This is a genomic window from Streptomyces sp. NPDC014801, from assembly GCF_043082085.1.
Lineage (GTDB): Bacteria > Actinomycetota > Actinomycetes > Streptomycetales > Streptomycetaceae > Streptomyces.
In genome coordinates this window covers 57,092-112,857 of the sequence record NZ_JBIBXG010000004.1, presented here as the reverse complement: position 1 = coordinate 112,857, position 55,766 = coordinate 57,092, and the positions used below count along the sequence as shown (strand labels likewise).

Genomic DNA, 55,766 nt, shown 5'->3' with positions numbered 1-55,766 from the left:
CCGTCCTTGGTGAGGTAGGGGAAGGCGCCCTTGGAGAGGTAGTCGTAGGACTTGGGCTCGTAGTCGACGACGTCGGCGGTGTGGTTGGTGATGACGTCGAAGAAGACCTTCATGCCCTTGGCGTGGGCCCGGGCGATGAGGGTCTTCAGGTCCTGGTTGGTGCCGAAGTGCGGGTCGACCTGGGTGAAGTCGGTGATCCAGTAACCGTGGTAGCCGGCCGAGGCGTTGGCACCGGTGCCCTGCACGGGCCGGTTCTTGAAGATGGGCGCCATCCAGATGGCGGTGGTGCCCAGGCCCTTGATGTAGTCCAGGCGCTGGGTGAGGCCCTTGAGGTCGCCACCCTGGTAGAAGCCCTTGTCGGTGGGGTCGTAGCCGGTGGCCAGGCGCGAACCGGTCAGCCCGCCGCGGTCGTTGGCCTTGTCGCCGTTGGCGAAACGGTCCGGCAGCACGAAGTAGAACTGCTCGCGGGTGGCGTCGTGCCGGGCCGGCTGCGCGGCGAGCGCCGCGTCGGACGGGGGCGGGGGCGGGGTGTCGGCATGGGCGGCGAGCGGCTGCACCAGCGCGGCCGCGAGGGCGGCGGCGGTGACGGCTGCGGCCCGTCTGCCCCGTGCACTGCGGCGCGTCGCGGGCGCCGGCCATCTCGGTATCACAGGCGGAAACTCCTTGTGCTTGCGGCTCGTTCGGGTCCGACCCCGACGCCCTGGCGCGGCTGCGCTGCGGGGGCGCCCGCGGGGACGGTATCGCCGGGGAAAGACTTACAGCAAGAGTCTTGAAACAGCCGGTAAGAATTTTCACCGAGTGTCCGGGATCCGGGTGCCGACGGGCGCGGGGCGGCGGAACTGCCGTTGCGGCGCGGGCCGCGTGGGGGAAAAGTGGTGAGTGTGGCGCAGTTCCTGCGCAGAGCCCCCTCTGGATCTCTCATGGCCAGAACTCCCCGGCGACACGTCCCCCACCTGACCGGCGCAACCACCCTGGTCACGGCGCTCGCGCTGGCCGTGGGCCCGGTGGCCCCGGCGGCCACGGCGCTGGTGCCCGGCGGGGCCGGGTCGGACTCGTCCCCCGCGTCGACGCCCGCCGACTCGACGCCTTCCCCCACGCCCACCCAGGACCAGCAGGGCACGACGACGACCGCGCCGGCCCCGACGCCCACGTCGCCCACCCCCACTCCGGATGGCTCCTCGTCGTCGACGCCCGAGACGTCCTCGGACGGCACACCGAGCACCACGACGGCGTCCGGGACACACGAGGGCAGCGCATCGGCCTCCGCCGCCCTGAAGCAGCAGCAGGACGACGTCGACAACGTCACGGCGGACCTGGACGCCAAGAAGCAGGACCTCCCGGACGAACTGGTGCCGAGCGTGGATCAGCTGACCGACGTGCTGGCGGCGGTGAGCGACGCGCAGACCCCGCCGCAACAGCGCGACGACACCGTCCGCAGCGCACAGCAGGTGGCCGCCGCGCTGGACGCGATCGCCGACCCGGCGACCCCCGAAGCGGTGCGCGCACAGCTGACCGGGCTGGTACGGCAGGTGGCCTCCGCCCTGGACACGGCGAGCCGGCCGGGGACCCCGTCCGAGGACGCGCGCCTGCGGACCCTGGTCGTGGCCCGGACGGCCTCCGTCCTGCGGCTCGTCGCCGACCAGGACGCCCCGCCGTACGTGACGCGCCGCCTGAGCGACACCGCCCACCACCTGCTGGCGGCTCCACCGCAGGAGACCCCGGGCGCGAGCAGTGCTGCCGCCGCCGACGAGCAGCGGGCGTGGAACATGCTCGGGGCGACCGCTCTGGAGACCGCGAGCGACCGGAACACCTCCGACGACCAGCGCAAGGAGCTCGCGGAGAGCGCCCACGAGGCCAGTGCGTCAAAGCCCGGCGACCCCAAGGCGAAGGAGAAGAGGAGCCGGCTGGAGAAGGACGTGAAGAAGACGGTCCAGGACCAGGGACTGCCGGACGAACCGCTCGGCAGGGCGGCGCAGCTCTGCACCAACTCCGTCTTCGACGCCGTCCCGGACACCACCCTCGCCAAGGACCTCCGGGATCTGGTTCCCGCCGCCTGGGACAGCGAGGGCGTCCGGGACTTCTGGAAGTCCGAGGAGGCGGCGAACGCCGCCCTGGACGTGTACGCCCAGCTGCGGAACAAGAAGATGGCCGACAGCGCGCTGGCCATCGAGCGGATGCTCCCCGGGCTGGCCGGCTCGCTGCCGGCGGACGAGCTCTACTACTCCCTCGGCCTCCGCGCGCGGCACTGCCTCAAGGCGGCCGTGCAGCTGGACACGCAGGCGCATGTCGATGCGGGGAACTGGTTCAGCGCGGCGCAGGAGATATGACACTCAGCAGCTCCGCGACGGAGATCTCACCGTCGGCATGACGGGTCGCAATGCCGAATTTGCCGATCTCCCTCTTGTCCGCCGCGCGATCGATCCAGCCACCCGTGAAATGGAACGAGGACACGGAATAGACCGGATGGAATGTCGGCGACCAGAACGCCGTCACATAGAGCGGTTTCCGGGTCACGTTGACGAGATTGTTGTTGTGCCGCACCCGGCCGATGTAGGCGAGGGTGTCCGGCGGGCACCCGTCCGCACGGCAGGTGTAGCGGGGGTGCCGCCACGACTCGTGGCGTTTCCGGAAGTGCTCCACGTCGATACGGCCCCGGTCCTTGCGCATGTAGGTGAGCTGCAGGTCGACGTGGAGCAGGTCGTACGGCATGTTCCTGGGGATCTGGACGACGTGCTCGCGGATGTCCTCCTGCCCGGCCTCCAGCACCTCCCCGGGCTCGTACAGGCGTCCGCTGCTCAGCCGCCGGTAGGTGAGCTCGTCGACGTGCCGCTCGGCCTCCTCCTCGTGGTGGAAGCTCTCCTTCCAGGCCTGGGCCGAGGAGTCCCCGCGCTCGGAGTACCGGGCTGTTCTGCCGTAGACGGTGAAGTCGTTGATGATGACGTAGACCGACACCTCTCCGGTGTTCTTCACGGAGAGTTTCAGCGGGACCTGGACGAAAGGGAGGGAGCGGTCCTCGCGGGCCCTTCCGAATTCCGCCTTGAGGGCGAAACGCATGGGGGCCACCGCGGGCTGGTAGAGGGTGGAGTAGGCGAGACTGACGCCGGTCAGCAGAGCCGTCGCGAACACCCCCGCGGCGAACTTCCTGGGGTACGGCACGCCTTTCCAGGCTCTCTCCCTGATCAGCAGGACCAGCGCCCACACCGACCAGCAGCCCAGGGGCAGGAAGGCGAACAGATAGGGCGTGTACTCCTTCTCCTCCAGCCACATCAGGAACAGCAGGCCGTCCGTGGCCAGCGCGATCAGGGCGCCGAGCAGGACGACCGCCCCGGAGGCCCGGAGCTCCCGCCGGCCCCAGTGGTCGGGTGCCAGGACCGCTCCGGCCCCCTGGACCAGGCCGGACAGCACGAGCAGGGCCCCGCTGACGCGCTGGGCGAAGGTCAGTGCCCCGGAGGCGTCCGGCCAGCCGATCACAACGTTGAGGACCATCGAGGCGAGCAGGCCGGCCGCCATCACCGTCATCGTCGTGCGGCGGCGCCAGGGGCGGTCGGGCCAGGTGTTCCGGTCGCCGCCGTGCCAGCACACGGACGTGGGGTCGTCCAGGTCGGTGTCCGCGTACCCGAGCCGGTCGAGCAGGTGGCGCAGGCCGCGCAGGGACCAGACGCTGCCCACGGTGGCGCCGCCCACGGTCACCCGGCGCAGGCCGCGGCCGTCCGGTGGCTCGACGACGACCCACGGGCGCATGCTCATGCCGCCAGCCTCGAACCCGGACGGGTCCCGCGCACGCGCTGTTGCTCCGCTTGGCGGGGGCCTCCCACCGGGCCCCCGGCGGCCTTGTGGCGGCGCCGTGGGCCCGGCCCCCGGGGTCCGGGGCGGGAGGGTCAGCAGCTGGACTTGCCCGCGTACACCGCGAGCGCCGTGTTCGCGGCGAGGGTCGCGGTGAGCTGGCCGGAGCCGTTCACCGAGACGGTCGTGTTGTTCTGGACGTTGCAGTAGGTCCCGGCGGGCAGGGACGTCTGGTAGGTGCGGGAGATGGTCGCGGACTCGTGGTTGATGGCCACGAAGCCCTTGGAGCCGCGCCCGAAGGCGATGGCGTCGCCGCCGTTGTCCCACCAGTCGGTGACGGCCTGGCCGCGGGTGGCGTTGCGGAAGCCGACCATGCGGATGATCTCCGGCCACTTGTGCTGGCACTTCCAGCCGTCCTGCCAGCAGGCGTTGACGGTGCCCCCGTTCGGCGGGCCGGCGTCGGCGTCCGACCACTCGTAGCCGGAGTTGATGTCGGGGGCGCCGTAGGGCCAGGCCAGCATGAAGACGTTGGCGAGGGTGTAGTTCGCGCCGTCCTTGTAGTTGAGCGTGGAACCGTTGCGCTCGGTGTCGTGGTTGTCGACGAAGACGCCGGCGACCGAGCTGTTCAGGTAGCCCCAGGCCTCGCCGTAGTTCTTCAGGTAGGCGAGGTTCTCGTTGTTGAAGACGCGCTTGAGGTCGTAGGCGTAGCGGAACTCCTGGACGTCGCCGTTGCCGGTGTACTCGGTCGGCTGGACGGCCTCGCCCGCGCCGTAGATGACCTCCTGCTTCCAGTAGACCGACGGGTTGGTCAGCCGGGACTTGATGTTCGCGAGGTCGGCGGCGTCGATGTGCTTGGCGGCGTCGATGCGGAAGCCGTCCACGCCGAGGGAGAGCAGGTCGTTCATGTACCCGGCGATCGCGCCGCGGACGTAGGACTCGCCGGTGTCGAGGTCGGCGAGGCCGACGAGCTCGCAGTGCTGGACGTTCCAGCGGTCCTGGTAGTTGGTGACCTGGCTGGTGCAGTCGTCGAAGTCGTAGGAGGAGTACAGGCCGGGGTAGCTGTACTTCGTGTACGAGGAGCCGCCGGTGCCGGTGCCGCTGCCGGCGGACATGTGGTTGATGACGGTGTCGGCGACGACCTTCACCCCGGCCGCGTGACAGGTGTTCACCATGTTCCGGAAGGCGGTCCGGTCACCGAGCCGTCCGGCGATCTTGTACGACACGGGCTGGTACGACGTCCACCACTGGGAGCCCTGTATGTGCTCGGCGGGCGGGGAGACCTGGACGTAGCCGTAGCCGGCGGGGCCGAGGGTGCTGGTGCACTCCTTGGCCACCGAGTCGTACTTCCACTCGAAGAGGACGGCCGTGACGTCCTTGGTGCCGGGCGGGGAGGCCTGCGCGGTGGTCGGGGTCATGACAAGGGCAGCGGCGAGCGCCGCGGCCCCCGCGAGGGTTCTGCGTGCCATGTGGGGTTCCTTCGTCCTTGAAGGCTGTGGGGAACCGCGTAACAGCTTGCTGAAAGCTTCAGCAAACTTGCGGTGACGCAGATGTTAAAGGCCCGCCGCCGGAAAAGGCAGCGGGCCGGATGAAGTTGTCGAAGATTTTCGCGCCGGGCCCCGCGGGCCGCTCGTCAGGCGGTCGTGAACCAGACCGTCGTGTCGGCCGGGACCTTCGCCTCGCCGCCGGTCTCGGTCACCTCGCCGCTGGCGAGCAGCACACGGCCGTACGCCGGGGTCGTCACGGACTCCCCCGTCGTGTTGGCGACACAGACGAAGTCGCCGCGGCGGAAGGCGAGGACGCCCTCGGGCGCGCGCAGCCACTCCACGCTCTCGCCGGCGCCCAGGTCCGGGTGCTCCCGCCGGGCGGCGAGCGCGGAGCGGTACATCTCCAGCGTGGAACCGGGCACGCCCGTCTGCGCCTCGACGCTCAGCTCGCCCCAGTTCGCCGGCTGCGGCAGCCAGCTGCCGCCGTCGCCGAAGCCGTAGGAGGAGCCCGCGCGGGTCCACGGGATCGGCACCCGGCAGCCGTCGCGGAAGCCGTCCTGGCCCGCGCCGCGGAAGTACGCCGGGTCCTGGCGCACCTCGTCGGGCAGGTCGACGACGTCCGGCAGACCCAGCTCCTCGCCCTGGTAGACGTACGCCGAGCCGGGCAGCGCCAGCATCAGCAGCGTGGCGGCGCGGGCGCGGCGCAGGCCCAGCGCGCGGTCGCCGGCGAGGCGGATCTGGGTGCCGAGGCCGGGCGGGTTGGCGAAGCGGGTGGCGTGCCGGGTGACGTCGTGGTTGGACAGCACCCAGGTCGCGGGGGCGCCGACCGGGCGCATGGCCTCCAGCGTGCGGTCGATGACCGTGCGCAGCTCCTCGGCGTCCCACTCGGTGGCCAGGTACTGGAAGTTGAACGCCTGGTGCAGCTCGTCGGGGCGCACGTAGTTGGCGGTGCGCTCGACGGTCGGGGTCCAGGCCTCCGCGACGAAGATGCGCTCGCCCGCGTACTCGTCGAGGATCGTGCGCCACTGACGGTAGATGGCGTGCACGCCGTCCTGGTCGAAGAACGGCATGACATCGTTGCCCAGCAGTTTCAGCTGGTCGTGGCTGCCGAGGTCGGGCAGTCCGTCGGCCTTGACCAGGCCGTGGGCGACGTCGATGCGGAAGCCGTCGACGCCCATGTCGAGCCAGAAGCGCAGGATGGAGCGGAACTCGTCGCCGACGGCCGGGTGGTCCCAGTTGAAGTCGGGCTGCTCGGGCGCGAAGAGGTGCAGGTACCACTCGCCGGGGGTGCCGTCGGGCTCGGTGACGCGGGTCCAGGCCGGGCCGCCGAAGATGGACTCCCAGTCGTTGGGCGGCAGTTCGCCGTTCTCGCCCTTGCCGGGGCGGAAGTGGTAGCGCTCGCGCAGCGGGGAGCCGGGGCCCTCGGCGACGGCGCGCTTGAACCACTCGTGCTGGTCGGAGGAGTGGTTGGGCACCAGGTCGACGATGATGCGCAGGCCCAGCGCGTGGGCGTCGCGGATCAGCGCGTCCGCGTCCAGGAGGTTGCCGAACATGGGGTCGACGGCACGGTAGTCGGCGACGTCGTAGCCGGCGTCGGCCTGCGGGGAGGCGTAGAAGGGGCTCAGCCAGACGGCGTCCACGCCCAGGTCGCGCAGGTACGGCAGCCGGGAGCGTACGCCCTCCAGGTCGCCCATGCCGTCGCCGTTGGCGTCGGCGAAGCTGCGCGGATACACCTGGTAGATCACCGCGTCCCGCCACCAGTCGCGGCGCTGGGCGACGGTGGCGAGAGCCGAGTTCGGAGCCGAGGAGTGCTGGGTCATGGCTTCCTTGATGCGTAAGGAGAGTGCGGTCATCGGGTCGGTGGGTGACGGCGGCTGGGGGTTGAGGCGGCCGCGGTACAGCGGGGTCGGATGGCACCGCGGCCGCCTGCCCGCGCGGCCAGGCGCGCGGGAGCCTCGTGGCTGACGGGTGTCAGCCCTTGGTGCCGCCGGCGGTGAGGCCGGTCACCAGGTTCTTCTGCACGAGGTAGAAGAACGCGGACACGGGTATCGCGATCAGGACCGCCGTGGCGGCCATGAGGTTGCGCTGCGCGTCGTGCTCGCTGATGAAGCTCTGCAGGCCGACGGCGAGGGTGTACTTGCTGTCGTCCAGCATGAAGGTGGTGGCGAAGGCGACCTCGCCGAAGGCGGTGATGAAGCTGTAGAAGCCGGCCACCGCCAGGCCCGGCCGGGCGAGCGGCAGGATGAGGCGGGCGAACGTGCCGAACGGGGTCAGGCCGTCGACGCGTCCGGCCTCGTCGATCTCGAACGGGATGGTGTCGAAGTAGCCCTTGAGCAGCCAGGCGCAGTACGGCACGGCGGTCGTGCAGTAGATGAGGATCAGGCCGAAGTAGTTGTCGACCAGCTGCAGCTCGGACAGGATCTGGTACATCGGCACCATCAGCACGGCCACCGGGAACATCTGGGTGACCAGCAGGATCCACATGAACTTGCGGTAGCCGGGGAAGCGCATGCGGGAGACGGCGTAACCGGTGGTGGCGGCGACGAGCACGCCGATCACGGTGGTGCCGAGGGAGACGATCAGCGAGCTCTTCAGCCAGTCGAAGAAGCTGGTGTGCTGCAGGACGAACGAGTAGTTGTCCAGCGTCATCTTCCCCCAGATCTTCCCGGGGTGCAGATAGTCGTCCTTGTCCGGGCCGAGGGAGAGGAAGACCAGCCAGAGGACGGGGAAGAGGGCGACGAGGCTCGCGACGATCAGCAGGGCGTGGGAGGCGAGGGAGGCGGCCAGGGACCGCTCGCCGCGGCCGCGCACCTTGCGGGGCGCGCCGGTGGAGTTCTTCTCGGTCACCGCGGCGGAGGTCTCGACTGTGGTCGTGGTCATGGGCGGAACTCCTGCCTCAGATCGCGAGCTGCTGGTCGTTGCGGTTCAGCCAGCGGCGGTAGAAGGAGGTGAAGACGATGAGGATGGCCAGCAGCAGCATGCCGTAGCTGGCGGACTGGGCGAAGTCACGCGGCTGCTGCCCGAAGCCGAGGTAGTACGCCCAGGTGACGAGGATCTGGGCGTCCGGCGCGGAGGTGTTGCCGAACAGCAGGAAGATCACCGCGAACTGGTTGAAGGTCCAGATGATGCCGAGCAGGACCACGGTGGAGCTGACCGAGCGCAGTCCGGGCAGGGTGACGTAGCGGAAGCGCTGCCAGGGGCTCGCGCCGTCCATCTCCGCGGCCTCGTACAGCGAGGCGTCGATGGACTGCAGGCCGCCGAGCAGGGAGACCATCATGAACGGCACACCGCACCAGGTGTTCACCATGATCGCGGCGAACCGCTGCCAGAAGGTGTCCTCCAGCCAGGCCGGCGAGGGCAGGTGCAGGGTGTCCAGGAAGGTGTTGATGACACCGCCGTCGGAGAGCATGATCCGCCAGCCGAAGACGGTGACGAAGGTGGGCACGGCCCACGGGATGATCAGCAGCAGCCGGTAGGCGGTGCGCCCGCGCAGCTTCTGGTTGAGCAGCAGCGCCAGGCCGAGGCCGATCGAGTAGTGCAGGGCGACGCACAGCGCCGTCCACACAATCGTCCAGATGAAGTGCGACCAGAAGCGGTCGTACGCCGTCGGGCCGAAGAGGATGTCCTGGTAGTTGTCCAGCCCGATGAACTTGTAGGTCGCGTCGATGTGGTTGACGCCGATGGTGCGGGCCGTGTTCAGGCTGTTGGCGTCGGTGAGCGTGAGGTAGAGGCCGTACACCAGCGGATAGACCACGAGGACGCCGAGCACGACGGCCACGGGGGCGATCATCGCGTAGGCGTACCAGTGCTTCTGGTAGCCGTGCTTGAGACGTTGGGCGACTGTCATGGTTCTCGACACCTTCGGAGACGATCAGGGAGTACGGCGCGCGGACCGGTGGCCGCCGGATCCCTCCCCCCGCTCACGACGGGGGATCCGGCGGCCACACGGGGTCACTTGCTGAAGTCCGGGACCAGCTTGGTGATGGCGAGCTCGGCGTTGTTCAGGCCCTGGTCCAGGGACTCCTTGCCGCCGGCGATCTTGGGCAGCTCGGTGTCGAGCGGGCCCCACAGGGAGCTGTACTCGGGCAGCGCCGGGCGCGGCTGGGCGGCGGGCAGCACGGTCTGGTAGCCGGCGATGCCCGGGTCGGCCTTGACCTCGGCGGTGTAGGCGTCGTCGCGGGTGGGCAGCGTGGAGTTCTTCAGCGCGATCTCGGTCTGCGACTTCGCGGAGGTCATGAAGTTCACGAACTTCAGCGCGGCCTTCTGGTGGGCGGCGTCGGAGCCCGCGTAGACGGACAGGTTGTGGCCGCCGGTCGGGGCGCCCGCCTTGCCGGCCGAGCCGGCCGGGACGGTGGCGATGCCGAGGTTGTTCTTGTCCTTGAAGGCGGAGCCCTTGTAGAAGTTGGTGATCTCCCACGGGCCCTGGATGATCGCGGCGACCTTGCCGTTGACGAACGCGTCCTGGATGTGGGCGTAGGCGTCGGCGGTGGTGTCGGCCTTGTGCAGGCCCTTGCCGTCGAACAGGCTCAGCCAGGTGCCGTAGCCCTTCTTCGCGGCGGCCGAGTTCACGGTGATCTTCTTGCCGGCGGCGTCGACCGTGTCGGTGCCCTCGCCGTAGAGGTAGGGCTGGGCGTAGTAGGCCTGGGTGGAGCCCCAGTAGCCGTCGACGCCGGTCTTGTCCTTGACGGTGGCGGCGGCCTTCTTCAGGTCGTCCCAGGTCTTGGGCGCCTCGGTGATGCCGGCCTTGGCGAACAGCTGCTTGTTGTAGACGAGCGCGAGGGTGTCGGTGACCAGCGGCACGCCGTAGGTCTTGCCCTCGTACTGGGCCTGCTTGATCAGGCTGGGCTGGAACTTGGCCTGGTCGGCGAGGGCCTCGGTGCCGTCCAGCGGCAGGAAGTAGCCCTTCTTGGCGAAGGCCGGGGTCCAGCCGACCTCGGAGCGCAGCACGTCGGGGGCACCCTTGGAGCCTGCGGCGGTGTCGAACTTGTTCTGGGCCTGGTCGAACTGGACGTTGACGTAGTTGACCTTGATGTCCTTGTTCGCCGCCTCGAACTGCTTGATCAGGGCCTGGTACGTGGGGGCCTCGTTGGTGGCGTTCGAGGTGTCCCACCAGGTGATGGTGACCGGCCCGCCGGCCTTGTCGCCGCTGTCGCTGCCGCCGCAGGCCGTCGCCGCCAGCGCGAGAGACGCCGCCAGCGCGGTGGCCGCTATGCCACGCCGCATGAGTTCTCCTTGAGGTGAAAGCCCGAGTGGTGCCGACTGCGCCTTTGCTTGCCGTCGGGCGACGTGAACGTAACAGCCATGTAAGCGTCACGAAAGACCTTGCTGCAAAAAAGTGCAAGAGATCTCCGAAGTTACTCGGGCGTGATCGGGCCTCGACCGACCTGAGACCGCTGTGAGACTGTTGTTTACGCGGGTTGCACGGGGCGGGGACGCTCTGTGAAAGACTCTGCAAGCTCTTGCCACCGATTGCATGAGGGAGCGCGATGACGCAGCAGCCCATGACGGGACGCCAGACGGCCCGCACCCGGCGCCCGGTCGGTGTGCAAGGCGGCATCCGGCCGGTACAGTCCAGTGGCGTGACCACACGGCTTGCCGACATCGCTGCTCAGGCGGGGGTGAGCGAAGCGACCGTCAGCCGCGTCCTCAACGGCAAGGCCGGCGTCGCCGCCACCACCCGCCAGTCCGTGCTGGCCGCGCTCGACGTGCTCGGTTACGAACGCCCCGTCCGGCTGCGGCAGCGCAGCGCCGGCCTCGTCGGGCTGATCACCCCCGAGCTGGAGAACCCCATCTTCCCGGCCCTGGCCCAGGTCATCGGGCAGGCGCTGACCCGTCAGGGGTACACCCCGGTGCTCGCCACCCAGACCCCGGGCGGGTCCACGGAGGACGAGCTGACCGAGATGCTCGTCGACCGCGGCGTGGCCGGCATCATCTACGTCTCCGGACTGCACGCCGACACCACCGCCGACATGCAGCGCTACGAGCAGCTGCGCGCGCAGGGCGTGCCGTTCGTGCTCGTGGACGGCTTCTCGCCGAAGGTGCAGGCGCCCTTCATCTCCCCCGACGACCGCGCGGCGATGGCCCTCGCGGTGACCCACCTGGCCTCGCTCGGCCACACCAAGATCGGGCTCGCGCTCGGCCCGAAGCGGTTCGTGCCGGTCCAGCGCAAGATCGAGGGCTTCGTGCGGGCCATGCAGGACCAGCTGGGCCTCGCCCCGGACGTGATCGAGACGGAGCTGATCCAGCACTCGCTGTACACCCTGGAGGGCGGCCAGGCGGCCACGAACGCGCTGATCGACCGCGGCTGCACGGCCGTGGTGTGCGCCAGCGACATGATGGCGCTCGGCGCGATACGGGCGGCCCGGCAGCGCGGCCTGGAGGTCCCCCGGGACGTGTCCGTCGTCGGCTTCGACGACTCCCCGCTGATCGCTTTCACCGACCCGCCGCTGACCACGATCCGCAAGCCGGTGCCGGCCATGGGCCAGGCGGCGGTGCGCACGCTGCTGGAGGAGATCGGCGGCACGCCCGCGCCGCACAGCGAGTTCGTCTTCATGCCGGAACTGGTGGTGCGCGGCTCGACCGCCTCCGCCCCGGGCGACCGCACCCGCCCGTAAGGGCCGGCACGGGGGGCAAATCGTCCACAGGGCGTAGAAGGTGCGCCTCGGACCCGACCGGAGGATGATCGGTCGCAGAGGGCTTTTCTGGCAGAATTCGTGCTCATGGGTGACACGACCGTGACGACTCAGGAAGGCCGCGAAGCGGCCGTTCCGCAGGCCGTCGCGGCCGCTTCGGGACGCGCTCTCCTCGGCCGGCTGCGCGCCCCCCGGGCGCCGCGTCTGTGGTTCGAGATCCTGCTGATCGCGGTCAGTTACTGGACGTACTCCCTCATCCGCAACGCCGTGCCCGAGCAGCGCGGGCAGGCCCTGCGCAACGCCGACTTCGTCTGGCGCCTGGAGCACCAACTCGGGCTGGCCGTCGAGCAGTCCGTCAACCACGCCGTGAATTCGGTGACCTGGCTGATCGTCGGCATGAACTACTACTACGCCACGCTGCACTTCGTGGTGACGCTGGGCGTGCTGGTCTGGCTGTACCGCAGCCATCCCGGGCGCTACGGCGCGGCCCGGCTGGTCCTGTTCGCCACGACGGGTGTGGCTTTGGTCGGTTACTACCTGTATCCGCTCGCACCGCCCCGGCTGATGACCGGCACCCGCTTCATCGACACCGTCATGGTCCACCAGACGTGGGGCTCGATGGCCTCCGGCGACCTCAAGCACGTGTCGAACCAGTACGCCGCCATGCCGTCGATGCACATCGGCTGGTCCCTGTGGTGCGGGCTGACGATCTTCGCGCTGGCGCGGGTGCCCTGGGTGCGGGTGCTGGGACTGGTGTACCCGGCGGCCACCCTGGTCGTGATCGTCGCGACCGCCAACCACTTCTGGCTGGACGCGGTGGGCGGCCTGCTGTGCCTGGCGTTCGGCTACGCGGTGGCCTGGATCTGGTACGGCACCCTGCCGTACGCCCTGCCGAGGCGGGTCGCCGTCCGCCGGGCTCGGGAACAGGCCCCGGCGGACCAGGCCCCGCCGGACGAGGCCGCGGGGGACGATCCGGCCGCGGCGGCCCGTCAGCTGCCGTAGAGCGGTCGCGGCTGCCGGCTGGCGGCTGCCGGGGAGCGGCCCTCAGCCGCCGTAGAAGAGCTCCTCGACGACGCCGCGTGCCCGGCGGGTGGTCCGGCGGTAGGCGTCCAGCATGTCGCCGACGTGGCCGGGGCCGTAGCCGAGGTAGCGGCCGACGGCGGCCAGCTCGCGGCTCTCCGTGGGGAAGGTGTCCCCGGCCCGGCCGCGCACCAGCATCACCGCGTTGCGCACCCGGGTGGCCAGCACCCACGCCTCGTCGAGGATCTCCGCGTCCTCGGCGGACAGCAGCTCCGCCTCCCGGGCCGCCGCCAGCGCCTCACGGGTGCGGGTGGTGCGCAGCCCCGGGACCCGCGCGGCGTGCCGCAACTGCAGCACCTGCACCGTCCACTCCACGTCCGACAGCCCGCCCGGCCCCAGCTTGGTGTGCAGCTTCGGGTCGGCGCCGCGCGGCAGCCGCTCGGACTCCATCCGCGCCTTGAGCCGCCGGATCTCCCGTACGGCGTCCTCGTCGAGCCCGCCCGTGCGGTACCGCAGCGGATCGATCAGCTCCATGAAGCGGGCGCCCAGCTCCTCGTCGCCGGCGACCGGCGTGGCCCGCAGCAGGGCGTGCGACTCCCACACCAGCGACCAGCGGCGGTAGTACGCCGCGTACGACTTCAGGGTGCGCACCAGGGGCCCGGACTTGCCCTCCGGGCGCAGGTCGGCGTCGATCAGCAGCGGCGGGTCGGAACTCGGGATCTGCAGCAGCCGGCGCATCTCGGCGACGACCTTGTTCGCGGCGTCGGCGGCCTCCCGCTCGTCGACGCCGTCGCGGGGCTCGTGCACGAACAGCACGTCGGCGTCGGAGCCGTACCCCAGCTCGTGCCCGCCGAAGCGGCCCATGCCGATGATCGCGAACCGGGTGGGCAGCGTCTCCCCCCATCCCTCGCGCACGACGGCCCGCAGGGTGCCCGCCAGGGTCGCGGCCGTCAGATCGGAGACGGCGGCGCCCACCCGGTCCACCAGGGCGCCCTGGTCGGCCTCGGCGGGCTGGGTCTCCGTGCCGTAGGAGCCGACGATGTCCGCGGCCGCCGTCCGGAACAGCTCCCGGCGGCGCACGCCACGGGCGGCGGTCACGCCCTGCTCGGCGTTCTCCGCGCGGCCCACCGCCGCGAGGATCTCCTGCTCCAGGTGCGCCCGGGAGCGCGGCGCGAGCCCGCCGCCGTCCCCGTCGCCGAGCAGCGCCACCGCCTCCGGGGCGCGCATCAGCAGGTCGGGCGCGAGCCGGCCCGCGGACAGCACCCGGGCCAGGTTCTCGGCGGCGGCGCCCTCGTCCCGCAGCAGCCGCAGGTACCAGGGCGTCTTGCCGAGCGCGTCGGACACCTTGCGGAAGTTGAGCAGGCCCGCGTCCGGATCGGCGGAGTCCGCGAACCAGCCCAGCAGCACCGGCAGCAGGGTCCGCTGGATGGCGGCCTTGCGGGTGACCCCGGAGGCCAGCGCCTCCAGGTGGCGCAGCGCGGCGGCCGGGTCGGCGTAGCCGAGCGCGACGAGGCGCTCGCGGGCCGCCTCCGTGCTCAGCCGGGCCTCCCCCGGCGCGAGCTGGGCGACCGCGTCCAGCAGCGGCCGGTAGAACAGCTTCTCGTGCAGCCGCCGTACGACACCGGCGTGCCGCTTCCACTCGCGGGTCAGCTCGGTCACCGGGTCCGTGCGCAGGCCCAGCGAGCGCCCGATGCGGCGCAGGTCGGCGTCGTCCTCGGGGACGAGGTGGGTGCGGCGCAGCCGGTAGAGCTGGATGCGGTGCTCCATCGAGCGCAGGAACCGGTAGGACTCGTCCAGCTGCGTGGCGTCCGCCCGCCCGACGTACCCGCCCGCCGCGAGCGCCCCCAGCGCGTCCAGCGTGGTGCCGCTGCGCAGGGAGGCGTCGGCCCGCCCGTGCACCAGCTGCAGCAGCTGCACGGCGAACTCGACGTCCCGCAGACCTCCCGGCCCGAGCTTCAGCTCGCGCTCCACCTCCGCGACGGGGATGTTCTCGACGACCCGCCGCCGCATCTTCTGCACGTCGGCGACGAAGTTCTCCCGCTCGGCGGCCTGCCACACCAGCGGCTCCAGCGCCTCGACGTACGCCCGGCCCAGCTCGGCGTCGCCGGCCACCGGCCGCGCCTTCAGCAGGGCCTGGAACTCCCACGTCTTGGCCCAGCGCTGGTAGTAGGCCAGATGGCTGGCCAGGGTCCGCACCAGCGGGCCGTTGCGGCCCTCGGGGCGCAGATTGGCGTCGACCGGCCAGATCGAGCCCTCGACGGTGGTCTCGGAGCAGACCCGCATCAGGTGCGAGGCCAGGCGCGTGGCGGCCTTGAGGGCCTTGCTCTCGTCGGTGCCCTCGGCGGCCTCCGCGACGAAGATGACGTCCACGTCGGAGACGTAGTTCAGCTCGTGGCCGCCGCACTTGCCCATCGCGATCACCGCGAGCCGGCAGGCGGCCGCGTCGTCCGGGGCGGCCGCCTCGGCGATGGCCAGCGCGGCCCGCAGCGTCGCGGTCGCCAGGTCGGCCAGCTCGGCGGCGGTCTCGGCGACGTCGGTCGTGCCGCACACGTCACGGGCCGCGATCGACAGCAGGCAGCGGCGGTAGGCCACGCGCAGCGCGACCGGGTCGGTGGCCTCGGCCAGGCCCCGCTCGAACTCGGCGAGACCGGGATGCAGGTCGTACGGCTCGTAGGTGACCAGCGCGTACCAGTCCCGGGGGTGCCGGGCGAGGTGGTCGGCGAGGGCGGCGGAGGCGCCGAGCACGCCGAGCAGGCGGTCGCGCAGGGGCTTGGCCGCGGTGACGGTGTCGAGCAGCTCGCGGCGGGCCGTGGGGTCGGGCTGCGCCTCCAGCAGGCGGGCGAGGCCCTGCAGGGCGAGGTCGGGGTCGGCGGTGGCGCCGAGGGCTTCCAGCAGGACCGGGTCGGTGCGGACGGGGGCGAGGTCGTCGCCCTCCAGGAGGCGTTCGGCGGCGGACGGGTCGGTGAAGCCGTGTCGCAGCAGCCGAGAGAAGGTGCTGCTCCTGCGCCCGGGCGCCGTCATCTGCGGCCTCCTTGTCGTCCAGCCCATCCTTGGCCAGAGCCTAGCCGCCGGCGCGGGGCCTTGCGGTTCTCGGTACGGGGGGTGACTGCGCGCCCGGGGGTGCGGTGAACGCCGTTGGGTGCGGTGGCCTGCGGTGCGCTTGTGCCTGGGGTTGTGGTGAACGCCGTGGGGTGCGCTGCCCGGCGCTTGCGGGGTGCCGCTGCGCCCACCCGTGCCGCCCCAGCGGCACGACTGCCCGCAGCTACGTGGGGAAGGGGGTGACTGCAACCCCCTAGGGGCGCGGGGAACTGCGCGACCAGCCACCCACGCACCCGCACCCGGCGTGAAATCCGCACCCGCCCCCACAGGCACCGCAGGTACCCGCACCCGGCACTCGTCAGGAACCCTCCGCCGCCCACAGCGAACGCACGTGACCCAGGTGGCGGGTCATCACCGTTTCCGCCTCCGCCGCGTCGCCCGCCAGCATCCGGTCCAGCAGCTCCAGGTGCTCCTCCGCCGAAGGCAGCAGCAGGCCCTGCGCGTCCAGGGCCCGCAGCCCGTACAGGCGCGACCGCTTGCGCAGGTCCCCCACCGTTTCGACCAGGCGCTCGTTGCCGTGCAGGCCGAGCAGGGACAGATGGAAGCGGCGGTCGGCGTCGAGGTAGCCGATCAGGTCGTGCTCGCGCGCGCTCGCCACGATCTCCTCCGCCACCGGCCGCAGCGCCTGGAGCTGCTCCCGGCTCGCCGACCGCGTCACCGCCCCCACCGTCGGCACCTCGATCAGCGCCCGCAGCTCGCTGTACTGGTCGAGGTCCCGCCCGCTGACCTCGGTGACCCGGAACCCCTTGTTGCGCACGGGTTCCACCAGCCCTTCGCGGACCAGGTCGAGCATCGCCTCGCGCACCGGCGTCGCGGAGATCCCGAAGTCGGAGGCGAGCGCCGGCGCCGAGTACACCAGCCCCGGCTGCAGCTCACCGGAGATCAGCGCGGCGCGCAGGGCGTGGGCCACCTGGTCGCGCAGCCGCTCCTGCGCGGTGATGAGGTTGGCTTGCTTCAGGTGGCCGGCCATGCTGGTTGCCTCCGGGGCTGCGGGGGCGGCGATCGACGCGGCGATCGGCTGCCGTCGGTTCGGTTCGCGGGCACCTCAGAGTAGGAAACCCGCCGGGAAGGGATCGTCCGGGTCCAGGAAGTACTGGGCGGTGCCCGTGATCCAGGCCCGTCCGGTGACCGTGGGCACGACCGCCGGCACGCCCCCGACGGCGGTCTCGGCGACGAGCCGCCCCACGAACCGCGTCCCGATGAACGACTCGTTCACGAAGTCGGCGCCGAGCGCGAGTCCGCCGCGCGCGTGCAGCTGCGCCATCCGCGCCGAGGTCCCGGTGCCGCAGGGCGAGCGGTCGAACCAGCCGGGGTGGATGGCCATGGCGTGCCGCGAGTGCTTCGCGTCGGAGCCGGGCGCGATCAGGTAGACGTGCTTGAGCCCGGCGATCTCCGGGTTCTCCGGATGCACCGGCCGGTCCGGCGAGGCGTTCACCGCGTCCATGAGCGCCAGCCCGGCGGCCAGCAGCTCGTCCTTGCGGGCCCGCTCGAAGGGCAGGCCGAGGGCGTCGAGCTCGGCGAAGGCGTAGAAGTTGCCGCCGTAGGCGAGGTCGTAGCGCACCGTCCCGTACCCGGGCACGTCGGCCGTGCGGTCCAGGGCCGCGCAGAACGCGGGCACGTTGGTGAGCGTGACCTGTTCGGCGACGCCGTCCGCGACCCGCACGTCGGCCGTGACGAGCCCGGCGGGGGTGTCCAGGCGGACGGTGGTCACCGGTTCGGTGACCGGCACCATCCCGGTCTCGACGAGCACCGTGGCGACGCCGATCGTGCCGTGCCCGCACATCGGCAGCGCCCCGGACACCTCGATGAACAACACGCCGTGGTCGGCGTCGGGCCGGGTGGGCGGCTGCAGGATCGCGCCGCTCATCGCGGAGTGGCCGCGCGGCTCGTACATCAGCAGGGTGCGGACGTGGTCGAGGTGCTCGATCAGATGGCGGCGCCGCTCGGCCATGGTGGCGCCGGGCAGCACCCCGACGCCGCCGGTGATCACCCGGGTGGGCATGCCCTCGGTGTGCGAGTCGACGGCGTGGTAGACGTGTCGGGTGCGCAACGCGGGACCTCCGGCGGTCAGTCGAGGCCCTCGGCGAGGGCCTTCTCGGTGGCGGCGCGGACGAGGGCGGCCTGCTCCGGTGCGAGCGGGGCGCGCGGCGGCCGGGTGGGCCCGCCGGGCCGGCCGGCGAGGTCCATGGAGAGCTTGATCGCCTGTACGAACTCGGTCCGGGAGTCCCAGCGCAGCAGCGGGTGCAAGGCGCGGTACAGGGGCAGCGCGGTGTCGAGGTCGCGGCCGGTGGCGGCCCGGTACAGGGCGAGGCAGGCGCCGGGCAGGGCGTTGGGGTAGCCGGCGATCCAGCCGACGGCGCCGGCCAGGGCGAGTTCGAGCAGGACGTCGTCGGCGCCGGCGAGCAGGTCGAGGCCCGGGGCGAGTTCGGCGATCTCGTAGGCACGGCGGACGTCGCCGCTGAACTCCTTGACGGCGACGATGTGCCCGTCGGCGTGCAGCCGGGCCAGCAGGGCGGGGGTGAGGTCGACCCGGGTGTCGTGCGGGTTGTTGTACGCGACGACGGGCAGGCCCGCGCGGGCCGCCTCGGCGTAGTGGGCGCGCACGCCGGCGTCGTCGGCGCGGTAGGCGTTGGGCGGCAGCAGCAGGACGGAGCCGCAGCCGGCCTCGGCGGCCTGGTCGGCCCAGCGCCGGGAGTCGGCGCTGCCGTACGCGGACACGCCGGGCATCACGCGGGCGCCGTCGCCGGCGGCCTCGACGGCGACCCGGACGACGCGGGCGCGTTCGTCGTCGGTGAGGGTCTGGTACTCGCCGAGCGAGCCGTTGGGGACGACGCCGTCGCAGCCGGCGGCGATCAGGTGGGCGACGTGCTCGGCGTAGGCGTCGTAGTCGACGGAGCGGTCCTCGCGCAGGGGCAGGGCGGTGGCGACCATGACGCCGTGCCAGGGGCGGGTGCGGGTGTCTGCGGCGGTCATGCTTCGGGCTCCTCGCTGGCTGGACGGGGGCTGGCGGGCAGGGCGGCCAGGTGCCGCAGCGGCACCGGGCAGGACAGCGGGCGGCGGTCGGGCGCGGGGGGCCGGCCGGTGAGACGGGCGACGGCCGGCCCGCACATCCGGCCCTGGCACCAGCCCATCCCGGCACGCGTGAGCAGCTTGACGCTGCGGGCGTCGAGGGCGCCGTACCCGGTGACCGCCGTGCGGATCTCCCCGGCGGTGACCTCCTCGCAGCGGCAAACCTCGGTGGTGTCGTCGAGCCAGGCGGCCCAGCCGGGGCCGGGCCGGTGCACGGCGGCGAGCGCGTCGGCGAAGGCGCGCAGCCGGGCCCGGCGGCGGGTGAGCGCGGCGGTGCGGCGGGCGTCCCGCGGGATGCCGCGCAGGGTGTGGGCGATCGCGTCGGCGGCGAGTTCCCCCTCGACGGCCGCCAGGTCGGCGCCGCCCACCCCGCACGTCTCGCCCGCCGCCCAGACGCCGGGCACCGAGGTGGCCTGGCCTGCGTCGACGACGAGGGCGAGGGTGTCGTCGCCGGTGCGGCGGGTGGCGCAGCCGAGGCCGGTGGCGAGGTCGAGCTGCGGGACGAGTCCGTGGCCGACGGCGAGCGCGTCGCAGGGGATGCGGCGCCCGGTGCCGGGCACGGGCCGCCAGTCCTGGTCGAGCCGGGTCACGGTGACGGCCTCGACGCGGGTGGTGCCGTGGGCCGCGGTGACGGCGTGCCGGGTGAGCAGCCGGGTGCCGCGCCGCAGCAGCGCGCCGCCGTACCGGGCGCCTTCGGCGAGCTTGGCGGGGGCGCGCAGCAGGGCGGGCAGGGTGCGGCCGTACGCCGTGGGGCCGGCGGCCTCGACGACGGCGGGGACGCGGGCTCCGGCGGCCGTGAGAGAACCGGCGACGGCGAGCAGCAGGGGGCCGCTGCCGGCGACGACGGTCCGCCGGCCGGGCAGCACCAGATGCGACTTGAGCATGGCCTGCGCCCCGCCCGCGCCGATCACCCCGGGCAAGGTCCAGCCGGGGAAGGGCAGTTGGCGCTCGTAGGTGCCGGTGGCGAGCAGGACGGCACGCGCGTCGACGGTGACGGGGATCTCGCCGGCGGGCGGTTCACCGGGGTCACGGGGGCCGGGACCGTGGCCGGGGTCGGGGTCGGAGCCGAGATCGGGATCGGGATCGGGTCCGGTGATCCCGGTGGCGGTCGTGGGCGCGTCGCCGAAGCCGGGCGCGGCCACGGCGTGCAGCCGCCAGTGCGCGCCCGCCCGGACGACGCTCCACACGTGGTGCCGGGGCAGGTGGGTCACCGGCCCGGCGGCCAGCCGCCGCAGGCGCCCGGTGAAGTCCCGCCAGCCGTGGTGCAGGGCCTGGGGCCGGGCGGCGCCGAGGCCGGGCGCGGGGTGCCGGTGGAACTGCCCGCCGGGCCGCTCCCCCGCGTCCAGCAGGGTGACCGTCAGCCCGAGCGCGGCGGCGCGGACGGCGGCCGCGAGCCCGGCGGGCCCGGCGCCGACGACGGCGAGGTCGGCGATGCCGCCCGGGCCGGCGGTCGCGGGGTCAGCGGCCGGCGGTGTCATGACCGGTGCCCTCCTGCGGGGTGACGGTGTCCCCGGGCCGTACGGGGATCAGGCAGGCGCGCTGGTTGGGGCGGCCGTTGACGGTCGCGAGGCAGTCGTGGCAGACGCCGATCCCGCAGAACACCCCGCGCGGCGCCCCGTTTCTCCGGGTGGTGCGCCAGGAGAGGATCCCGGCGGACCAGAGCGCGGCGGCGAGGCTCTGCCCGGGCAGGGCGGTGAGGGTGCGGCCGTCGAAGGTGAAGGGGAACGGCGGTGCGGGCTCGGCCCGTACCAGGCCGTGCGGGGTGCGGGGCGCGCGGCTCATGAGGGGGCTCCTGGGGTGACGGGGGTGCCGCCTTGCAGGGGGAAGCGGCCGGGGTGGAACGGCTCGGCCGGCACGGGGGGTTCGGCGCCGGTCAGGGCGGCGGTGACGAGCAGGCCGGTGGCCGGGGCGAGGCCGATGCCGGCGCCCTCGTGGCCGCAGGCGTGGTGCAGGCCGGGCACCCGGGGGTCGGGGCCGATGGCGGGCAGGTGGTCGGGCAGGTAGGGGCGGAACCCGCAGTAGGCGCGCAGGGCGTGCACGTCGGCCAGGGCCGGGAAGAGGGCGGTGGCCTGGGCTGCCAGGCGGCGCAGCGCCTCGGTGGACAGGGTCCGGTCGAAGCCGACGCGTTCGCGGGTGGCGCCGATGAGGACGGTGCCGGCCGGGGTGCCCTCGACGACGGCGGAGGACTGGAGGGCGGCCGAGCCGCTGGCGACGTCGGCGACGTAGTCCGCGGCGTACACCTTGTGGCGGATCAGGCCGGGGGGCAGGGGCTCGGTGACGAGGACGAAGCCGCGGCGGGGCAGGACGGGCAGGTGGCTGCCGGCGAGCGCGGCGATCCGGCCGCCCCAGGTGCCGGCGGCGTTGACGACGGCCGGGGCGTGCAGGTCGCCGTACGGGGTGCGCACGCCGCGTACGGCGCCGCCCGGGGCGTCGGTGAGGACGGCGGTGACCTCCTCGCCGAGCCGGACGCGCGCGCCCTGGCGGCGGGCGGCGCGCAGCAGGGCGGCGGCGGCCCGGGCGGGCTGCACCTGGGCGTCCTGCGGGTAGTGGAACCCGCCGGCCAGGCCGGGCGCCAACTCTGGTTCCAGCGAGTGCAGTTCGGTGGCGGGAACCTCGTGCGCCTCGACGCCGGCCGTGCGCTGGCCGGTGGCGAAGGCGCGCAGGGCGGTGAGGGCTCTCTCGTCGGACGCGACGACGAGGCCGCCCTTGAGCTCGTGTTCGACCGCGTCCTGCGACGGGAGGGCGGCGGCGAGTTCGCGCCACAACCGCAGGGACAGCAGGGCGAGTCGGAGTTCGGGTCCCGCCTCCTTGTCGGAGACGAGCAGATTGCCCTCGCCGGCTCCGGTGGTGCCGCCGGCGACGGGTCCGCGGTCGACGACCGCGACGGAGAGTCCGGCGCGGGTGGCGTAGTACGCGCACGCCGCCCCGACCACTCCGGCGCCGATGATCACGGCGTCCAGAGGTGCGGGCTCCTTCGTGGGCACGTCAGTAATATTTCACATTGCACCGGGCCTCACAAGGGTGCCGCAACCTTCCTCCAGCCAGGACATTGAGCGTGACGCAGGTCACATCACCATGGCCGTCACATCCGGCGCGGTCGGTCCGTCAGTCCGGTGTACGCACCCACCACTGCATCGGGAGCCTCGATGAACGCTCGTCTGGACCTCTTCGGCACCCCCGTCGCCGGCAAGTTCCTCCGCTTCGTCAACTCCGCGGGCAAGGTCGTCTCCGACTCCGCCCTGCCCGCCGCCACCCAGGAACTGGTGAAGATCCGCGCCAGCCAGATCAACGGCTGCGGCTTCTGCACCGACATGCACACCAAGGACGCCGCCCACGCCGGTGAGACCTCCGTACGCCTGAACCTGGTCGCCGCCTGGCGGGAGGCGACGGTGTTCACCGACGCCGAGCGCGCGGCCCTGGAGCTGACCGAGCACGGCACCCGGATCGCCGACGGCTCGGGCGTCCCGGACGAGGTGTGGGAGAGGGCCGCACACCACTACGACGAGGACCAGCTCGCCGCCCTGGTGTCGCTGATCGCCCTGATCAACGCCTACAACCGGCTGAACGTCCTGGTCCGCCAGCCGGCCGGCGACTACCAGCCGGGCATGTTCGGCTGACCGGCCCCCGCCGGGGGCGGGCCGGCCCGCCCCCGGCGGGTGCGCCGGCTCGCCCGGCGGAGGCGAGCCGACACCGGCGGCCCCGTTCGGCCGATCCGGTGGCGCGGCGCCCCGATATCCGCTTCGGTGGAGAGGTCACACGGAGGAGGAGCGATGGACTTCACCCTGGAAGTGATCCCGCTGCCGGTCAGCGACATCGACCGGGCCCGGGACTTCTACCGCGACAAGGTGGGCTTACACGTCGACATCGACACGGAGGTCATGCCGGGCATGCGGATCGTGCAGCTCACGCCCCCGGGCTCCGGCTGTTCGATCGCGCTCGGCGACAGCATCTGGGAGATGACCAAGGGCCCGCGCCCGGCCCCCGGCTCGTACCAGGGCCTGCAGCTGTGCGTCGCCGACATCAAGGCGGCCCACGCGGAGCTGACCGAGCGCGGGCTGGAGGTGTCCGAGCCGGTGCAGTACGCCCCGGACGACGGCGCGACGTTCATGTACTTCACGGATCCCGACGGCAACGGCTGGGCGATCCAGGAGTACCGCCGCCGTGCCACGGAACCGCTGCACCAGGTGCTGGCCGGTCATGCCACCGGACCGAACCGGTAGTTCACCCGCTCTTCATCCTTCGGGTTGGAGGACGTGGGCCACGGGAATGTTGGCGTGTGCATGCTCTGTCCGCACCGCCAGCCCCGCTCTTCCCCACCCCGGAGGTTGATGTGTCCGGCAGCAGTTCCGTGTTCCGCCGCGCCCGTACCGCCCTGGCCTCGGCGACCGCCCTGGCCGCGGCCGCGGTCGGCCTGTGGACCGGGCTCGGCGGCGGTTCCGCGCACGCCGCGGGCGCCGTGCCCACCCCCGACCACGTGGTCGTCGTGGTCTTCGAGAACCACGCCTACAGCCAGGTCATCGGCTCCTCCAGCGCCCCGTACATCAACTCCCTGAAGTCCCAGGGCGCCAACCTGAGCCAGGCGTACGCCGAGACCCACCCGAGCCAGCCCAACTACTTCGCCCTGTTCTCCGGCTCCACCCAGGGCATCACCGACGACAGCTGCTACACCCCGGGCTTCTCCTCCGCGCCCAACCTCGCCTCCGAACTGCTGGCGGCCGGCAAGACCTGGGCCAGCTACAACGAGACGCTGCCCAGCCAGGGGTCGACGACGTGCAGCAGCGGGAACTACGCCCGCAAGCACAACCCGTGGTTCGGCTTCAGCAACGTCCCCACCTCCACGGCCAAGACGTTCGCGCAGTTCCCGTCGGACTACTCGACGCTGCCCGACGTCTCCTTCGTCGTGCCCAACCTGTGCAGCGACATGCACGACTGCTCGGTGTCCACCGGTGACACCTGGCTGAAGAACAACCTGGGCGCGTACGCGACCTGGGCCAAGACCCACAACAGCCTGCTCGTGGTCACCTTCGACGAGGACAACCGGCTCTCCGGCAACCGCATCCCGACCGTCCTGTACGGCCAGCCGGTGACCCCCGGCTCGTCCACCTCCACCACCTACGACCACTACGACCTGCTGCGCACGCTGGAGGACCTCAAGGGCCTGTCCTCCCACGCGGGCAACGCGGCGGGCGCCCAGGACATCACCGGCATCTGGGCGTCCTGACCATGTACGTGGCGGACAGCCGCGCCGGAGCTCCGGCGCCGGCGTCCGCGGACGGCGCCGTCCGGCCCCCCGCCGGGCGGCGCCGCGCCGCGGTCGCCCCGACCGTCCTCGCGCTCGGCACGGTCAGCCTGATCACCGACGTGTCGTCGGAGATGGTGACCGCCGTGCTCCCGCTGTACCTGGTGGCGGGGCTGGGCCTGTCCCCGCTCGGCTTCGGGCTGCTGGACGGCGTCTACAACGGTTTCTCGGCCCTCGTACGGCTGCTGGGCGGGCACGTCGCCGACCGCGGCGGGGGCCGGCACAAGACGGTGGCGTGCCTCGGCTACGGCATCTCGGGCCTGTGCAAGCCGCTGCTCCTGCTCGCGCACTCGCTGACGCCGATCGGCCTGGTCCTGGCGGCCGACCGCACCGGCAAGGGTCTGCGGACCGCGCCGCGCGACGCGCTGATCTCGCTGTCGAGCACGCCCGAGAGCCGCGGCCGCGCCTTCGGGGTGCACCGGGCGATGGACACCGCCGGCGCCCTGCTCGGGCCGCTGGTCGCGTTCTGGATCCTGCGGCTCACCGTCGACGGCTACGACGCGGTGTTCACGGTCAGCTTCTGCGTGGCCGCCGTCGGCGTGCTGGTGCTGGTGCTGTTCGTGCCCGGCGGCCGTGCGGCACCGCCCGCGGACGACGGGCCACGGCCCACCCTGCGCGGTGCAATGGGGCTCCTGCGCGAGCGCGACCTGCGCCGCATCGCGCTGTGCGCCCTGCTGCTGGGCCTGGCCACCGTCAGCGACTCCTTCGTCTATCTGCTGCTCCAGCGCCGTCTGGGCGTGCCCGACCGCTGGTTCGCCCTGCTGCCGCTGGGCACGGCGGCCGCGTTCCTGCTCCTGGCGGTGCCGGCGGGCCGGCTGGCCGACCGGGTGGGCCGCTGGCGGATCTTCCTGGCCGGACACGGCGCGCTGCTCGCCGCCTACGCCCTGCTGCTGACGTCCTGGCACGGCAGCGCGCTGCCGTACGCGGTGCTCGTGCTGCACGGCGCCTTCTACGCGGCCACCGACGGCGTGCTGATGGCGGCGGCCTCCGACAGCGTGCCCGAGGCGCTGCGTTCCTCGGGACTCGCGCTGGTGCAGACGGGCCAGGCGCTGGCCCGGTTCGCCTGCTCGCTGGCGTTCGGCGCGCTGTGGACGGTCTGGGGCGACCGGGCGGCGCTGACAGCGTCGGCCCTCGCGCTGGCCGGGTGCGCCGCGTTCTCCTTCACCCTGCGCCCGAAAGGCACGGCATGACCGCACGCAACCGTCTCCTGGTCCTGTTCGCCGCGCTCGCCGTCCTGGCGGGCGTCGCGGTGGCGTCGGTGCTGCACGCCTCGGCGCGGGCGGAGCGGCGTGACCAGGCCCGGCCCGGCGGACCGTCGGTGAGCACGGGCCGGGTCACGCTGACCGACCGGGGGCGCCTGGTCTTCCGGAACATGGCGTGGGGCCCGCATCGCGACGAGCTGACCAGCGTGCCGGCCACGGACCCGGCGGGAGCGCGCACCGCCTCCGGTGTGAAGTGCCTGCGCTTCCACGCGGCCGCCGGCACCGGCGTGTGCCTGCAGGCGGTGCACGGCCCGGTGTCGGACACCTACCGGGCCGTGCTGCTCGACGCCCGCCTGAAGGTGACGCACACCTACGACGTGCCCGGCATCCCGTCCCGGGCCCGGGTCTCGCCGAGCGGGCACTTCGCGGCCTGGACGGCGTTCGTGGGCGGCGACTCCTACGCGGGGACGAACTTCTCCACGCGCGCGGCGATCGCCGACGTGCGCACGGGGAGGCTGATCCCCTCCCTGGAGGCGTTCCGGATCGTCAAGGACGGCCACGACTACCGCGCGGCGGACGTGAACTTCTGGGGCGTGACGTTCGCCGCCGACGACCGCACGTTCTACGCCACGCTGGCGACGAAGGGGCGGACCTACCTGGTCCGCGGCGACCTGACGGCCCGCACGGTCACCACCGTGCGCAGCAACGTGGAGTGCCCCTCCCTCTCCCCCGACGGCACCCGGATCGCCTTCAAGAAGCGCGTCCCCGGCCTGCCGAAGGACGCCCCCTGGCGCCTGTACGTCCTCGACCTGCGCACCCTGCGGGAAACCCCCCTGGCCGAACCCCGCAGCGTCGACGACCAGGCCCTGTGGCGCGACACCCACACGGTGCTCTACGCCCTGCCAGGCGACTACGGCGCGGACCTCTACGAGGTACCGGCGGACGGCACGGGCCGGGCCCGGCGCATCACGACGGCAGCGGTCTCCCCGGCGTTCCCGGACTGACCGGCACGGGGTCAACGCGGGCGCCGGCGGTTTCCGTCCGCCGGGTGGTTTGCCGGCGGTGAACACCGCTCTTGCCGGTCTGACGCGGAAGCGGTCCCGCGCGCGGAAGCCGGACTGGCGGCGGCCCTGGTGGCCTCGGACCTGCCGGGTGGCAGGGCACTGGTGCCGGGCACGGACAGCGAACGGGGAGCACGGGACGGCCCGGGCCCGGTGCGGAGAGCGAGCCCGGCGGCGCGTCGGTGCTGCGCCGGATCGGCCGGCGCCCTCAGGACCTCTTCCTGCGCCTGTCCCGGCCCCGGCAGGCCGCCCTCACCGGCGACTGGACCCCGCCGGCGCTGCGCCGCACCGACGTCAGCTGACCAGCTCGAAGATGCTCGCGCCCGTCAGCCACAGGCCGGCGAGGAGGCAGAGCGTGACGACCAGCTGTTCCTGGTGCCGGCCGAGCCAGGTCCGCAGGGCGTCCAGCCGGGCTCCCGCGGCCGCGGGAGCCCAGACCACGTACATCTCCATGACGATGAGGCTGAGCGTGGCCAGCAGGCAGTACCCGGTCAGCGCGAGCCAGTCGCCGGCGGTGGACAGGTGCGCCTCCAGAACCGTGGCGGCACCGGCGCCGACCAGTGCCCAGGGCTGCAGCAGCCAGGCCAGACCGGCTGCCGAGACCCAGGAGGCGTTGTCGATCCGGGCGGCCCAGCGCGGTGGGCCGTGCGGGCGGGGCGGGCGGCGCCGCCGGTGCGCGCCGTACAGCACCAGTGCCAGGCCGATGGCGAGTTTCGCGGCGATCCCGGCGGTCGAGGGCGCGCTGTGACGGGCCGGGGGCTGCCCGCCGGTCAGCAGCACCACGACGGCGACCACGGCGACCAGATCGGCCAGCCACGACAACAGGAACGCCAGGCCCAGGCGGACCCCGCGCCGCGAGGAGAGCAACAGGATGAAGGCGCTGTTGTGCAGGGGCCCCAAGGTGATGGCCGTACCGATCACCAGCAGGTCGAGGACCATCGGACCAGCCACTCCTGGGTGTCGGGGCCGTCCACGGCCCAGGGTCGGGGGCCGGGCGGCGGAAGGAGGCGGGCGGTCACGCGCCGCCGTCCCGACTGTGCAAGGGGCGGCCTGGCGGGTCAAGCAGGCCACGCGCGTGCCGCCCGCCCCATGACACGGATGCTCCCCTCACACCGCTCCCGGATCCGGCCCGACCGACGAGACACCCCCAGGCGCCGGGCCGGACGGCCCAGGGACGGCGCGGGGGCGCGCGCAGACGCCGTGTGGCCGACCGCGACGAGCGGTCGGCCACACGGGGGATCAGCGCCTGTTGACGGCGTGACCCGCGCCTACAGCACCGGCAGGTTCTTCCGCAGTTCGAACGCGGTGACCTCGCTGCGGTACTCCTCCCACTCCGAGCGCTTGTTGCGCAGGAAGAAGTCGAAGACGTGTTCGCCGAGGGTTTCGGCGACCAGGTCGCTGTTCTCCATGAGGGTGAGGGCCTCGCCGAGGTTCTGCGGGAGGGGTTCGATGCCCATCGCGCGGCGTTCGGCGTTGGAGAGGGCCCAGACGTCGTCCTCGGCGCCGGGCGGGAGTTCGTAGCCCTCCTCGATGCCCTTCAGGCCGGCGGCCAGCAGGACCGCGTAGGCGAGGTAGGGGTTGGCGCCGGAGTCCAGGGAGCGGACCTCCACGCGCGCGGAGCCGGTCTTGCCGGGCTTGTACATGGGGACGCGGACCAGGGCCGAGCGGTTGTTGTGGCCCCAGCAGATGTAGGAAGGGGCCTCGCCGCCGGCGCCGGCGGTGCGCTCGGAGCCGCCCCAGATGCGCTTGTAGGAGTTCACCCACTGGTTGGTGACCGCGGAGATCTCCGCCGCGTGCCGCAGCAGGCCGGCGATGAAGGAGCGGCCGACCTTGGAGAGCTGGTACTCGGCGCCCGACTCGTAGAAGGCGTTGCGGTCGCCCTCGAAGAGGGAGAGGTGGGTGTGCATGCCGCTGCCGGGGTGCTCGGAGAACGGCTTCGGCATGAACGTGGCCTGCACGCCCTGCTCCAGCGCCACCTGCTTCATCACCAGCCGGAACGTCATGACGTTGTCGGCCGTGGACAGCGCGTCGGCGTAGCGCAGGTCGATCTCCTGCTGGCCGGGCGCGCCCTCGTGGTGGGAGAACTCCACCGAGATGCCCATCGACTCCAGCATGGTGATCGCCTGGCGGCGGAAGTCCATGCCGACGTTGGTCGGGGTGTGGTCGAAGTAGCCGGAGTTGTCGGCCGGGGTGGGCCGGCTGCCGTCGAGCGGCTTCTCCTTGAGCAGGAAGAACTCGATCTCGGGGTGCGTGTAGAAGGTGAAGCCGAGGTCGGAGGCGCGGGCCAGGGCGCGCTTGAGGACGTAGCGGGGGTCGGCGAAGGAGGGGGAGCCGTCGGGCATGAGGATGTCGCAGAACATGCGCGCGGTGCCGGGGGCCTCGGCCCGCCAGGGCAGCACCTGGAAGGTGGAGGGGTCCGGCTTGGCGATCATGTCGGACTCGTAGACCCGGGCGAAGCCCTCGATGGCGGAGCCGTCGAAGCCGATGCCCTCGTCGAAGGCCTGCTCCAGCTCGGCCGGGGCCACGGCAACGGACTTGAGGAAGCCCAGCACGTCCGTGAACCACAGGCGTACGAACCGGATGTCGCGCTCCTCCAACGTCCGGAGCACGAACTCCTGCTGCTTGTCCATCTTCCGCTTCCCCATCCTTGCTGGTCAGGCCGCCTGTCCCCGGTGAGGCGGGAGGCGGTCGGGCACCTGAGCAGCATCCCATCACACGACCGTTTCACGCGCGTTGCGGACCATGATCGGCGAAGCGGCTCCGGGCCGAATGCCCCGTGTCCTGCGGGTGTACTGCTCTCTGCCGCCCATCTTGCCTGCTCGGGCCGCCATCCGTAATGGCCGGCGAGGGACCGGACGTGAGCGACACCACGCCCCATTAATTTGCATCTCAGATGCAAGTTTTCATACCGTCCGATCAGTCGAGCCAGGAGGAGTCCTGATGCTGTCCGAGCAGTCCGCAGCAACCGTCCGCGCCACCCTGCCCGCCGTCGGCGGCGCCATCGGCGAGATCACCGAGCGCTTCTACGCCCGGCTCTTCGACGCCCACCCCGAGCTGCTGCGAGACCTGTTCAACCGCGGCAACCAGGCCTCCGGCGCCCAGAAGCAGGCCCTCGCCGGCTCCATCGCGGCCTTCGCCACGCACCTTCTGGACCACCCCGACCGGCGGCCCGACGCCATGCTCGGCCGCATCGCGCACAAGCACGCCTCCCTCGGCGTGGCCCCCGAGCAGTACCAGGTCGTCCACGAGCACCTTTTCGCCGCCATCGCCGAGGTCCTCGGCGAGGCCGTCACCCCCGAGGTGGCCGCCGCCTGGGACGAGGTCTACTGGCTGATGGCCAACGCGCTCGTCGCCATCGAGAAGCGGCTGTACGAGGAGAGCGCCGGCCGGGGCAGGCGGCCGTGGGAGGTCGTCGAGCGCATCGAGGAGACCGCCGACGTCGTCACCTTCCGGCTGCGCCCCACCGACGGCGGCCCGGTGCGCGGGTTCCGCGCGGGCCAGTACGTCTCCGTCCAGGTGGAGCTGGCCGACGGCGCCCGGCAGATACGGCAGTACAGCCTGTCCGGCGCCCCCGGCGAGAGCGTGCGCCAGTTCAGCGTCAAGCGCGTGACCGGCGACGGCGCCACCCCCGACGGCGAGGTCTCGCACCACCTCCACGCACGCGTGCGCGTCGGCGACGTCCTGCATCTGTCCGAGCCGTACGGCGACCTCGTCCTCGACGACGCCCCCGGGGCGCCCGTGCTGCTGGCCTCCGCCGGCATCGGCGTCACCCCGATGATCGCGATGCTGGCCCAGCTCGCCGAGGACGCGCACGCCGCCCCGGTCACCGTCGTGCACGGCGACCGCTCCCCCGCCGACCACGCCCTGCGCACCGAGCAGGAGGCCTACGCCGGCAAGCTCGCGGACGCGTCCGTGCACTTCTTCTACGAGCAGGACGCGCCCGCCGGCGCCCGCACCGGCCTCGTCGACCTCAGCAACCTCACCGTGCCGGCCGGCACGCGCGCGTACCTGTGCGGCCCGCTGCCCTTCATGCGCGCCGTGCGCGAGCAGCTGCTCGCCAAGGGCGTCGCCGCGGCCGACATCCACTACGAGGTCTTCGGCCCCGACCTGTGGCTGGCCCAGGGCTGACGCTGCTGACGCCCGCCGCACGGCACACCGCGAAGGGGCCGCCGGATCTGCCCGGCGGCCCCTTCGCGGTGTACGGGCGGTCCCCCCGGCCGCGCCCTGCCCTCCGCGGTCTAAGCCCTCAGCGGTCTCAGTCTTCCGCGGTCTCGGTCCTGCGCGGTCTCAGGGCGCCTTGGTGATGCCGAGCAGCAGGGGACCCGTCGGGTCGCTGACGATGTCCTGCACCGTCACCGGGTCCAGCGCGGCGTAGAAGGCCTCCTGGGCGCGGCGCAGCGCGCCCCGCAGCCGACAGCCGGAGTTCAGGGGGCAGGGCGTGGCGCCCTCGCAGTCGACGACGTCGCCGTCGCCCTCGAAGGCGCGCACCACCGCGCCGACGGAGGCGGTCCGGCCCTTGCCGGTGAGCGCGAGCCCGCCGCCCCGGCCGCGGCGGGCGTCCACCAGGCCCTGGTGCTGCAGCTCGGCGACGACCTTGGCGGCGTGGGTGTACGGCACGTCCATGTCGGCGGCGACCTGCCGGGTCGTCGGCGTGGTCGTACCGGCGACGGCGAGCCGCATCAGGACGCGCAGCGCGAGGTCGGTGGAGCGCAGGAGCCGCATCCCGCCAGCGTAGTAATACGCATCGGGGATTCCAAATATCGTGCGCCAGCCCACATCGGGGCGGACGTAGGGGGTGGGCGCGCCCGCACGGCGGCTTGTGTCGGCCTACACCGCACCCCTTCTCCCCCACTACGATCAGCGGGCCCCACCGTCCCCGTCCGCTCCCCCGAAGGACACGCCCCATGGGTTCCCCGACGACCGACAACGACAGCAGCTCCGCCCGCAAGGCCCATGTCGCCGAGATGCGCCGCGCCGAGCAGGCCCGCCGGCGGCGGCTGCGGGGCCTGACCGTCGCCGCGAGCGCGGTGGTCGTGGCCGGGCTCGTGGCGGGTGCCGTGTTCGTGGTGAAGGCGCGGTCCGACGACGGCGGGAAGAAGGCGGAGGCGGCCGCGAGCGCGACCGACGACACCAAGAACGCCGGCACCGGCCCCAAGAGCGCGCCGGGCGGCCAGTGGGCCACCGGCGCGGACGGCGTGCGGACCTGGAAGGGCCCCCTGGCCCGCAATCACGTCACCACGCCCGTGACGTACCCGATGCGCCCGCCGGTGGGCGGCGACCACAACCCGGTGTGGGCGGACTGCAACGGCACCGTCTACACCAAGCCCGTCAAGGACGAGATGGCCGTGCACTCCCTGGAGCACGGCGCCGTCTGGGTGACGTACACCGACCGGGCGGCGAAGTCGGACGTGGCCGCGCTCGCCGCGCGCGTGAAGGCGACGCCGTACACCCTGATGAGCCCGTACGCGGACCAGTCGGCGCCCCTCGTGCTGTCGGCCTGGGGCCACCAGTTGAGCGTGCGCGCCGCCGACGACCCGGCCGTGGACAAGTTCTTCGCCACCTACGTCCAGGGGGCGCAGACGCCGGAGCCGGGCGCCTCCTGCTCCAGCGGGATGATGCAGTGAGGCACATCGGACTGGTCGCCGGGGCGGCGGCCGCCGCGCTGGTCGCCGCCGGCGCCATCACCTACGCCGTCGCCGAGGAGGAGGGCACGGGGACGCGGACGCCGGGCACGGAGTCCGCGGACGCCGGGTTCGCCCGGGACATGGCCGTCCACCACCAGCAGGCCGTGGAGATGTCGTACATCGTGCGGGACCGCACGCAGGACGCTCAGGTGCGCGGCCTCGCCTACGACATCGCGCAGACGCAGGCCAACCAGCGCGGCATGCTGCTCGGCTGGCTCGACCTGTGGGAGCTGCCGAAGGTGTCGCCCGAGCCGCCGATGACCTGGATGGACATGGGCGGCGCGGCCGAGGGGAAGGCCGCCGACGGGGCGCTGATGCCGGGGATGGCGACCAACAGCGAGCTGCGCCGGCTGCGGGAGCTGAGCGGGAGGCAGGCCGAGGTGCTGTACCTGCAGCTGATGACGGAGCATCACCAAGGCGGCATCCACATGGCGCAGGGCTGTGTGCGGCGGTGCACGGTCGGGGCCGAGAAGCGGCTCGCCCGCACGATGGTCGAGGGCCAGCAGTCCGAACTGCGGCTGATGTCCGACATGTTGCGCGAACGAGGGGTCAATCCCCCGTCGTAGGACATCGGTCGGCCGCGCGCACCGCGGTCCGGTGAAACTTTATTGGCGTCTTTTTGGCCTTCTTATTCCCCTGACATGAACGGTTCATCGAAAGAGTGTGCCGGGTCGAGTGATCCACTCGCACCGAACTCGCACAGGGGGTTCCATGAGATCCAACCGCGCCATGCTGCGCGCCTCCGTGAGCCTGGCAGCCACCCTGCCCATGCTCGCGGGCGCGCTGGCGCTCGGCATACCCGCGGCGCACGCCGCGGACCAACCGCACCGGGACGCGCTGGCCGGGACCAAGCCGGCGTGGGCCACGCCCAAGGCGGACAAGGGGGCGACGGCGGACAGCGCCGCGGTGAACGCACGCGTGTACCTCGCCGGACGGGACGCGGCCGGCCTCGCCGCCTACGCCCGCGCCGTGTCCGACCCGTCCTCCCCGCAGTACGGCAAGTACCTGTCCGCCCGGGCCGCCCAGGCGCGCTTCGGCGCGACGCCGGCGCAGGTGGCGGCGGTCAAGTCGTGGCTGACGTCGGCCGGTCTGAAGGTCACGTCGGTCACCGCGCACTACGTCGCCGTGAGCGGTGACGTCGCGGCGGCGGAGAAGGCCTTCGGCACGCAACTGCACAACTTCGCCAAGGGGAACGCCACCTACCGCGCGCCCGCCGCGACCGCGTCCGTCCCGGACAGCGTGCGCGACGCGGTCCTGACCGTCACCGGTCTCGACAACGCGCCGCACAAGGCGAGCCACAAGGACCAACTGCCGCCGCCGGACGCCGTGTTCCGCAACTCCGGGCCGTTCTCCTCGTACTACGGCTCGACCATCGCCTCCACGCTGCCGGACGCCTACGGGCAGAAGATCCCGTACGCCGTGCGGGGCTACACCGGCAAGCAGCTGCGCTCCGCGTACGGCGCGGGCGGCTACACCGGCAAGGGCGTGCGCGTCGCCATCACCGACGCCTACGCCTCGCCGACGCTCGCGTACGACGTGCAGACCTACGCCGGCAAGCACGGTGACGCCACGTGGACCACCGGGCAGCTGCGGCAGGTGCTGCCGAAGAACTACACCAAGACCGCAGAGTGCGGGGCGGCCGGCTGGTACGGCGAGGAGACCCTCGACGTCGAGGCCGTGCACGCGGTGGCTCCCGCGGCGCAGGTGACGTACGTCGGCGCGGCCTCGTGCTACGACGACGACCTGCTGGACTCGCTCAGCAAGGTCGTGGACGGTCATCTGGCCGACATCGTCTCCAACTCGTGGGGCGACATCGAGGCCAACCAGACGCCGGACCTCGCCGCGGCCTACGACCAGGTGTTCCAGTTCGGCGCCGTCGAGGGCATCGGCTTCTACTTCTCCTCCGGTGACAACGGCGACGAGGTCGCCAACACCGGCACCAAGCAGGTCGACACCCCCGCGAACTCCGCATGGGTGACCGCGGTGGGCGGTACCTCGCTGGCCGTCGGCCAGCGGGACGCCTACCTGTGGGAGACCGGCTGGGGCACGGAGAAGGCCACGCTGTCCGCCGACGGCAAGAGCTGGGTGGGCTTCCCCGGGGCGTTCACGTCCGGTGCGGGTGGCGGCACGAGCCGGACCGTGGCTCAGCCGTACTACCAGAAGGGGGTCGTGCCGGACGCCCTCGCCCAGGCCAACAACGCGAGCGGCAACCGTGTCGTGCCGGACATCGCGGCGATCGCCGACCCGAACACCGGGTTCCTCGTCGGTCAGACGCAGACGCTGCCCGACGGGACGCAGGCCTACGACGAGTACCGGATCGGCGGCACCTCGCTGGCCGCGCCGGTGATCGCCGGTGTGCAGGCGCTCGCGCAGGAGGCGGCCGGTGGCAAGGCGCTCGGCTTCGCCAACCCGGCGATCTACGCGCGCTACGGGACCAAGGTGTTCCACGACGTCACCGACAACCCCACGGGCAAGGGGCTGGCGGTCGCGCGCGTCGACTTCGTCAACGGGTACGACGCGACGGGCGGGCTGAGCACGTCGGTGCGCAGCCTCGGCAAGGACAGCTCGCTGCAGGCGGTCAAGGGCTACGACGACGTGACGGGCGTCGGTTCGCCGGCGAACGGGTACGTGTCGTCCTACCGCCGCCACTGAGCGCTGCCGCTCGGCTGCACGCTACGCCCGCTCCCCGGTCGGGGGGCGGGCGCACGTGCCTGCGGCGCCTGAACGGGTGGGTGCTGATTTGTTGCCGGGTGCGGGTGCCTGCGGCGCCTCAACGGGTGGGTCACTGATCGTTGCCGGGTGCCGGTGCCTGCGGCGCCTCAGCGGGTGGGTGCTGATTCGATGCCGGTGCGGGTGCCTGCGGCGCCTCAACGGGTGGGTGCTGATTTTGTGCCGGGTGCGGGTGCCTGCGGCGCCTCAGCGGGTGGGTCACTGATCGTTGCCGGGTGCGGGTGCGTGGTGGCTGGTCGCGCAGTTCCCCGCGCCCCTTAGGGGGTTGCCAGTCCCGTCGGCCGCCGGCTCGGGTTGCCGCGGGCGGCGCTTGGTCCGCTCAGTCCGCGGGCATGCGTGCCGCCTGGGGCGGCACGGGTGGGCGCTGGGGGTCCCCCCTGCACGGAGTGCTTGGGGGAGGCACCCCGCAACGCCGGGCCACACATCTGGTCACCGCAACCCTGGGCACAACCGCACCGCAGGGCACCGCACCCCAGCGCGCCTCGCCGCACCGCGTTTTCTGTCCGGTAGGACATTGCGTCGGGGTGACGATTAGAGTGGGGGGGTGCCTCAACTTCGCCTCGCCCTGAATCAGATCGACTCTCGCGTCGGCGACCTCGCCGGGAACACCGAGACGATCGTCCGCTGGACCCGGCACTCCGCCGAGCAGGGGGCGCATCTCGCCGTCTTCCCGGAGATGGCCCTGACCGGCTACCCCGTCGAAGACCTCGCGCTGCGCGCCTCCTTCGTCGAGGCGTCCCGCACCGCGCTGCGCGCGCTCGCCGCGCGGCTGGCCGAGGAGGGACTCGGGGAGCTCCCCGTGCTCGTCGGCTACCTCGACCGCTGCGAGACGGCCCAGCCGAAGTACGGCCAGCCGGCCGGCGCCCCGCAGAACGCCGCCGCGGTGCTGCACCGCGGGCGCGTCGTGCTCACCTTCGCCAAGCACCACCTGCCCAACTACGGCGTCTTCGACGAGTTCCGCTACTTCGTCCCCGGCGACTCCATGCCCGTCCTGCGGCTGCACGGCGTGGACATCGCCCTGGCCATCTGCGAGGACCTCTGGCAGGACGGCGGCCGCGTGCCGGCGGCGCGTTCCGCGAGGGCGGGGCTGCTCGTCTCCGTCAACGCCTCCCCGTACGAGCGCAACAAGGACGACACCCGGCTGGAGCTGGTGCGCAAGCGGGCGCAGGAGGCCGGCTGCACCACCGCCTATCTCGCCATGATCGGCGGGCAGGACGAGCTGGTGTTCGACGGCGACTCGATCGTCGTGGACGGCGACGGGGAGGTCGTCGCCCGGGCGCCGCAGTTCTCCGAGGGCTGCGTGGTGCTCGATCTGGAGCTGCCGGCGGCCGACCCGGAGGCGCCGGAGGGTGTCGTGGACGACGGGCTGCGCATCGACCGGGTGGTGCTGTCCGAGGAGCCGCTGCCCGCGTACGAGCCGGTGCACACCGGCGGGTACGCCGAGCGGCTGGACGACGAGGAGGAGGTCTACTCCGCCCTGGTGGTGGGCCTGCGGGCGTACGTGCGCAAGAACGGTTTCCGCTCCGTGCTCATCGGGCTGTCCGGCGGCATCGACTCCGCGCTGGTCGCGGCCATCGCCTGTGACGCCGTCGGCGCCGAGAACGTGTACGGCGTGTCGATGCCGTCGAAGTACTCCTCCGGACACTCCCGCGACGACGCGGCCGAGCTGGCCCGCCGTACGGGGCTGAACTTCCGTACCGTCTCGATCGCGCCCATGTTCGACGCCTATATGGCGGCGGCCGAGCTGACCGGCCTCGCCGAGGAGAACCTGCAGTCCCGGCTGCGCGGCACGCTGCTGATGGCGCTGTCCAACCAGGAGGGGCACATCGTGCTCGCGCCGGGCAACAAGTCCGAGCTGGCGGTCGGGTACTCCACGCTGTACGGCGACTCGGTGGGCGCGTACGGGCCGATCAAGGACGTGTACAAGACGTGGGTGTGGCGGCTCGCCGAGTGGCGCAACCGGGCCGCCGAGGCGCGTGGGCAGACCCCGCCCATCCCGGAGAACTCCATCACCAAGCCGCCGAGCGCCGAGCTGCGGCCGGGTCAGGTGGACACGGACTCGCTGCCGGACTACCCGGTGCTCGACGCGATCCTGGAGCTGTACGTCGACCGGGACCTCGGCGCGGACGCGATCGTGCGGGCGGGGTACGACCACGACCTGGTGACCCGGACGCTGCGGATGGTCGACACCGCCGAGTACAAGCGGCGGCAGTACCCGCCGGGGACGAAGATCTCGCCGAAGGGCTTCGGGAAGGACCGGCGGCTGCCCATCACCAACGGGTGGCGCGAGACGGTGTGACGACGGGGAGACGACGAAGGGGGGTGCCCGGGCGGGCACCCCCCTTCTCGCTCTGCGGGTGTCAGTGGTGGAGCGTGTGCTCCTCGTGCGGGACGTGCGCCGCCACCACGCGGCCCTCGTGCGGGCTGCGGCGGTCCACCGCGTAGGCGACCGCCGCGACGGCCAGGCCGAGGACGGCCAGCAGGGCGCCGGCCAGCGCCGGGGACGTCGTACCGAAGCCGGCGGCCAGGGCCAGTCCGCCGATCCAGGCGCCGCCCGCGTTGGCGAGGTTGAAGGCGGCCTGGTTGGCGGAGGAGGCGAGCGACGGGGCCGCCGACGCCTTCTCCATCACCATCAGCTGCAGCGGGGAGCCCGTGACGAACGCCGCCATGCCCAGCAGGGCGACGGCCAGGGCCGCGGTGGTCTGCGTGCGCATCAGGAGCGGGAAGAGCAGCAGGACCGCCGCGAGCGAGGCCAGGCCGCCGAAGAGGGTGCCGCGCATCGCGTGGTCCGCCAGGCGGCCGCCCAGCAGGTTGCCGATCGTCGCCCCGACGCCGAACAGGGCCAGCAGCAGGGTCACGCTCGCGTCGGCGTAGCCGGCCGCGTCGGTGAGCATCGGCGTGATGTAGCTGTAGGCGGCGAACAGCGCGCCGAAGCCGGCGACCGTCGTGCCGAGGGCCAGCCAGACCGGCACCGAGCGCAGGGCGGCCAGTTCGCCGCGCAGGCCCGTGGCGGAGGCGTGGGTGTGGTCGTGCGGGATCAGCGCGGCCAGGGACGCGATCGCGGCCAGGCCGATCAGGCTGACCCCGAGGAACGTGGCCCGCCAGCCGAGGTGCTGGCCGACGAGGGTGGCCACCGGGACGCCCGCGATGTTGGCGACGGTGAGGCCGAGGAACATCAGGGAGACCGAGCGGGCCTTGCGCTCGGGGGCGACCAGGGTGGTCGCCACCACGGCGCCCACGCCGAAGAAGGCGCCGTGCGGCAGGCCGCTGAGGAAGCGGGCCGCCAGCAGGGTGCCGTTGCCGGGGGCGAACGCGGAGAGCGCGTTGCCCACGACGAACAGCACCATCAGGGCGATGAGGACCGTGCGGCGGGACATGCGGGCCGTCACCGCGGCGAGCAGCGGCGCGCCGATGACGACGCCGAGCGCGTACGCCGAGACCAGGTGGCCGGCGGCGGGGATCGAGATGTGCAGGTCGTCCGCGACGTCGGGCAGCAGCCCCATCATCACGAACTCGGTCGTACCGATGCCGAAGGCGCCCACGGCGAGGGCGAGCAGGGCCAGGGGCATGAAGTACCTTTCGAGACTTTGGGGACGTTCGGAAACTCTCTATGTTTCCGCTCGGAACAAAGTCTCTCAGGCGGAGTATTCCGGCAGGTTGAAGCCAGGTTACGGCTCGCTTGCGACCTGCGGTTTTACGAGTCCGGTGTGGCCACCTTCACACGCGCGGCGACCGGGAGGTGGTCGCTCGCCGTGGCCGGCAGGGTCCAGGAACTCTCCGGCTCGACGCCCTTGACCATGATCTGGTCGATCCGGGCCATCGGGAACGACGCCGGCCAGCTGAAGCCGAAGCCGTCGCCGGCCGCGCCCTGCGTGGAGCGCATCTGGGAGGTGACGGCGTTCAGCGCGCGGTCGTTCATGGTGCCGTTGAGGTCGCCGAGCAGGATCACCCGGGGCAGCTTCTCGCCCGCGATGGCCTCGCCGAGCGCGTCGGCGCTCTTGTCCCGCTGGCGGGCGGTGAAGCCGGCGGCCGCCTTGACGCGCACCGACGGCAGGTGGGCGACGTAGACCGCGACCGGGCCCTCGGGGGTGGCGACCGTGGCGCGCATCGCCCGCTTCCAGCCCAGCCGGATGTCCACCGCCTCGACACCGGTCAGCGGGTACTTGCTCCACAGGCCGACCGTGCCCACCACCGCGTGGTGCGGGTACGTCCCCTCCAGCGCGTTCTCGTACGTCGGGACCGCGGAGGCCTTGATCTCCTCCAGGGCGAGCAGGTCCGCGCCGGAGGCGGCGACCTCGCGGGCGGTGCCGGAGGGGTCGGGGTTGTCGGCGTTGACGTTGTGCGTGGCCACCGTGAGGTCGCCGCCGCCGCCGGACTTGTCGGTGAGCAGCCCGCCGAAGAGGTTCAGCCACACGATCGACGGCAGGATCACCGCGATCAGGGCCGTGGCCGAGCGGCGCAGCAGCGCGCCGGCGAACAGCAGCGGGATCAGCACGCCCAGCCAGGGCAGGAACGTCTCGGTGAGACTGCCCAGGTTGCCGAAGGCGTTCGGGATGCGGGAGTGGACAACCATCACCAGGGCGAGGAGCAGCGCGACCGCGGCGAGCAGGAGGCCGCGCCGCCACACGCGCGCGTCGCCGCGCCAGGAGCGCAGCCAGCGGGACACCACGCGCCGGATCCGGGTTCCCGGGCGCTGGTTCCCCGCGCCACCGTCGGCCGTCTCCGTCACGTATGCCTGCTGCGCCATACCGTCGCCTCACTACCTGCCGTGCACACCGTCGTCCCCCGCGCCTCCTACGACCCTAGGGGATGATCGGTTCTGTTCCTGCCGTCCCGCGACGGCCGTACGGGCACGATGACGAACGGGGCGGCGCACGGAGTTCCGGATCGGCCCGGTGGCACGGGAGTTGTGACGAAACCTGCACATTACGGCCGGGAACTGACGGGCCGTAGTCCTTCCATGACCGTGTCGACGATCTGTTCCGCCAGCCCTTCGGGCAGGTCGGCGTCGGGGCGCAGCAGGGTGCGGATGAGGACGGGTCCGACGAACATGTCGTTGGCGAGTTCCAGGTCCACGTCGGCGCGGATCTCGCCGCGCTCGCGGCCGCGGCGCAGCACCTGCAGGCCGAGGTTGCGCCGGGGCACGATGACGTTCGCGTGGTAGGCGGCCCAGATCCGGGGGCTGGACTTCATCTGCACATGGGCGTTGTGCAGCAGCGCGGAGGTGCGGCTGGCCAGGGCCCGCAGGCGCAGCGACTCCAGCAGGGCGACCAGGTCGTCGCGGACCGAGGTGCCGGGCAGGTCCGGGTCGGGCGGCTCGGCGGCCCGGATGACGTCGACGAAGAGCTCCTCCTTGCCGCTCCAGCGGCGGTAGATGGTGGCCTTGCCGACGCCCGCGGTGCGCGCGATGCGCTCGATGGACAGCTCGGCCAGCGGAACGCCGTCCTCCAGGAGCTTCATCGTCCCCTCGATGATGGCGCGTTCCACGGCCTCGCTGCGGGGCCGGCCCCGCACCGGGCTGTCGCTGCGGCTGTCGGCAAGGCTCACGTCGTGTCGTCCCTTCGTCGTTCCCGGCCTGCCGGAATTCTCCCCTCCGCCAGGGTGGCCGGTCACGTCCTACTCGGCGGCCGCGACCAACTCCGGCTCCTCCTTGCCGCCCTGAGGCTGTGCCGGGCGGCCGGGCAGGAACAGCGCCACCACGACGGCGCCGACGAGCGCGACGCCCGCGCCGCACAGGGCGGTGACGTGCATGGCGTGCAGGAACGCGTCGTTCGCGGAACCGACCAGGCCCTCGCCGCGCGGGCCGAGCCGGGCGGCGACCCCGAGGGTGGCCTCGATGGACTCGCCGGCGGTCTCGCGCAGTCCGGCGGGCAGCAGGCCGAGCTTGTCCTCGATGCCGTTGCGGTACGCCGTGGAGAGCACCGAGCCGAGGACGGCGATGCCGAGGGCGCCGCCGACCTGGCGGAAGGTGTTGCTGAGCGCGGACGCCGAGCCGGCCTTCTCGCGCGGCAGGGCCTGCATGATGACGACGCTGACCGGGGTCATGATGTGCGCCATGCCCGTGCCCATCAGGAAGAAGATGACTTCCAGCAGCCAGATCGGGGTGTCCGCGTCCAGCGTCGCGAACGCCGCCAGCATCGCGGCGATCAGCACCATGCCGGCGGTGGTGGTGGCCCGGTTGCCGAAGCGGTCGACCAGCAGCCGGGCGCGCGGCGCGAAGATCATCTGCGCGGCGGCCAGCGGCAGCATCAGCAGACCGGTCTGCAGCGGGCTGTAGCCGCGCACGCTCTGGGTGTAGAAGACCGAGAAGAAGGTCACGCCCATCAGCGCGAAGAAGACCAGCGCGATCGCGCCGATCGCGGCGGAGAACACCTTGTTCTTGAAGTAGGTGACGTCGATGGACGGGTGGTCGCTGCGCTTCTCGAAGACCACGAAGGCGGCGAGGACCGCGAGGCCGGCCGCGATGGTCGCGAGCACCGTGGCGTCGGTGAAGTCGGCGAGCTGGCCGCCCTTGATGATGCCGTAGACCAGCAGGACCAGGCCGACCACGGAGAGCACCACGCCGACCGGGTCGACGCGGCCCGGGCTGGGGTCGCGCGAGTCGGGCACCAGCCACACCATCAGGGCCAGGGCGAGGAGCACGATCGGCACGTTGACCAGGAAGACCGAGCCCCACCAGAAGTGGTCCAGCAGCACGCCGCCGGTGATCGGGCCGATCGCGATGGCGAGGCCGACGCCGCCCGCCCAGATGCCGATGGCCTTGGGCTGCTCCTCGCGCTCGAAGACGTTCATCAGCACGGCGAGGGTGGCGGGCATCACGAAGGCCGCGCCGAGGCCCATCACCGCGCGGAAGGCGATCAGCTGAGCCGGGGAGCCGGACTCGGCGGCCAGGGCCGAGCCGATGCCGAACACCGCCAGACCGCCGAGGAGCACCTTCTTGCGGCCGAGGCGGTCGCCGAGCAGGCCGGCCGTGAACAGCAGGCCGGCGAAGACGAGCGTGTAGGCGTTGATCGCCCACTCCAGCTCGCTCTGGGTGGCACCGAGGCCGGTGGGGGCCGGGGTGGAGATGGTCTTGATCGCGACGTTCAGGATCGAGTTGTCCAGGACGACGATCAGCAGGCTGAGCATCAGGACCCCGAGGATCGCCCAGCGGCGCCGGTGCACGGCGTCGGGTATCCGGGGGGCGGAGGCGGCGGGATTGGTCATGGAGCGAGCCTAGCCATTTAAGATACGAGACCGTACCGTATCGAAATTCTTTTTACCGCCCTCTTACGTCCGGAGTGCTTGCCCGCACGGGGTGACACGGTCCATGGCGGGTCCCCCTAGCCGACCGTGACCCGAGGTGCCACCATGGAGGCGGTCCGGGGACGCCGTCAGGGCGCCTCGAGATGACGTAAGGAGCCGTGCCATGACGCAGCTTTCGGCTGCCTCGAACGCGCAGAGCGGTCCCTCCGACGGCAGCAGGGCGCTGTACGGAGGCAAGATCAACCGCCGCATCACCGTCCGGGACATCGCCGCCGCCAAGGAGCGGGGCGAGAAGTGGCCCATGCTGACCGCGTACGACGCGATGACCGCGTCCGTCTTCGACGAGGCCGGGATCCCGGTGCTGCTCGTCGGCGACTCGGCGGGCAACTGCCACCTCGGGTACGACACGACCGTGCCCGTCACGCTCGACCAGATGATCATGCTGTCCGCGGCCGTCGTCCGCGGCACCCGGCGGGCGCTGATCGTCGGCGACCTGCCCTTCGGCTCCTACCAGGAGGGGCCGGTGCAGGCGCTGCGCTCGGCGACCCAGCTGGTGAAGGAGGCCGGGGTCGGCGCCGTGAAGCTGGAGGGCGGCGAGCGCTCCCACGAGCAGATCCGACTGCTGGTCGAGGCCGGCATCCCGGTGATGGCGCACATCGGGCTGACCCCGCAGTCCGTCAACGCCATGGGCTATCGCGTCCAGGGGCGCGGCGAGGAAGCGGCGCAGCAGCTGCTGCGGGACGCCAAGGCCGTGCAGGACGCGGGCGCGTTCGCCGTGGTCCTGGAGCTGGTGCCGGCCGAGCTGGCCGCCGAGGTCACCCGCGTGCTGCACATCCCGACGGTCGGGATCGGCGCGGGCGCGGAGACCGACGCGCAGGTGCTGGTGTGGACCGACATGCTCGGGCTGACCGGCGGGCGGGTACCGAAGTTCGTCAAGCAGTACGCCGACCTGCGGTCCGTGATGGGCGACGCGGCGAAGGCCTTCGCCGACGACGTCATCGGCGGAACGTTCCCGCTGGAGGAGCACTCGGTCCACTGACGGCTCCGCGCGCACGCGGGCCACTGACCGGCTCCGCGCGCGTCCCGGGACCGGCTCCGTGCGCCGAACGGACGGCGTCCCCTGCGGACCCCGTCCCCCGAAGCCACCGCCGGCACGAAGGCAGCCCCGCCGATCTTCCCCCGTCGGCGGGGCTGCCGCCGTCCCGGGCGGGGGGCGCCGGGCCGCTGCCGCGCCCGTCCCCGGGGTGGGGGCCTTCGCCGTCATGCGTCGAGGGCGCCCAGCTGCCGCAGCTGGGCGAGGACGTCGACGACGCCCCAGATCTCCGCGATCCGGCCGGCGTCCAGCCGGACGATGAAGATCTCGCCGTAGCGCACGGACCGGCCGGTCGGCGCCAGGCCACGGAACTCGCCGAGGTGGGTCCCGGTGACGGTGTTGCGGTACACCGCCTTGTCCCCCTGCACGACGACGTCCTCGATGTGGACGCGCAGGTCGGGAAAGGCGGGCAGGAGCGTCCGCCACACCTGCTTGAGCGCCCGCACGCCCGGCACCCCCGTGGGCACGGGCGCGTGGAAGACCAGCCCCGGGTCGACCACCTCGTCGATGGTCTTCTCGATCAGTTCCAGGTCGCCGGTGTTCACGGCGGCGTGCATACGGCCGAAGGCCGTGTTCTCGGTCATCTCCCGCTGTCCCTTCCTTCTCCGACGGGCTGCACCCCTATGACGTCGTGGACCGCCCGTCTGTGACAGGCCGGCGGAAATGCGGGTGCCGGCGGGGCCTGTCGGTGGGATGTCGGTGGGGGCGGGGGGCTGTCGGTCGGGTGTCGGTGGTTTGTCGGTGGGGGGTGACACCGTCGTGGGCATGACGCGAATCGACAACAACCCCGGCGGCGCGGGAAGCGCCGTCACCGTGCGGGGGCTGGTCAAGCACTACGGCGAGACCAAGGCGCTGGACGGCGTCGACCTGGACGTGCGCGAGGGCACCGTGATGGGCGTGCTCGGGCCGAACGGCGCCGGGAAGACCACGCTCGTGCGGATCCTGTCCACGCTGCTGACCCCGGACGCCGGCGAGGCCTTCGTCGCCGGCTACGACGTGATCCGCCAGCCCCGCCAGCTGCGCCGGGTGATCGGGCTCACCGGCCAGTACGCCTCGGTGGACGAGAAGCTGCCGGGCTGGGAGAACCTGTACATGATCGGCCGGCTGCTCGACCTGTCCCGCAAGGACGCCCGGGCCCGCGCCGACGAGCTGCTGGAGCGCTTCTCGCTCACCGAGGCGGCCAAGCGGCCCGCGGGCACGTACTCCGGCGGCATGCGGCGCCGGCTCGACCTCGCCGCCTCCATGATCGGGCACCCGGCGGTGCTCTACCTGGACGAGCCGACCACCGGGCTCGACCCGCGCACCCGCAACGAGGTGTGGGACGAGGTGAAGCGGATGGTCGGCGACGGCGTCACCGTGCTGCTCACCACGCAGTACATGGAGGAGGCCGAGCAGCTCGCCTCCGAGCTGACGGTCGTGGACCGCGGCAAGGTCATCGCCGGCGGCGGCATCGAGGAGCTGAAGGCCAAGGTCGGCGGGCGCACCCTGCGCGTGCGGCCGGTGGACCCGCTGCAACTCGACCCGCTCGCCCGCACGCTCGACGACCTCGGCATCACCGGGCTCGCCACCACCACCGTCGACCGCGAGAGCGGCGCCCTGCTCGTGCCGGTGCTCAGCGACGAGCAGCTGACCGCCGTGGTCGGCGCGGTCACCGCGCAGGGCATCACCCTGTCCTCCATCACCACCGAACTCCCCAGCCTGGACGAGGTGTTCCTCTCCCTCACCGGCCACCGCGCCAGTGCCCCGCAGGACGCCACGCCCACCGACGAACGCCAGGAGGTCGCCGTATGAGCGCCGCCACCGCCACCGCGACCGACGCCCGCATCCCGCTGCGGGGCCATCTGCGGCACACCGGCGCCCTCATCCGCCGCAACCTGCTGTGGATCCGGCAGGACCCGGAGTCGATGTTCGACGCGCTGCTGATGCCCGTCGTCTTCACCCTGCTCTTCGTGTACGTCTTCGGCGGCTCGATCGGGCAGTCGCTCGGCGGCGGCCAGGACCAGTACGTGCAGTACGTCATCCCGGGCATGATCGCGATGATGAGCATGACCCTGTCCCAGGGCGTCGGCACGGGCTTCAGCCAGGACTTCAACAGCGGCGTCATGGACCGGTTCCGTACGCTGCCCATCGGGCGCGGCTCGGTGCTCTTCGCGAAGATCACCGTCGAGCTGGGGCGGATGCTCTTCGCCACGGCCGTGCTGATGATCGTCGCCGTGCTGGTCGGGTTCGACATCACCAACTGGCCGGGCCTGTTCGCGACCATCGGGCTGTCCGCACTGTTCGCGTCGTCCATCATGTGGGTCTTCCTCACGCTGGGCGTGATCCTGAAGAACGCGCAGTCCGTGCAGGCGATGGGCTTCCTGGTGCTGTTCCCGCTGCAGTTCGGCTCGTCGATCTTCGCGCCGACCAAGTCGATGCCGGGCTGGCTGCAGGCCTTCACCGACTACAACCCGCTCTCCACGCTCGCCGACTCCGCGCGCGGCCTGATGATCGGCGGCCCGGTCGCCCACGACCTGTGGGTGACGGTGGCCTGGTCGGTGGCGATCACCGCGGTGATGGCCCCGGTCGCCATCCACAAGTTCCGCACCAAGAGCTGACGGCCGCATGCGCGGGCGTCGGTGCGCGTCACACGAGGGCGACGGCCTCCTCGGGGGAGAGGCCGGCGCCCTCGGCGTATGCGGCGGCGTACGCCTCCTCGTCGCCCAGCGCGTCCCGTACCGCCTGCTCGGCCCGGTCGCGGGCGGCGCGTTCGGCGAAACCGGAGACATGGCCGGGCGGCAGCAGCGCCTCGGCCGCGCCGAGGCAGCGGGCGGCGTCCCGCGCCCGGGCGCCGTCCTCGGCGCCGGCCAGCGCGGCCGCGGCCAGGACCAGGCACAGCGCGCGCATGTGCGGCACGATCGTGCGCGACAGCGGCTCGTTGGCCTGCTCCAGCGCCCGCCGGGTCTTGGGCAGCGCCTCGTCGTGGAGGCCGTCGACCACGTCGAGCCACGCCTCCTGGGTGAGGATGAACCCGTCGAAGACCATGAAGGAGGCGGCGCCGAAGTCCGCCCTCAGCCGCCGGATCTGCTCCCGGGCCTCCCCGGTCCGGCCGGTGATGCTCAGCCAGCCCGCGAGGAACAGCCGGGCGGCCGGCATCGCCTCGGTGACCGCGCCCTCGGGGCGGTCGATGACCTCGCGCAGCAGCGCCTCGCCGCGCTCCGGATCGCCCGCCTCCAGCAGCGCGGTGCCCAGCCGGGCGGTGAGCACGGCCTGCTGGGCACGGGCGCCGAGCTCCTCGGCCGCGGCGATGGCGGCCTCGTAGTCGGCGGCGGCCGCCGCGTACTCGCCCTTGCGCTCATGGGCCTCACCGCGCGCGGACAGCGACTCGGCGACCCCCCAGCCGTCGCCCAGGCGCCGGAAGATCTCCAGGGCCTCGTCGGCGTCGGCGGCGGCGTCACCGGCCCAGTCGGTGCGGTTGGCCAGGAGGTTGGCGCGCATCTGCAGGCAGAGGGCGAGCTCCCATTCGTAATCGGGGCGGGTGCGGCAGGTGTCCACGGCCGCGTCGCCGATGACGCGGATGCGGTCGATGTCGCCGCTCAGCACCACCGCGAAGAACCACACATAGCCCGGCGGACGGCAGGCCTGCGGCAGGCCCGGGGTGTACGTCTCGCTGACGATCCGCAGCTTCTCCTGCGCCGCGGGCGTCTGCCAGGTGTCCATCTCGGTGTCCATGCAGGCGAGATGGACGAGATGCACGCCGCGGCGGGCCTCGGCGAGCATCTCGCCGGTCATCGGGGGCGGGGCGTCGGTGCAGCGCTCCCACAGCGGGGCGGCGGGGCGCACCGGTTCGGTGAACGGGTCGGGGCCGAGCGCCATGACCTCGGCGGCCCAGTTGCGGGTCTCGATGCGCAGGTCGCGCATCTGCCAGTACCAGCACAGGGAGAGCACCAGGCACAGCGCCTCCTGCTCGTCACGGGCGGCGACGGCGTGCCGCAGGGCGGTGCGCAGGTTCTCGTACTCCCGTTCGATGCGCTCGATCGCGGCGCGCTGCCCCGCGCCGCGCAGCTGCGGGTCGGTGGTGCGGGCGAGTTCCCGGTAGTACGTCAGATGGGCGCGCTCGGCGTCGGCGCGGGCGCCGCTCTCGTCGAGGCGTTCGGCGGCGTACTCGGCGACCGTCTCCAGCAGCCGGTAGCGCATCGAGCCGTCCTCGCCGGTGGGGGTGGCGACGACGAGGGACTTGTCGACGAGGGAGGCGAGCGCGTCGAAGGCGGCCGGGCCGCACACGGCCTCCGCGGCGGGCAGGTCGCAGCCGCCGGCGAAGACGGACAGCCGCCGCAGGACGTCGCGTTCGTCCTCGTCGAGCAGGTCCCAGGACCAGTCGACGACCGCGCGCAGGGTCTGCTGGCGGGGCAGGACCGTGCGGCTGCCGGAGGTCAGCAGGCGGAAGCGGTCGTCGAGGCGGTCGGCTATCTGGCGCGGGGTGAGCATGCGCAGGCGGGCCGCGGCCAGCTCGATGGCGAGCGGCAGGCCGTCCAGGCGGCGGCAGATCTCGGCGCAGGCCGCGGCGGTCTCCTCGTCGGCGTCGACGCGGAAGCCGGGGCGGGCGGCGGCGCCGCGTTCGGCGAGCAGCCGCAGCGCGACCGGCTCGGGCAGCGGCTCCACGGGGCGCAGCACCTCGCCGGGGACGCCGAGGGGTTCGCGGCTGGTGGCGAGCACGGTCAGTTCCGGGCAGCGGGCGAGCAGTTCCTCGGTGAGGCGGGCGGCGGCCTCCACGACGTGCTCGCAGTTGTCGAGGATGAGCAGCATGCGGCGCCGGGCGCAGTGCTCGGCGAGCCGGACGAGCGGGTCGTCGTGGCGTTCGGCCACGGCCCGCATCTCCTCGGCACCGGCACCGCGCAGCACGGTCTCGCGGGCGCCGACGGCGGTCAGCACGGCCTCGGGGACGGCGTCGGGGTCGTCCACGGGCGCGAGCTCGGCGAGCCAGACGCCGTCGCGGGCGGCGTCCCGGACGGTCTCGGCGGCCTCCTGCGACAGCCGCGTCTTCCCGGCTCCGCCGGGCCCGAGCAGGGTGACGAGCCGGGCGGCCCCGAGATCCCGCCGGATCGCCGCGATGTCGGCCTCCCGCCCGACGAAGGAGGTGAGCCGGGCGCGGAGGTTGCCGGGAGCCTGGGGCGCGGGAGCCTGCGGCGCGGGGGCGGTCGCGGGGTCGGTGGCGTGCGGTGCGTGCGGGGGTGCGGCCGGGGAGGTGCGGGCGCCGGGGGTGCCGTACGCCTGCGGGGCGCCGTGGGACGCGGGGGCGCCGGGGGTGCGGCCCTCGGGCGTCGGGTGGGGCCGGGGCGTCCGGCCGGGGGCCGGGGTCGGGCCGGGAGCGCCGGTGGCCCGGTCGGCGGACGGCCGCGCACCGGTCGGCGAGCCGTCGGGCTCGGGGGCGTGACCCCGGGCCGGTCTGCCGGCGGACGGCTGCACGTCGTACCCCTCGGGCGCCGGCGAGGCGGTGACCGTGCCGGGGGCGGGTGGCGGGGCGGTGGCCGGGTCCAGGAGTTCCGCGTGCAGGGCGCGCAGTTCCGGGCCGGGGTCCGAGCCGAGGTGGTCGGCGAGGTGGTGGCGGACCTCTTCGTAGGCGGCGAGGGCCTGGGCCGTGCGGCCGGTGGCGCGCAGGGCCCGCAGCCGCAGCGCCTGCAGCGGCTCGTCCAGCGGGTGGGCGTCGCACAGCGCGGTCAGCTCCGGCAGCGCCTGGTCCGCCTCGCCGAGCGCCAGCGCCGCGGTCAGGCGGGCGCGCCGCGCGTCCAGGCAGCGGGTCTCCCAGCGGGCCACCTCGGCGGTGCGGTCAGGCAGGTCGGCGAGGGCGGGGCCCTGCCACAGGGCGAGGGCGTCGTCCAGCACGGCGGCCGCCTTCGCGGCGTCGCCGTCGGCGAGGGCGCGCAGCCCGTCGCCGGTGAGCCGCTCGAAGCGGTGCAGGTCGACGTCGTCGGGGGCCGCGGCGAGCCGGTAGCCGCCGTCCACCGAGGCCACCGCGCCGGCGCCGAGCGCCCGGCGCAGCCGCCCGACCAGCGCCTGCAGCGCCCCGGGGGCGTCGGCGGGCGGGTCCCCGGCCCACACCTCGTCCACCAGCAGCGCCGCCGGCACGGTACGGCCGGGGCGCAGGGCGAGGACGGTCAGCAGGGCACGCAGCCGCGCCCCGCCGACCGGGACGGCGGTGCCGTCGGGGCGGAGTGCCTGCGTGGTGCCGAGGATCCGATAGCGCACGGGGTCATTCTCTCCGGTGACGTGGACGAGGGGCACGGCGTTCGGTCGGCGCGGCGGCCGGCGCCGCCTTCGGGGGCGAGCCGGTGGGCCGGGTGCGGCGGCGGCCTCACGGGGGTGCGGGCGGGCCGGGGACCGTGCTCGGTGTCTGCTGGAGCGCCGTGGGCTCCCGGACCGGCAGGCCGCCGGTCTCGGCGCCCGCCACGGTCCGCGCGTGCGGAATCCCACGCAGCCCGAGCAGGCGGATCCAGTCCCCGGGGCGGAGCCGGCCCTCCCGCGGTCAGCCGGTCGTGCCGGCCGCCCCCGAGTACCTCGGCGGCGTCGGACGGCGGCAGGGGCCGGCTCACCTCCTGCCCCACCGTGAACGGCGTACCGCAGCACTCCGGCTGCCGGCCCTCGTCGTACCCCTCCCACAACCCCATGCGCCCACCCTTGCGGGAACGGCCGCCCACCGCGAGACGTTTTCCGGGTGCGCCCGGTACCGTCGGGCGGTCCAGTGCACGCGAAGAGCCGGGAGCCCCATGACGACCGCCGCCACCCGTCGTAGTGACCGACGGGTCAGTCCTGTCTTCCTCGGGATCGTGGCCGTGACCGCGGTGGCCGGGTGGGCCGCCTGGACCGGGTTCGCTGAGCAGCCGGGCGTGGCGGTGTTCCTGTTCGTCACGGCGGCGTGGATCGTCTCGCTGTGCCTGCACGAGTACGCGCACGCGCGCACCGCGCTGCACAGCGGTGACATCAGCGTCGGCGCGAAGGGCTACCTCACGCTCAACCCGCTGCGGTACACGCACGCGTTGCTGAGCATCGTGCTGCCCGTGGCGTTCCTGATCATGGGCGGGATCGGCCTGCCGGGCGGCGCGGTGTTCATCGAGCGGGGCCGGATCCCGGGGCGCTGGCGGCACAGCCTGGTGTCGGCGGCCGGTCCGCTGACGAACGTGCTGTTCGCCGTGGTGTGCACGGCGCCGTTCTGGCTGGGCGGCCCGGACGCCGTGCCGGGCGACTTCCGGTACGCGCTGGCGTTCCTGGCGCTGCTGCAGGTCTCGGCGGCGATCCTGAACTTCCTGCCGGTGCCGGGGCTCGACGGCTACGGCGTGCTGGAGCCGTGGCTCTCCCCGCGCGTCAAGCGCCAGGTCGAGCCGTACGCGCCGTTCGGCCTGCTGTTCGTGTTCGCGCTGCTGTGGGTGCCGTCCCTGAACGCGGCGTTCTTCGACGCCGTCCACGCCGTCCTGCGCGGCCTGGGCGTGAGCGGCTTCGACGCCGCGTACGGCTGGCAGCTCTACCGGTTCTGGTGAGCGGCCGCCGCCGCCCGGCCGCGCCGCACGTAGTACCAGGTCATGTTGGACGACAGGCCCGCCAGCAGCACCCAGACGACGCCCAGCCAGCTGCCCTGGACGAAGGAGACGACGGCCGCGGCCACGGAGAGGACGCAGACGACCAGGGCGTAGAGGGCGAGGCGGGGCATGGGGGCGGGCTCCTGTCGGGGACACTGCGGGCACTGCTGACGTCCCCCAGTGTCCCCCATGCCCCGTCGCGGCTCACACGTCGGTGAGGCGCAGCCCCGCGTGTGCCTTGTACCGGCGGTTGACGGAGATCAGGTTCGCGACCAGGGACTCCACCTGGTGGGCGTTGCGCAGCCGCCCGGCGAAGATGCCGCGCATGCCGGGGATGCGGCCGGCGAGGGCCTGCACGATCTCCACGTCGGCGCGGACCTCGCCGAGCACCATCACATCGGTGTCGATCTGCTCGATCTCGGGGTCCTGGAGCAGGACGGCCGACAGGTGGTGGAAGGCGGCGGTGACCCGCGAGTCCGGCAGCAGGGCGGCGGCCTGCTCGGCGGCGCTGCCCTCCTCCGGCTTGAGCGCGTAGGCGCCCTTCTTGTCGAAGCCGAGCGGGTTGACGCAGTCGACGACGAGCTTGCCGGCCAGTTCCTCGCGCAGGGACTCCAAGGTCTTGCCGTGGCCCTCCCACGGCACGGCGACGATCACGATGTCGCTGCGTCGCGCGGTCTCGGCGTTGTCGGCGCCCTCGATGCCGTGCCCGAGCTCCTCGGCCGCCGCTCGGGCGCGTTCCGCGGCGCGCGAGCCGATGATCACCTTCTGCCCGGCGCGGGCGAGGCGGTAGGCCAGTCCCTTGCCCTGCGGTCCGGTGCCGCCGAGCACGCCGACGACGAGCCCCGAGACGTCCGGGAGGTCCCAGGGGTCCTTGGCGGGGGCCTTCTGTGCGCTGTCGCTTGTGGTCATGGGGTCGACCCTACGTCGTCCGCCGCGCCGCGGCCGGGGCGGCGGCGGGGGGCGTGCCCGTCGCCGGGTCGGGGGAATTCCGGGCGAACGGCCGGTGCGGGGAGGACGGTTGCCGGAGGATGCGGCCCATGGACGCCGTACGGGTCGCGTTGTTGCGGGAAGTGCTGGCCGGGACCGAGTGGCTCGGGGCCACGCGGAGGTTCGCGGGGGCGCTGCGGGGGTCGGTCGTGTCGCACGGGGGCGGGCTGCTGCTCGTGGGCACGCCGGAGTACGAGCCGTGGCACCTGGCGGCGCATCTCGTGGACGAGGCCGCGTGGTCGGGGACGCCGGAGCTGGCGCCGACACTGGTGCGGCACGACGCGCGGCCCTCGGATCCGGCGCACCTCGCGGTCGGGCTGGGGCGGATCGAGGCGGCACGGCGGGGCGAGACGCTGCTCGTCGTGGCGCCCGGGGAGCCCGCGCCGCTGCTGGAACGCGTGCACGACGCCCGGCGGGCCGGGGTGACCGTGCTGGCGCTCGGCGGCGGGGCGGGCGAGCTGGCGGGGATGGCGCACGAGGCGCTGACGGTGCCGGACGGCGCGGAACTGGACCTCGACACGGTCCAGCACCTGGTGAGCGCGGCGGCCGGCGAGACGACGGTGCCGGGCCCGCCGAGGGGCCGCCGCACGTTCCGCGACCGCCTGTCCCGCCTGGCGGAATCCCTGACGTCCCCGCCCCCGGCCCCCTGGTGACGCCCTCGGACCCTCCCTCACCGCCCTGGTGAGCCCCGGCCGCCTCACCGCACTTGTGAGCCCCGCCCGCCTCACCGCACTGGTGAGCCCCGGCCGCCGGAAAACCGATTGCCGTGGGACCGGCCCCGGCAGACCATGGCTGCTCGTGAGCGTCCCCTCCCGTCTGCGTGTACTGCTGCCCGATCTCGCGCCCTGGAAGGCCTCCGCGGACTTCCGGCGGCTGTGGATGTCCGGGCTGATCTCGAACTTCGGGAGTTTTCTGACGTTCGTCGCCCTGCCGGTGCAGCTGAAGGAGCTGACCGGGTCCGCGGCGGCCGTGGGCGCGATCGGTGCCGTGGAGCTGGTGCCGCTCGTGGTGTGCGGGCTGTACGGCGGCGCGCTGGCCGACGCGTTCGACAAGCGGAAGCTGATCGTGTGGACCGAGGCGGGCCAGGGCCTGCTGTCCGCGCTGCTCCTGCTGAACGCGCTGCTGCCGCACCCCGCGGTCTGGCCGCTGTACGTGGTCGCCGCCCTGTCCTCCGCCCTGGTGTCCGTGCAGCGCCCGGCGCTGGACTCGCTGTGGCCGCGGATCGTCGCGCACGACGACCTGCCGGCGGCGGCCTCGCTGAACTCCCTGCGCTGGACCGTGGGCGGTGTCGCCGGCCCGGCCGTCGCGGGCCTGGTGGTGGCCTACGCGGGCCTCGGCTGGGCGTACGCCGCGGACCTCGCCACTTTCGCGGTGTCCGTGGCGTACGTCGTCGGCATCGCCGCCTCCCCCGCCTCGCACGAGGCCGCGAAGCCCTCGCTGCGCTCCATCGCCGAGGGCGCCCGGTACGCGTGGAGCCGCAAGGAGCTGCTCGGCACGTACGCGATCGACCTGGCGGCGATGTTCCTGGCGATGCCGCTCGCCGTGCTGCCGTTCCTCGCGGACGATCTGGACGCCGAGTGGTCGCTGGGGCTGATGTACGCGGCGGTGCCGTTCGGCGCGCTGCTGGTGAGCCTGACCGGCGGCTGGGCCTCGCGGGTGCACCGGCACGGGCGGATGGTGGTGCTGTCGGCCGCGGGCTGGGGCCTGGCCGTCGCGGCCGCCGGGATCGCCGGCGAGGTGTGGCTGGTGCTGCTGTTCCTGACCGTGGCGGGCGCCTGCGACATGGTGAGCGGCATCTTCCGCTCGGCCATGTGGAACCAGACGATCCCGGACGAGCTGCGCGGCCGGCTCGCGGGGATCGAGCTGCTGTCGTACTCGGTGGGGCCGACGGTCGGCCAGGTCAGGTCCGGTGGCTTCGCCGCGTGGTGGGGTGTGCGGGCGTCCGTCTGGTCGGGCGGGCTGCTGTGCGCGGGCGCGGTGGGGCTGCTGGCGCTGTGCCTGCCGCGGCTGCTGGCCTACGACGTACGGACGAACGAGCACGCGCTGCGGCTGCGCGCACACCGCGCAGCCGCAGGAGAGCCCGTGCAGGGCTGATCGCCTCGGACGCGGCGCTCAGTCCTCGTCGGTGGCGCCGCCCGCGGGGGCGTCGTGCCAGCGGGGGTCGTTCTCCCACTCGAGGTTGCGCTCGCGGGCCGTCTCCATCGCGTGCTCGGCCTCCTGCCGGGAGGCGTACGGTCCGAAGCGGTCCTTGCCCGGGCAGTCCGGGCCCTCCTCGACCTTCTTGTGCTCCAGGCAGTAGTACCACTCGCCCGGCTTGCCCGCCGTGCGCTTCTTGAACAGGGCCATCGCCTCGCTCCTCTCGCCACCGACATGTTCCCCCATGCCCGCTGGTTAGACTCGCTGGCATGTCTGGCCAGTCGCTGCTCGTACCAGGGGAGCTGTCTCCCACCCGTTCCGTGCCCGGAAACATCCGCCGCCCCGAGTACGTCGGCAAGCCCGCGCCGACGCCGTACACCGGGCCGGAGGTGCAGACCGCGGAGACGATCGAGGCAATGCGGGTGGCCGGCCGGATCGCGGCGCGGGCGATGGAGGAGGCCGCGCGGCACATCCGGCCCGGGGTGACCACGGACGAGCTGGACCGGGTGGCGCACGAGTACATGTGCGACCACGGCGCCTACCCCTCGACGCTGGGCTACCGGGGCTTCCCGAAGTCGCTGTGCACCTCGGTCAACGAGGTGATCTGCCACGGCATCCCGGACTCCACGGTGCTGCGCGACGGCGACATCGTGAACCTGGACGTGACGGCGTACATCGGCGGCGTGCACGGCGACAACAACGCCACCTACCTGGTGGGGGACGTCGACGAGGAGAGCCGGCTGCTCGTGGAGCGCACGCGTGAGGCGCTGCACCGGGCCGTCAAGGCGGTCAAGCCGGGCCGGCAGATCAACGTCATCGGCCGGGTCATCGAGTCCTACGCCAAGCGCTTCGGGTACGGCGTGGTGCGGGACTTCACCGGGCACGGCATCAACTCGTCGTTCCACTCGGGGCTGATCGTCCCGCACTACGACAGCCCGCACGCGACGACCGTGATGCAGCCGGGGATGACCTTCACGATCGAGCCGATGCTGACGCTCGGGACGCACGAGTACGACCTGTGGGACGACGGCTGGACCGTGGTGACCAAGGACCGCAAGCGGACCGCCCAGTTCGAGCACACGCTGGTGGTGACGGAGTCCGGCGCGGAGATCCTCACGCTGCCGTGACCCGGCACCGGGCCGTGGCCCGCCCTGCACGCGCCGAGGCCCGCCCTGCACGCAGGGCGGGCCTTTCGCCGTACGGGGGTCAGAGGTCGCCGCGGCAGTAGGAGCCGCCCCAGACCAGGTTGCCGCCCTCGGAGGTGATGCCGCCGAAGTAGGTGGCGCAGACGTCGGCGTCGTCGCCGCCGCCGTGGCGCGGGTCGTGGTCGGCCGCGGCGGCGGTGGCCGCACCGGCGGCGGTCAGGGTGACGGTCAGCAGAGCAGCGGCCAGAACCGAGCGCATGCGCATGGAACCCTCCTGTGGGGGTCGGTGACAGATCACCGCCAGAGGTCCCCGGCCGCGGCCGTCCGCACACACCCCGCCACCCGAACACCAGCGCTACCACCTGAACGGGTGTGCGCCCGGAAGGTGTCCGGCCGTCACCCGTCGGGCTCAGCGCTCCAGGTGGACGCGGCCGCCGACCTCCACCCAGTCGCCCGGCTGCGGGGCGGTGAGGATCTGGGAGCCGGCGCCCTGGACGATGTTGAGGGCGCGGCCGAGCCGGTGTGTGAGGAGCAGGGCCGCCGCGCC

At 72.9% G+C, this 55,766-nt stretch carries 48 protein-coding genes (2 of these 48 running past the window's edge); 20 read left to right on the top strand and 28 right to left on the bottom strand.

Annotated elements, in window-relative coordinates; all coding sequences use genetic code 11:
• A protein-coding gene (gene pulA, locus ACF1AL_RS09990) for a pullulanase-type alpha-1,6-glucosidase (RefSeq protein WP_391825757.1) crosses the window boundary here: on the bottom strand, positions 1-650 show its beginning. 4,753 nt of this gene lie to the left of the window's left edge; 650 of the gene's 5,403 nt are visible here — the first part of the coding sequence; its start codon is at positions 648-650; its stop codon lies beyond the left edge, outside the window.
• Positions 651-920: 270 nt separating this feature from the next.
• On the opposite strand from pulA, the gene ACF1AL_RS09985 reads away from it, so the two are divergent.
• A complete protein-coding gene (locus ACF1AL_RS09985) occupies positions 921-2,327 on the top strand; it encodes a hypothetical protein (RefSeq protein ID WP_391825756.1) in 1,407 nt (468 codons plus the stop codon).
• Here the strand turns inward: ACF1AL_RS09985 and ACF1AL_RS09980 are convergent.
• From ACF1AL_RS09980 to ACF1AL_RS09955, 6 genes are all read right to left on the bottom strand, one after another.
• The gene (locus tag ACF1AL_RS09980; protein ID WP_391820526.1) at positions 2,305-3,747 is read right to left on the bottom strand and encodes a hypothetical protein; all 1,443 of its coding nucleotides are present in this window, start codon (positions 3,745-3,747) and stop codon (positions 2,305-2,307) included. The genes ACF1AL_RS09985 and ACF1AL_RS09980 overlap by 23 nt on opposite strands.
• A gap of 131 nt (positions 3,748-3,878) precedes the next feature.
• A complete protein-coding gene (locus ACF1AL_RS09975; protein WP_366836064.1) occupies positions 3,879-5,249 on the bottom strand; it encodes an alpha-amylase family protein in 1,371 nt (456 codons plus the stop codon).
• Positions 5,250-5,413: 164 nt separating this feature from the next.
• On the bottom strand, positions 5,414-7,087 hold the full coding sequence (locus ACF1AL_RS09970; protein WP_384211993.1) for a glycoside hydrolase family 13 protein: 1,674 nt from the start codon (positions 7,085-7,087) through the stop codon (positions 5,414-5,416).
• Positions 7,088-7,238: 151 nt separating this feature from the next.
• The gene (locus ACF1AL_RS09965) at positions 7,239-8,147 is read right to left on the bottom strand and encodes an ABC transporter permease subunit (RefSeq protein WP_366836066.1); all 909 of its coding nucleotides are present in this window, start codon (positions 8,145-8,147) and stop codon (positions 7,239-7,241) included.
• Positions 8,148-8,163: 16 nt separating this feature from the next.
• Positions 8,164-9,114, bottom strand: coding sequence for a carbohydrate ABC transporter permease (locus ACF1AL_RS09960; RefSeq protein ID WP_384211990.1), 951 nt, complete (start codon positions 9,112-9,114; stop codon positions 8,164-8,166).
• Positions 9,115-9,218: 104 nt separating this feature from the next.
• A complete protein-coding gene (locus ACF1AL_RS09955; protein ID WP_384211986.1) occupies positions 9,219-10,490 on the bottom strand; it encodes an extracellular solute-binding protein in 1,272 nt (423 codons plus the stop codon).
• Positions 10,491-10,846: 356 nt separating this feature from the next.
• On the opposite strand from ACF1AL_RS09955, the gene ACF1AL_RS09950 reads away from it, so the two are divergent.
• Together ACF1AL_RS09950 and ACF1AL_RS09945 are read left to right on the top strand one after the other, a co-directional pair.
• Positions 10,847-11,881, top strand: a complete 1,035-nt coding sequence (locus tag ACF1AL_RS09950; protein WP_391661429.1) for a LacI family DNA-binding transcriptional regulator — start codon at positions 10,847-10,849, stop codon at positions 11,879-11,881.
• A gap of 105 nt (positions 11,882-11,986) precedes the next feature.
• On the top strand, positions 11,987-12,901 hold the full coding sequence (locus ACF1AL_RS09945) for a phosphatase PAP2 family protein (RefSeq protein ID WP_391825755.1): 915 nt from the start codon (positions 11,987-11,989) through the stop codon (positions 12,899-12,901).
• 42 nt (positions 12,902-12,943) lie between these two features.
• Here the strand turns inward: ACF1AL_RS09945 and ACF1AL_RS09940 are convergent, their stop codons facing one another.
• From ACF1AL_RS09940 to ACF1AL_RS09910, 7 genes are all read right to left on the bottom strand, one after another.
• Positions 12,944-15,940: a bifunctional [glutamine synthetase] adenylyltransferase/[glutamine synthetase]-adenylyl-L-tyrosine phosphorylase gene (locus tag ACF1AL_RS09940; protein WP_391661431.1), complete on the bottom strand. Its 2,997-nt coding sequence runs from the start codon at positions 15,938-15,940 to the stop codon at positions 12,944-12,946.
• 376 nt (positions 15,941-16,316) lie between these two features.
• Positions 16,317-16,988, bottom strand: a complete 672-nt coding sequence (locus ACF1AL_RS09935; protein WP_391825754.1) for a GntR family transcriptional regulator — start codon at positions 16,986-16,988, stop codon at positions 16,317-16,319.
• 75 nt (positions 16,989-17,063) lie between these two features.
• Positions 17,064-18,068, bottom strand: a complete 1,005-nt coding sequence (locus tag ACF1AL_RS09930) for a proline racemase family protein (protein WP_391825753.1) — start codon at positions 18,066-18,068, stop codon at positions 17,064-17,066.
• A 17-nt stretch (positions 18,069-18,085) separates the two neighbouring features.
• A complete protein-coding gene (locus ACF1AL_RS09925) occupies positions 18,086-18,991 on the bottom strand; it encodes a dihydrodipicolinate synthase family protein (RefSeq protein ID WP_391825752.1) in 906 nt (301 codons plus the stop codon).
• The gene (locus ACF1AL_RS09920; protein ID WP_391825751.1) at positions 18,988-20,565 is read right to left on the bottom strand and encodes an FAD-dependent oxidoreductase; all 1,578 of its coding nucleotides are present in this window, start codon (positions 20,563-20,565) and stop codon (positions 18,988-18,990) included. Before ACF1AL_RS09920 ends, ACF1AL_RS09925 begins: the two co-directional genes overlap by 4 nt.
• Complete coding sequence (locus tag ACF1AL_RS09915; RefSeq protein WP_391661435.1) at positions 20,546-20,869, bottom strand: (2Fe-2S)-binding protein; 324 nt, start codon at positions 20,867-20,869, stop codon at positions 20,546-20,548. The genes ACF1AL_RS09920 and ACF1AL_RS09915 overlap by 20 nt, the downstream gene beginning before the upstream one ends.
• Complete coding sequence (locus ACF1AL_RS09910) at positions 20,866-22,071, bottom strand: NAD(P)/FAD-dependent oxidoreductase (protein ID WP_391825750.1); 1,206 nt, start codon at positions 22,069-22,071, stop codon at positions 20,866-20,868. The genes ACF1AL_RS09915 and ACF1AL_RS09910 overlap by 4 nt, the downstream gene beginning before the upstream one ends.
• Before the next feature lie 162 nt (positions 22,072-22,233).
• Here ACF1AL_RS09910 and ACF1AL_RS09905 point away from each other — a divergent pair, with 162 nt between their 5' ends.
• From ACF1AL_RS09905 to ACF1AL_RS09885, 5 genes are all read left to right on the top strand, one after another.
• Positions 22,234-22,704: a carboxymuconolactone decarboxylase family protein gene (locus ACF1AL_RS09905; protein WP_391825749.1), complete on the top strand. Its 471-nt coding sequence runs from the start codon at positions 22,234-22,236 to the stop codon at positions 22,702-22,704.
• Between the two features lie 153 nt (positions 22,705-22,857).
• The gene (locus ACF1AL_RS09900) at positions 22,858-23,307 is read left to right on the top strand and encodes a VOC family protein (RefSeq protein ID WP_391825748.1); all 450 of its coding nucleotides are present in this window, start codon (positions 22,858-22,860) and stop codon (positions 23,305-23,307) included.
• A 110-nt stretch (positions 23,308-23,417) separates the two neighbouring features.
• Complete coding sequence (locus tag ACF1AL_RS09895; protein ID WP_391820522.1) at positions 23,418-24,308, top strand: alkaline phosphatase family protein; 891 nt, start codon at positions 23,418-23,420, stop codon at positions 24,306-24,308.
• A 2-nt stretch (positions 24,309-24,310) separates the two neighbouring features.
• Entirely contained in the window at positions 24,311-25,576 is a 1,266-nt protein-coding gene (locus ACF1AL_RS09890; protein WP_391825747.1) for an MFS transporter, read from the top strand.
• The gene (locus ACF1AL_RS09885) at positions 25,573-26,592 is read left to right on the top strand and encodes a TolB family protein (RefSeq protein ID WP_391825746.1); all 1,020 of its coding nucleotides are present in this window, start codon (positions 25,573-25,575) and stop codon (positions 26,590-26,592) included. The genes ACF1AL_RS09890 and ACF1AL_RS09885 overlap by 4 nt, the downstream gene beginning before the upstream one ends.
• Positions 26,593-26,943: 351 nt before the next feature.
• On the opposite strand, the gene ACF1AL_RS09880 is transcribed toward ACF1AL_RS09885, so the two are convergent.
• Together ACF1AL_RS09880 and ACF1AL_RS09875 are read right to left on the bottom strand one after the other, a co-directional pair.
• Positions 26,944-27,588, bottom strand: a complete 645-nt coding sequence (locus ACF1AL_RS09880) for a GAP family protein (protein WP_391697798.1) — start codon at positions 27,586-27,588, stop codon at positions 26,944-26,946.
• A 329-nt stretch (positions 27,589-27,917) separates the two neighbouring features.
• Positions 27,918-29,279 carry a glutamine synthetase family protein gene (locus tag ACF1AL_RS09875; protein ID WP_366836085.1) on the bottom strand — a complete coding sequence of 454 codons (1,362 nt, stop codon included), beginning with the start codon at positions 29,277-29,279 and terminating at the stop codon, positions 27,918-27,920.
• A gap of 310 nt (positions 29,280-29,589) precedes the next feature.
• Between ACF1AL_RS09875 and ACF1AL_RS09870 the strand changes: the two genes are divergently transcribed.
• Entirely contained in the window at positions 29,590-30,777 is a 1,188-nt protein-coding gene (locus ACF1AL_RS09870) for a globin domain-containing protein (RefSeq protein WP_391820519.1), read from the top strand.
• 159 nt (positions 30,778-30,936) lie between these two features.
• On the opposite strand, the gene ACF1AL_RS09865 is transcribed toward ACF1AL_RS09870, so the two are convergent.
• On the bottom strand, positions 30,937-31,371 hold the full coding sequence (locus ACF1AL_RS09865; protein ID WP_391661444.1) for an RrF2 family transcriptional regulator: 435 nt from the start codon (positions 31,369-31,371) through the stop codon (positions 30,937-30,939).
• 182 nt (positions 31,372-31,553) lie between these two features.
• Here ACF1AL_RS09865 and ACF1AL_RS09860 point away from each other — a divergent pair, with 182 nt between their 5' ends.
• From ACF1AL_RS09860 to ACF1AL_RS09845, 4 genes are all read left to right on the top strand, one after another.
• Positions 31,554-32,273 carry a DUF3105 domain-containing protein gene (locus ACF1AL_RS09860; protein ID WP_391820518.1) on the top strand — a complete coding sequence of 240 codons (720 nt, stop codon included), beginning with the start codon at positions 31,554-31,556 and terminating at the stop codon, positions 32,271-32,273.
• Positions 32,270-32,899 carry a DUF305 domain-containing protein gene (locus ACF1AL_RS09855; RefSeq protein ID WP_391697807.1) on the top strand — a complete coding sequence of 210 codons (630 nt, stop codon included), beginning with the start codon at positions 32,270-32,272 and terminating at the stop codon, positions 32,897-32,899. The genes ACF1AL_RS09860 and ACF1AL_RS09855 overlap by 4 nt, the downstream gene beginning before the upstream one ends.
• Before the next feature lie 145 nt (positions 32,900-33,044).
• Entirely contained in the window at positions 33,045-34,985 is a 1,941-nt protein-coding gene (locus ACF1AL_RS09850) for a protease pro-enzyme activation domain-containing protein (RefSeq protein ID WP_391825745.1), read from the top strand.
• A 622-nt stretch (positions 34,986-35,607) separates the two neighbouring features.
• Positions 35,608-37,362 carry an NAD+ synthase gene (locus tag ACF1AL_RS09845; protein WP_391661448.1) on the top strand — a complete coding sequence of 585 codons (1,755 nt, stop codon included), beginning with the start codon at positions 35,608-35,610 and terminating at the stop codon, positions 37,360-37,362.
• Positions 37,363-37,423: 61 nt separating this feature from the next.
• On the opposite strand, the gene ACF1AL_RS09840 is transcribed toward ACF1AL_RS09845, so the two are convergent.
• The 4 genes from ACF1AL_RS09840 to ACF1AL_RS09825 form a co-directional block, all read right to left on the bottom strand.
• The gene (locus ACF1AL_RS09840) at positions 37,424-38,632 is read right to left on the bottom strand and encodes an MFS transporter (RefSeq protein ID WP_366840971.1); all 1,209 of its coding nucleotides are present in this window, start codon (positions 38,630-38,632) and stop codon (positions 37,424-37,426) included.
• 125 nt (positions 38,633-38,757) lie between these two features.
• Positions 38,758-39,810 carry an endonuclease/exonuclease/phosphatase family protein gene (locus tag ACF1AL_RS09835; protein WP_391825744.1) on the bottom strand — a complete coding sequence of 351 codons (1,053 nt, stop codon included), beginning with the start codon at positions 39,808-39,810 and terminating at the stop codon, positions 38,758-38,760.
• A gap of 179 nt (positions 39,811-39,989) precedes the next feature.
• A complete protein-coding gene (locus ACF1AL_RS09830; RefSeq protein WP_366840973.1) occupies positions 39,990-40,610 on the bottom strand; it encodes a TetR/AcrR family transcriptional regulator in 621 nt (206 codons plus the stop codon).
• A 69-nt stretch (positions 40,611-40,679) separates the two neighbouring features.
• On the bottom strand, positions 40,680-42,269 hold the full coding sequence (locus tag ACF1AL_RS09825; RefSeq protein WP_391661450.1) for an MFS transporter: 1,590 nt from the start codon (positions 42,267-42,269) through the stop codon (positions 40,680-40,682).
• Between the two features lie 202 nt (positions 42,270-42,471).
• On the opposite strand from ACF1AL_RS09825, the gene panB reads away from it, so the two are divergent.
• Entirely contained in the window at positions 42,472-43,347 is an 876-nt protein-coding gene (panB, locus tag ACF1AL_RS09820; RefSeq protein ID WP_391825743.1) for a 3-methyl-2-oxobutanoate hydroxymethyltransferase, read from the top strand.
• 221 nt (positions 43,348-43,568) lie between these two features.
• On the opposite strand, the gene ACF1AL_RS09815 is transcribed toward panB, so the two are convergent.
• Entirely contained in the window at positions 43,569-43,985 is a 417-nt protein-coding gene (locus ACF1AL_RS09815; RefSeq protein ID WP_366840976.1) for an ester cyclase, read from the bottom strand.
• A 181-nt stretch (positions 43,986-44,166) separates the two neighbouring features.
• Between ACF1AL_RS09815 and ACF1AL_RS09810 the strand changes: the two genes are divergently transcribed.
• Both ACF1AL_RS09810 and ACF1AL_RS09805 read left to right on the top strand, forming a co-directional pair.
• The gene (locus ACF1AL_RS09810; protein WP_366840977.1) at positions 44,167-45,192 is read left to right on the top strand and encodes an ATP-binding cassette domain-containing protein; all 1,026 of its coding nucleotides are present in this window, start codon (positions 44,167-44,169) and stop codon (positions 45,190-45,192) included.
• Positions 45,189-45,998: an ABC transporter permease gene (locus ACF1AL_RS09805; protein ID WP_391825742.1), complete on the top strand. Its 810-nt coding sequence runs from the start codon at positions 45,189-45,191 to the stop codon at positions 45,996-45,998. Before ACF1AL_RS09810 ends, ACF1AL_RS09805 begins: the two co-directional genes overlap by 4 nt.
• A gap of 28 nt (positions 45,999-46,026) precedes the next feature.
• Here ACF1AL_RS09805 and ACF1AL_RS09800 read toward each other — a convergent pair whose 3' ends face one another.
• Positions 46,027-49,626 carry a BTAD domain-containing putative transcriptional regulator gene (locus tag ACF1AL_RS09800; RefSeq protein ID WP_391825741.1) on the bottom strand — a complete coding sequence of 1,200 codons (3,600 nt, stop codon included), beginning with the start codon at positions 49,624-49,626 and terminating at the stop codon, positions 46,027-46,029.
• Positions 49,627-50,144: 518 nt separating this feature from the next.
• Between ACF1AL_RS09800 and ACF1AL_RS09795 the strand changes: the two genes are divergently transcribed.
• Positions 50,145-50,912: a site-2 protease family protein gene (locus tag ACF1AL_RS09795; RefSeq protein ID WP_366840980.1), complete on the top strand. Its 768-nt coding sequence runs from the start codon at positions 50,145-50,147 to the stop codon at positions 50,910-50,912.
• Here ACF1AL_RS09795 and ACF1AL_RS09790 read toward each other — a convergent pair.
• Together ACF1AL_RS09790 and npdG are read right to left on the bottom strand one after the other, a co-directional pair.
• On the bottom strand, positions 50,897-51,142 hold the full coding sequence (locus ACF1AL_RS09790; RefSeq protein ID WP_384211920.1) for a hypothetical protein: 246 nt from the start codon (positions 51,140-51,142) through the stop codon (positions 50,897-50,899). The two genes, ACF1AL_RS09795 and ACF1AL_RS09790, sit on opposite strands and share 16 nt — an antisense overlap.
• 13 nt (positions 51,143-51,155) lie before the next feature.
• On the bottom strand, positions 51,156-51,860 hold the full coding sequence (gene npdG, locus ACF1AL_RS09785; protein ID WP_391697824.1) for an NADPH-dependent F420 reductase: 705 nt from the start codon (positions 51,858-51,860) through the stop codon (positions 51,156-51,158).
• A 128-nt stretch (positions 51,861-51,988) separates the two neighbouring features.
• Here npdG and ACF1AL_RS09780 point away from each other — a divergent pair, with 128 nt between their 5' ends.
• Both ACF1AL_RS09780 and ACF1AL_RS09775 read left to right on the top strand, forming a co-directional pair.
• On the top strand, positions 51,989-52,591 hold the full coding sequence (locus ACF1AL_RS09780; protein ID WP_366840983.1) for a hypothetical protein: 603 nt from the start codon (positions 51,989-51,991) through the stop codon (positions 52,589-52,591).
• 139 nt (positions 52,592-52,730) lie between these two features.
• Entirely contained in the window at positions 52,731-54,032 is a 1,302-nt protein-coding gene (locus tag ACF1AL_RS09775; protein ID WP_391661484.1) for an MFS transporter, read from the top strand.
• Between the two features lie 18 nt (positions 54,033-54,050).
• Here ACF1AL_RS09775 and ACF1AL_RS09770 read toward each other — a convergent pair whose 3' ends face one another.
• A complete protein-coding gene (locus tag ACF1AL_RS09770; protein WP_391661485.1) occupies positions 54,051-54,284 on the bottom strand; it encodes a hypothetical protein in 234 nt (77 codons plus the stop codon).
• Positions 54,285-54,343: 59 nt separating this feature from the next.
• Between ACF1AL_RS09770 and map the strand changes: the two genes are divergently transcribed.
• Entirely contained in the window at positions 54,344-55,201 is an 858-nt protein-coding gene (gene map, locus ACF1AL_RS09765; protein ID WP_391820512.1) for a type I methionyl aminopeptidase, read from the top strand.
• A 79-nt stretch (positions 55,202-55,280) separates the two neighbouring features.
• On the opposite strand, the gene ACF1AL_RS09760 is transcribed toward map, so the two are convergent.
• Both ACF1AL_RS09760 and ACF1AL_RS09755 read right to left on the bottom strand, forming a co-directional pair.
• Positions 55,281-55,484 (bottom strand): hypothetical protein, encoded by a 204-nt coding sequence (locus ACF1AL_RS09760; protein WP_366840986.1) that lies wholly within the window; start codon positions 55,482-55,484, stop codon positions 55,281-55,283.
• 144 nt (positions 55,485-55,628) lie between these two features.
• Positions 55,629-55,766, bottom strand: partial view of a PhzF family phenazine biosynthesis protein gene (locus ACF1AL_RS09755; protein WP_391825740.1) — the final stretch only. It continues 507 nt past the right edge of the window; only the last 138 of its 645 coding nucleotides appear in the window; its start codon lies off the right edge, out of view; its stop codon occupies positions 55,629-55,631.

What these genes read in the sequence shown, in the direction of transcription:
- ACF1AL_RS09985 (WP_391825756.1), top strand. Translation starts at nt 921, where the DNA reads ATGGCCAGAACTCCCCGGCGACACGTCCCCCACCTGACCGGCGCAACC.
- ACF1AL_RS09980 (WP_391820526.1), bottom strand. Translation starts at nt 3,747, where the DNA reads ATGAGCATGCGCCCGTGGGTCGTCGTCGAGCCACCGGACGGCCGCGGC.
- ACF1AL_RS09975 (WP_366836064.1), bottom strand. Translation starts at nt 5,249, where the DNA reads ATGGCACGCAGAACCCTCGCGGGGGCCGCGGCGCTCGCCGCTGCCCTT.
- ACF1AL_RS09970 (WP_384211993.1), bottom strand. Translation starts at nt 7,087, where the DNA reads ATGACCCAGCACTCCTCGGCTCCGAACTCGGCTCTCGCCACCGTCGCC.
- ACF1AL_RS09965 (WP_366836066.1), bottom strand. Translation starts at nt 8,147, where the DNA reads ATGACCACGACCACAGTCGAGACCTCCGCCGCGGTGACCGAGAAGAAC.
- ACF1AL_RS09960 (WP_384211990.1), bottom strand. Translation starts at nt 9,114, where the DNA reads ATGACAGTCGCCCAACGTCTCAAGCACGGCTACCAGAAGCACTGGTAC.
- ACF1AL_RS09955 (WP_384211986.1), bottom strand. Translation starts at nt 10,490, where the DNA reads ATGCGGCGTGGCATAGCGGCCACCGCGCTGGCGGCGTCTCTCGCGCTG.
- ACF1AL_RS09945 (WP_391825755.1), top strand. Translation starts at nt 11,987, where the DNA reads ATGGGTGACACGACCGTGACGACTCAGGAAGGCCGCGAAGCGGCCGTT.
- ACF1AL_RS09940 (WP_391661431.1), bottom strand. Translation starts at nt 15,940, where the DNA reads ATGACGGCGCCCGGGCGCAGGAGCAGCACCTTCTCTCGGCTGCTGCGA.
- ACF1AL_RS09935 (WP_391825754.1), bottom strand. Translation starts at nt 16,988, where the DNA reads ATGGCCGGCCACCTGAAGCAAGCCAACCTCATCACCGCGCAGGAGCGG.
- ACF1AL_RS09925 (WP_391825752.1), bottom strand. Translation starts at nt 18,991, where the DNA reads ATGACCGCCGCAGACACCCGCACCCGCCCCTGGCACGGCGTCATGGTC.
- ACF1AL_RS09920 (WP_391825751.1), bottom strand. Translation starts at nt 20,565, where the DNA reads ATGACACCGCCGGCCGCTGACCCCGCGACCGCCGGCCCGGGCGGCATC.
- ACF1AL_RS09915 (WP_391661435.1), bottom strand. Translation starts at nt 20,869, where the DNA reads ATGAGCCGCGCGCCCCGCACCCCGCACGGCCTGGTACGGGCCGAGCCC.
- ACF1AL_RS09905 (WP_391825749.1), top strand. Translation starts at nt 22,234, where the DNA reads ATGAACGCTCGTCTGGACCTCTTCGGCACCCCCGTCGCCGGCAAGTTC.
- ACF1AL_RS09900 (WP_391825748.1), top strand. Translation starts at nt 22,858, where the DNA reads ATGGACTTCACCCTGGAAGTGATCCCGCTGCCGGTCAGCGACATCGAC.
- ACF1AL_RS09890 (WP_391825747.1), top strand. Translation starts at nt 24,311, where the DNA reads ATGTACGTGGCGGACAGCCGCGCCGGAGCTCCGGCGCCGGCGTCCGCG.
- ACF1AL_RS09885 (WP_391825746.1), top strand. Translation starts at nt 25,573, where the DNA reads ATGACCGCACGCAACCGTCTCCTGGTCCTGTTCGCCGCGCTCGCCGTC.
- ACF1AL_RS09880 (WP_391697798.1), bottom strand. Translation starts at nt 27,588, where the DNA reads ATGGTCCTCGACCTGCTGGTGATCGGTACGGCCATCACCTTGGGGCCC.
- ACF1AL_RS09875 (WP_366836085.1), bottom strand. Translation starts at nt 29,279, where the DNA reads ATGGACAAGCAGCAGGAGTTCGTGCTCCGGACGTTGGAGGAGCGCGAC.
- ACF1AL_RS09870 (WP_391820519.1), top strand. Translation starts at nt 29,590, where the DNA reads ATGCTGTCCGAGCAGTCCGCAGCAACCGTCCGCGCCACCCTGCCCGCC.
- ACF1AL_RS09865 (WP_391661444.1), bottom strand. Translation starts at nt 31,371, where the DNA reads ATGCGGCTCCTGCGCTCCACCGACCTCGCGCTGCGCGTCCTGATGCGG.
- ACF1AL_RS09860 (WP_391820518.1), top strand. Translation starts at nt 31,554, where the DNA reads ATGGGTTCCCCGACGACCGACAACGACAGCAGCTCCGCCCGCAAGGCC.
- ACF1AL_RS09850 (WP_391825745.1), top strand. Translation starts at nt 33,045, where the DNA reads ATGAGATCCAACCGCGCCATGCTGCGCGCCTCCGTGAGCCTGGCAGCC.
- ACF1AL_RS09840 (WP_366840971.1), bottom strand. Translation starts at nt 38,632, where the DNA reads ATGCCCCTGGCCCTGCTCGCCCTCGCCGTGGGCGCCTTCGGCATCGGT.
- ACF1AL_RS09835 (WP_391825744.1), bottom strand. Translation starts at nt 39,810, where the DNA reads ATGGCGCAGCAGGCATACGTGACGGAGACGGCCGACGGTGGCGCGGGG.
- ACF1AL_RS09825 (WP_391661450.1), bottom strand. Translation starts at nt 42,269, where the DNA reads ATGACCAATCCCGCCGCCTCCGCCCCCCGGATACCCGACGCCGTGCAC.
- panB (WP_391825743.1), top strand. Translation starts at nt 42,472, where the DNA reads ATGACGCAGCTTTCGGCTGCCTCGAACGCGCAGAGCGGTCCCTCCGAC.
- ACF1AL_RS09815 (WP_366840976.1), bottom strand. Translation starts at nt 43,985, where the DNA reads ATGACCGAGAACACGGCCTTCGGCCGTATGCACGCCGCCGTGAACACC.
- ACF1AL_RS09810 (WP_366840977.1), top strand. Translation starts at nt 44,167, where the DNA reads ATGACGCGAATCGACAACAACCCCGGCGGCGCGGGAAGCGCCGTCACC.
- ACF1AL_RS09805 (WP_391825742.1), top strand. Translation starts at nt 45,189, where the DNA reads ATGAGCGCCGCCACCGCCACCGCGACCGACGCCCGCATCCCGCTGCGG.
- ACF1AL_RS09795 (WP_366840980.1), top strand. Translation starts at nt 50,145, where the DNA reads ATGACGACCGCCGCCACCCGTCGTAGTGACCGACGGGTCAGTCCTGTC.
- ACF1AL_RS09790 (WP_384211920.1), bottom strand. Translation starts at nt 51,142, where the DNA reads ATGGGGGACACTGGGGGACGTCAGCAGTGCCCGCAGTGTCCCCGACAG.
- npdG (WP_391697824.1), bottom strand. Translation starts at nt 51,860, where the DNA reads ATGACCACAAGCGACAGCGCACAGAAGGCCCCCGCCAAGGACCCCTGG.
- ACF1AL_RS09780 (WP_366840983.1), top strand. Translation starts at nt 51,989, where the DNA reads ATGGACGCCGTACGGGTCGCGTTGTTGCGGGAAGTGCTGGCCGGGACC.
- ACF1AL_RS09770 (WP_391661485.1), bottom strand. Translation starts at nt 54,284, where the DNA reads ATGGCCCTGTTCAAGAAGCGCACGGCGGGCAAGCCGGGCGAGTGGTAC.
- map (WP_391820512.1), top strand. Translation starts at nt 54,344, where the DNA reads ATGTCTGGCCAGTCGCTGCTCGTACCAGGGGAGCTGTCTCCCACCCGT.
- ACF1AL_RS09760 (WP_366840986.1), bottom strand. Translation starts at nt 55,484, where the DNA reads ATGCGCATGCGCTCGGTTCTGGCCGCTGCTCTGCTGACCGTCACCCTG.